Origin of the sequence: Burkholderia sp. AU39826 (assembly GCF_020419965.1) — a bacterium.
Lineage (GTDB): Bacteria > Pseudomonadota > Gammaproteobacteria > Burkholderiales > Burkholderiaceae > Burkholderia > Burkholderia semiarida.
Map to the genome: position 1 here is coordinate 1 of NZ_JAIZQG010000023.1, position 57,671 is coordinate 57,671.

Consider the following 57,671-nt stretch of genomic DNA (forward strand, 5'->3'; position numbering starts at 1 on the left):
TGTCGACTTCGACCTCGACCGGTATCAACTCGCTGTCCACCGGCCTGAGCTCCACCGACAGCTCGGTGTCGTCACTGTCGACCTCCACGTCGACCGGCTTGTCGTCCGCCAACAGCTCGATCACGTCCCTGTCGACTTCGACCTCGACCGGTATCAACTCGCTGTCCACCGGCCTGAGCTCCACCGACAGCTCGGTGTCGTCACTGTCGACCTCCACGTCGACCGGCTTGTCGTCCGCCAACAGCTCGATCACGTCGCTCTCGACTTCGACCTCGACGGGCCTCTCGTCGGCAAACAGCTCGATCACGTCCCTGTCGACCTCCACGTCGACCGGCCTGTCGTCCGCAAACAGCTCGATCACGTCCCTCTCGACCTCGACGTCGACTGGCCTCTCGTCGGCAAACAGCTCGATCACGTCCCTGTCGACTTCGACCTCGACGGGCCTCTCGTCGGCCAACAGCTCCATCACCTCGCTGTCGACTTCGACTTCGACCGGCCTGTCGTCCGCCAACAGCTCGATCACATCGCTGTCCACATCGACCTCGACCGGCATCAGCTCGCTGTCCACCGGCCTGAGCTCGACCGACAGCTCGGTGACATCGCTGTCGACCTCCACGTCGACTGGCTTGTCGTCCGCGAACAGCTCGATCACGTCGCTCTCGACTTCGACCTCGACGGGCCTCTCGTCGGCAAACAGCTCGATCACGTCCCTGTCGACCTCGACCTCGACCGGCATCAACTCGTTGTCAACGGGTCTCAGCTCGACCAATAGCTCGGTGACGTCGCTGTCGACTTCCACGTCCACTGGCCTCTCGTCGGCCACCAGCTCGATCACATCGCTGTCCACATCGACCTCGACCGGCATCAGCTCGCTGTCCACCGGCCTGAGCTCGACCGATAGCTCGGTGTCGTCGCTGTCGACCTCCACGTCGACCGGCTTGTCGTCCGCGAACAGCTCGATCACGTCCCTCTCGACCTCCACGTCGACCGGCCTGTCGTCGGCTAACAGCTCGATCACGTCCCTGTCGACCTCCACGTCGACCGGCCTGTCGTCCGCGAACAGCTCGATCACGTCCCTCTCGACCTCCACGTCGACCGGCCTGTCGTCGGCTAACAGCTCGATCACGTCCCTCTCGACCTCGACGTCGACTGGCCTCTCGTCGGCAAACAGCTCGATCACGTCCCTGTCGACTTCGACTTCGACCGGCCTGTCCTCCGCAAACAGTTCGATCACATCGCTGTCCACATCGACCTCGACCGGCGTCAACTCGCTGTCCACCGGCCTGAGCTCGACCAACAGCTCGGTGACGTCGCTGTCGACCTCCACGTCGACCGGCCTGTCCTCGGCCAACAGCTCGATCACGTCGCTCTCGACCTCGACCTCGACGGGCCTCTCGTCGGCTAACAGCTCAATCACCTCGCTGTCGACCTCGACTTCGACGGGCCTGTCGTCCGCGAACAGCTCCATCACGTCGCTCTCGACCTCGACTTCGACGGGCCTGTCGTCGGCCAACAGCTCGATCACGTCGCTCTCGACCTCGACGTCGACTGGCCTCTCGTCGGCAAACAGCTCGATCACGTCCCTGTCGACTTCGACTTCGACCGGCCTGTCCTCGGCAAACAGCTCGATCACCTCGCTGTCCACGTCGACCTCGACTGGCATCAACTCGCTGTCCACCGGCCTGAGCTCGACCAACAGCTCGGTGACGTCGCTGTCGACCTCCACGTCGACGGGCCTGTCGTCGGCCAACAGCTCCATCAGTTCCCTGTCGACTTCGACGTCGACCGGCCTGTCGTCCGCGACCAGCTCCATCACGTCCCTGTCGACCTCGACCTCGACCGGCATCAGCTCGTTGTCCACCGGCCTGAGCAGCACGGACAGCACGATCACGTCGCTGTCGACCTCGACGTCGACCGGCATCGGCTCGCTGTCCACCGGCCTGAGCAGCACCAACAGCGCGGTATCGTCGCTGTCGACCTCCACTTCGACCGCGATCAACGCCGCGAAGACGCATTACTACAGCGTCAACGACAACGGCGTGCAGCAAGCCAACTACGCGAACGACGGCGCCACGGGCACCAACGCCCTCGCCGCCGGCGTGAACGCCAGTGCGGCGGGCGCCAGCAGCGTGGCAGTCGGCGACGGCTCGAACGCGCAGACGGCAGGTGCGGTCGCGATCGGCCAGAACGCCTCGGCAACGGGCGGCAAGGCCGTGTCGATCGGCTCCGGCAACACGGCGTCCGGCGATGGCGCGGTCGCGATCGGCGATCCGAACGTGGCGACGGGTACCGGCGCAGTGGCGATGGGCGCGAACAACACGGCGACCGGCGACGGCGCGGTGTCGCTCGGCAACCAGAACACGGCAACCGGCGCCAGCGCGCTCGCCCTCGGCAGCGCGAACCAGGCCACCGCGGACAACACGATCGCGCTCGGCAGCCAGGCCACGGCCAGCGCCACCGGCGCCCAGGCCTACGGCTCGGCCGCCAAGGCCACGGCCGCCGACGCGCTCGCCTTCGGCACGAACGCACAAGCGAACGTCGCGAACTCGATCGCACTCGGCGCGAACTCGGTCACGGCGGCAGCCGTCGGCACGTCGAGCGCCACGATCGGCGGCGTCACGTACCCGTTCGCGGGCGGCTCGCCGGTCGGCGTGGTGAGCGTCGGCGCACCGGGCCAGGAACGCCAGATCACGAACGTCGCCGCGGGCCGCATCTCGGCCACGAGCACGGATGCGATCAACGGCAGCCAGCTCAACGCGACGAACACGGCGCTCAACACGCTGTCGACGTCCACCGCGTCGAACGTCGCGTCGCTGTCCACCGGCATCAACTCGCTGTCCACCGGGCTGAGCACGACCAACAGCAACGTGGCCTCGCTGTCCACGTCGACCTCGACCGCGATCAGCTCGCTGTCGACGGGCCTGAGCACGACGAACAGCACCGTCACCTCGCTGTCGACGTCGACGTCGACCGGTATCGGTTCGCTGTCGACCGGCCTGAGCACGACGAACAGCAACGTGGCGTCGCTGTCGACCGGCGTGACGAACATCAACAACCAGTTGAACCAGTTGTCGACGACGATCAACAACAACACGACGCGTGCAGTGAACAACAACGGCATCGCCGCCGACATGAACGGCACCGGCAGCGATCACCCGACCGTCACCGCCGGCTCGAACTCGGTGGCGATCGGCGCCGGCTCCAACGACGGCGGCCGCTCGAACGTGGTGTCGGTCGGCAGCGACACGCAGCAGCGCCAGATCACGAACGTCGCACCGGGTACGCAAGGCACCGACGCGGTGAACGTGAACCAGCTGACGCAGGTGCAGACGACGCTGTCGACGGCGCTGTCGGGACAGCAGGCGCAGATCAACTCGCTGGGTTCGCAACTGCAGCAGACCGACCAAATGGCGAAGCAGGGTATCGCGGCCGTGGGCGCGATGGCCTCGATCCCGCAGCTCGATCGCGACGCCAACTTCGGGATGGGCGTGGGCACGTCGACCTTCCTCGGCCAGAAGGCGATGGCGGTCAACATGCAGGCGCGCATCACGGAGAACCTGAAGGCGTCGATCAACGGCGGTTTCAGCGGCGGTCAGAAGGTGATCGGCGCCGGCGTGCTGTACCAGTGGAAGTAACGCGTCGCGCCGCCCGGCCGCCCGGCTCGCCAGCCGTCCGGCCCGCGGCGGCCTCGACGGCCAGACGAGCCCGCCGCGCAACCCGTGGCGGGCTTCAGTCAACCCAAGCATTGAGGATGTAACCGTGAACAAACTCGCTCTTGCGCTCGCGCTTTCCGCAACGGCCCTCGCCGCATGCTCGACCGCATCCGGTCCGACCTTCAGCGCCTCCGAACTGCAGCCGCGCGACGGCGTGCGCACCTTCCAGGTGGACTGCCACGGCCTGCTGTCGGGCCCGCAGACCTGCATGAAGGCCGCCCGCAAGATCTGCGGCGACGAGCCCGTGCGCGCCGTCGATTCGGCCCGCGCGCTGCGCGACCAATCCGATCCGGCCACGCTGGTCTTCCAGTGCGGCGTCGCACAGGCCGAAGCGGCCTCGGCCGCCACACCCGCACCCGCTGCCGCCGTCGTCGAGCGCGTGAACCTGTCGGGCGACGCGCTGTTCGCGACCGACCACGCGACGCTCGCACCGACCGCGCGCGAATCGCTCGACCGGCTGCTGAGCGAGCGCGCCGACCGCACGTACTCGCTGGTGACGGTCACCGGCTTCACCGATTCGGTGGGCAGCGACGACTATAACCTCGCACTGTCGAAGCGCCGCGCCGAATCGGTCGCCGCCTATTTGAAGGCGCATGGGCTGAAGACCGATTCGATGACGGTGTCGGGTCGCGGCAAGGCCGATCCGGTCGCCTCCAACGCGACGCCGGAAGGCCGCGCCAGCAACCGCCGCGTCGAAATCCGGCTGCAGCACTGAGCCGCCTGCGGCCGCCCATGCGGCCGCGCTATCCGGCGGGCCGCACCCGCCGCGCCGGAATTCCGCCGGACCACCGGGCGCCGCTTCGCCGGCGCCCGTCCCAGTTGGCCATCGGCTATGTCAAAGTTCGTCACGCCCTGCCAAAAACGGCGGTTTCCATGCCACAATCGCCGCAGACAGTCGCCGGGGCAGCCTGCCCGACGCGCGCCGTGCCGGGCGTGCCCGGCGACACGCCGGAATCCGGCTGCCGCCTTCGCGAATCTCGTCGCCCGATTCGCACACCGCGGCGCACCGGCGCGAATCCAACCATGACAACCCACGGCGCGCCGCTGCCGGCCAGACGCTCGACGCGATGCCCGGACGCACGACGCCGCAGAGGAAACCAACCGGTGACGGACATCAATGAAGCCGCCGCGGGCGGCACCCGCAAGCAACGGCCGGCGGTCGGCATCTCGCTGTTTGCGCGCGACGGCCAGGCGATCTGGGAAAACGGCATCCACCAGAACATCGCGTTCCTCGCGATGATGCTCAAGCGCTCGGACCGCGTCGGCCCCGTCTATTTCCTGAACGGCGGCGACGCCACTGCACTGCCGGCCGGGCTCGAACTCGACGGCCTCGACATCCCGCTCGTGAAACCCGCCGACGTCACACACGAACTCGACGTCGTGATCGAAATGGGCGCGCAGTTGCCGGTCGAATGGCTGCGGCACATGAAGGCGCTCGGCAAGAAGATCACCGCGTTCTTCTGCGGGCACGTGTATGCGGGCCTGTGCGAGACGCCGATCTTCGGGAAACCGTCGGGGCACGTGTTCAACGGCGCGCCGTTCGACGAAGTATGGCTGCTGCCGCAATACGACAAGACCGCCGCGCCGATGCTGCGAACGATCCTGCGCGCACCTGTTCACCTGATGCCGCACATCTGGTCGCCGTACTTCCTCGAGCGCCGCGTGGCCACGCTCGCCGACGAAGGCGCGACGTTCGGCTATCGGCCCGGCCAGCGGCCGTGGAGGCTCGCGACGCTCGAGCCGAACATCTCAGTCGCGAAGTCCTGTCACTACCCGATGCTCGCGTGCGACGCTTTCTACCGCGCGCGGCCTGATGCGGTGCAACACATGTTCGTCGTCAATTCGATGCACATGAAGGAACATCCGACCTTCCTGCACTTCGCGAACAGCCTCGATCTCGTGCGCCAGCACAAGGCGACGTTCGAACCGCGGCTCGACCTGCCGGGCTTCATGGCGCGCCACGCGGATGCGGTCGTGTCGCACCACTGGGAAAACGGACAGAACTATCTGTATTACGACGTGCTGTACGGCGGCTATCCGCTGATCCACAACTCGACGCTGATCGGCGACGCCGGCTATTACTACCCGGACTTCGATTCGGCCGCCGGCGGCCGCGCGCTGCTCGAAGCGTGGCTGCATCACGACGAACGCCTCGACGACTACCGCGCGAAAGCCGGCCGGCTGCTGCAGTCGGTCTCGATCGACAACCCCGCGAACCTCGACGCGTTCGTCTCGCGTCTGGTCGCCTGAACCGGAGCATACGCATGTCGGACTCCAATGCCCGTCAAGCGCCCGGCGAGGGCAAGCGTCTCGTCGTCGGCGTGTCGCTGTTCGTGCGCGGCGCCGGCCAGTCGCTGTGGGAAAACGGCATTTTCCAGAACTGCCTGCTGCTGATCCTGCTGCTGCGCCAGTCGCCGCTCGTCGCGGATGCCGTGATGGTCAACGGCGGCGAACAGGTCGCCGATCCGCAGATGATGCTCGGCGAGTGGAACGTGCCGCTGCTGTCGATGGACGAAGCGCTCGAGCGCTGCGACGTGCTGATCGAGATGAGCGCGCAATTCGGCGCGGACTACCTGCGCGCGTTCCGCGAGCGCGGCGGCAAGGTCGTCACGATGCGGGTCGGCAACGACTACGTGATCGACATCGAACGCGCGATGTTCGACAAGCCGTCGGGCTTCCTGTTCTCGGGCGCGCCGTACGACGCGGTGTGGACGATTCCCGAATTCGAGCGCTCGTGCCTGCACTATTACCAGACGGGCTTGCGCGCACCGGTCACGATCGTCCCGCACATCTGGCATCCGATGCTGTTCGACAAGGCGCGCGCGACGCTCGGCGCCGGTTTGTCGTTCGGCTATCAGCCCGGCAAGCCCCGGTGGCGCGTGACGATGTTCGAGCCGAACATCTGCATGGTGAAGACCAGCATCATCCCGATGCTGATCACGGAGGAAGCCTACCGCGCGAATCCGGCGTTCCTCGAGTTCGTGCGCGTGTGCAACACGATCCACCTGAAGGAACATCCGACGTTCGTGCACTTCGCGAAGAGCCTCGACATCGTGAACCACGGGATCACGACGTTCGAAAGCCGCTACGCGGTGTACGAGTTCATGGCCGCGTACGGCGACGCGGTGGTGTCGCACACGTGGGAGAACGCGCAGAACTACCTGTATTACGAGCTGCTGTACGGCGACTATCCGCTGATCCACAACTCGCCGTTCCTCGGCAAGGCCGGGTATTTCTATCCGGACTTCGACTGCCAGGCGGGCGGTCGCGCGCTGCTGCAGGCGTTCGCCGAGCACGACGCGAATCTCGACGCGTATCGCGAGCAGTCGAGGCACGTGCTCGACTCGGTCAGCATCTACAACCCCGAGAACGTCGCGGCCTATACGGACGCGATCGCCACGCTCTATCGCGACGCGTGACCTGTTTCCGCCCCACGGAGCCGATCCGATGAAACTCAATGTCGCGATAACGATGAACGTGCAGCGCGACGCGACGCAGTCGATCTGGTACAACGGCGCGAACCAGCACTGCGTGTACCTGTACATGCTGCTGAAGCAGTCGCCGCTGATCGGCGAGGTCTGGCTCGCGCACGACGACGGCGTCACCGAGTATCCGCAGGCGTTGATGATGGACGCGTTCGGCGACGCGCTGCGGCCGCTGTCGGCCGTTGTCCACCAGACCGACCTGCTGATCGAGATGAACGCGTTCATCGACCCGTCGCACACGGACGTCGTGCGCCGGCGCGGCGGCAAGTGCGTGTCGTACCGCTTCGGCAACGACTACGTGATCGCGGTCGAGACGATCAACTTCGAGAAGAACGACTGGCGACCGAACCCGCACCGCGTGCAGTTCGACGAGATCTGGACCAATCCGCAGCACATGCACACGTGCGCCGCGTATTTCCAGGCCGTGTACCGCGCGCCGGTGATCGAGCTGCCGCATATCTGGTCGCCGTATTTCATCGAACGCAGCCTCGACGCCGATCCCGAGCTGAAGGCGCGCTTCGGCTATCGCAACCACGGCCCGGCCAAGCGCATCGCGTTCTTCGAGCCGAACCTGAACGTCGTGAAGAGCGCGATCGTGCCGATGCTCGCCGCGAACGCGTGCTACGTCGACCATCCGGAACTCGTCGAGCACGTGTACATGACCAACACGTTCGACAAGAAGGAGAACGTCGCCTTCAAGCATCTCGCGCTCGGGCTCGAGATGGTGCGCGACGGCAAGGCCACCGCCGACGTGCGCGCACCGTTCGTCGCGTGGGCCGCGCATCACACCGACATCGTCGTGTCGCACCACTGGGAAAACGGCCTGAACTACCTGCTGTACGACGCGCTGTACGGCAACTACCCGCTCGTGCACAACTCGCCGTTCCTGCGCGACGTCGGCTACTACTATCCGGACTTCGAGATCTTCGATGCGGCGCGCGCGATCGCGACCGCCGCGCAGACGCACGACGCACGGCTCATCGACTACGCGGCCGCCGCCCGGCGCTGCCTGCACCAGGTCGACGCGCTCGCCGAGCACAACGTGCGTGCCTATTCCACGCAGATCCAACACCTGTTCGCCGATCGCCCGCTCGGCTGATTGCGATCGCACGCGCCCGTCGCGTTACACGCGTACCCGATCGCCGCTTTGCGCGGCGAACGCGCGGCCGTGCCGCCGCCCGATGCGCGCGAGCACCGCGAAACAACGGGCCGCCGACCGGCCCGCGCGGCCCGATTGCCTGACGAGGCTGTCGCATACGCCGCGCGCGATCGCCGACTCGTCACCGCACGCGCCGGCAATGACGCCCGCGTAATAGTGCCGCGCCGCCAGCTCGCGGCCGCCCGCGTCGAGCGGGTTCATCCGCTGAATGCGGCGCGCGACGGTCGTCAGGCCGTCGAGATAGGGCGCGACATCGATCGGTGCATCGGGCGACTCGGCGCCCAGTTGCCCCAGGATGTCGGCCAGTTCGGCGAGGGCGATCAGGCCGCGCACATCGGTTGCCTGCGTGCCCGTTCCGCCTCCGGCTTTCGTCTCCGCCATCTCCACGCCCCTTTTTGCGATTCGTCCCGCCCCCGACGCGCATCCCGCGCGCCGCCCTGCCCGTTGCCGCGATCACGCGGCGGCCGGCGACCGCCACGAAAAGCGGATGCCCTGCGCCCACGCGACGCCGGCATCCACGATGATCTGCCGGTCCATCTCGCTTTCCACGCCCTCGACGACGACGTGCCGCGCACCTTCATGCGCAAACGCGATCAACCGGCGAAACCGGTATCGCCCGATCGCGTTGCGCTTGATCATCGACAGAATCGAGCGGTCGAGCTTCACGATGTCGGGATTGCCGACCACCAGATTGTTCAATGCACTGAAACCGACACCGAAATCGTCGATCGCGATCCGGCACCCGGCGCGCCGGAGGCGGTCCACGAACGACCGGCCCGCGACAGGGTTCAGCGGCCCCGTCTCCGTGATTTCGACCACCAGCCGCGCCGCCACCGACGGCTCGCACTCGAGCCGCCTGAAGATCCCGAGCCACGCGTCATCCACGACCGCACTGGCCGCCGCGATGTTGCACCCGTACACGGCACCGGGATCGGCGCGCAGCGCGTCGATCATCCGGCCGACCACCAACCGGTCGAACCAGCGCATCAGCCCGAGCGCTTCGAGGCGCGGCAGGAAGGCGAGCGGCGGCAGCGCGTCGCGCTCGCCCCATCGCAGCCGCGCCAGGCATTCCTGGTACAGCACGCCGCCCGACAGGTCGGCGCGGCACACGGGCTCGCGCGCGAAACCGAGCCGGCTTTCGACGAAACTGCGTACCGACGCGAGGTCGGGATGATCGTCGCGCGCGCCGAACACGCGGTCGATTTCGTCGCGATTCGCTTTCCGATTCGCCTCCTGGCGAGCTTCGACCGCATTCATCCGGCGCTCCGGCAAATGGCGAGCCGCCGATCGCGGCTCGACCTCAACACATCAGCGGAACGAGCCGACCTCGACGCGCTCCGCCGCCCTACCCGGCCCATCCTGTCATGTCGATTTTTCCGGGGAGCGGATTGTTCGCTGCGGCGCCGTCAAATTCGATATTTTTTGCGATATTCGGTTACCTGAAATACATCACGCACGCGCGATGCCGACAGTGCGACAGGTTACACAACCCGAATTACAAGGAACCCGAAGCTTGAGTCGTTTATCTTTTTCGTCGAAACAGTTTTATCTGAATCGTCTCTTCGCGAATTCCCCGTCTCGAGAATCAGGGCACCGTCAATTGATCTGACCAATACCGTGCCGTGAAGTACCGATCACGCGCGACAGGCCGCGGTGAAACACCGTTCCCCATACACGAGCCGCCCCGCGAGAAACCCGTTTCCGCCCGCCATTCGATCATCGCGGCATTCAATTTTCACGTTTCAAACGATATTATTAAAATTCCATGTGGAATCAATCTTCATTTAATCAATAATACCAACTTCAATTATATGAAGATTATAGATTGAAACATATTTAACAATCTTTCCAACTTGTTAACCTATAAACTTGTTTTTGACGGACTTCCCTCGGAGCCGTCAATTTCGTGCCTTCGAAAACCGTCGAACCGATCGCGTTCGGCGGTTTCTTTTTTAACGGCATGATTTCGTCAGACATGAGGGCGGGACAAACCCGGCGGCGGCGGACGGCGCGCAGGCCGCAACGAACCGGTACCGCGGAAAATCGGCTCAGGCGGCCGTCGCGCCGATCAGGTTCGCGAGCAGCGCGTCATACTCGGCGACGAGCGCCGGATTCGACGACGTGTAACGGCCGAGGATCTCGCGCTGGCGCCGCGTGTACGCCTGCCAGTCGTCGTCGTGCGTATGCAGCGCGCGCAGCAGCGCATCGGCGCCTTGCTGCACGTCGTTGTCCGGATAGTAGTAGCCGAGATCGGGCGCGAGGCTCGCGTTGTGCACCAGCGGATAGCCCTGCCAGCACACGTCGAAATAGAAATAGTTGAGCGGGTTCGACCACTGGTGCGACACGACGATATCGGTCAGGTCGGCCAGGAACAGCGGCGTATCGAAACGCCCGACGAAGCTCGCCTTGCCCGCGCGCACGATGTCGAGGTAGTTCATCAGCATCACGAACTCCGGGCTGTCGTGCGCGAGGCGATCGGCGTTCGTCACGTGCGTGAAGCAGATCGCGTCCGGGTCGCGGCGATACGCTTCGTCGATGATCAGCATCGGATACACGCAGAACTTCACGACGTTGTGGTTCGGCTCCATCACCGTGAGCCGCTTGCCGGGCTCGCTGCGCGGCCGGTATTCGCCGTGCTCGGGCAGTGAGCGCGCGCGTTCGGTCAGGAACATCGGATCCCACACGAACGGCACGACGCGCCCCGGGCAGCGGCGCAGCGACTGCAGGAACGGCAGCGACGACGGCGCGATCTGCGGAATCGCCCACACCTCGTCGTAGCCGCGGTTGATGAACAGCGAATCCCACAGCCGGCGGCCGAACAGCATCGACTCCATCGCGTTGATGTACTCGACGCCGCAGCAATAGCTGACGAGCTTCACGCCGCGCGCTTTCAGGTAGGCCGTCTGCTCGCCGTCGATCTGGCCGCCAAGCTCGATCATCACGTCGAGCGCGTCCTTCATGTCGGCGAACGCGCGCGTGTCGTACACGCTGCGGTCCCACGGCAGCGCGTCGGTCAGCGGCACGTCGGTCGTGTTCACCAGCGTCACGCGGTAGCCGTGCGGCGACGCCATCAGCAGCTTCGCGAGGAACAGCGCGTTCTGCTTGATGCCGTTGATCCACAGGCTTTCGTCGGGGGCACGCAATCCGATCGTGATGCCGATGCGCAGGCCGGTCAGGACAGGAGACGTCATCGTCGGCAGGATGGAAAGTTGAACGGGGATGGCATGGCGCAGTGTAGCGCGCGAAGCGCCGCCTGCGTCAAGCAGCGGCAATCCGGCATTCTAGCGGAGCGCCGGCCGCACACTGTCAGGGATGGTCAGCGGCGGGTCCGCTACCAGTCGAATGCTTCGCATCCTCCGATGGTTTCTCGGTATCACAACCAGTCTCCCGTCTTGCTCACGCACGGATAGCGCCGAATCGGCCCCCCGACGCCTTCGTACAGAACGAGTCGCACTGCAAAGTGGCAACACGCGTAGCGGCCTACGAAGCGGCTGAGTACGTCGCCGAACAGCGCGACGTCGCCCGGCCCGGCGAAACCCGACGGCTCGATACCCACGTTCACATTCACGATGCGATCGACGCGCATACCCACCCGTTCCGTTTCCTCGTCGAGCCACACGTAGTCGATCGCCTCGATACGTCGCCGGTTATCGTCCTGTCGCGTCCAGTCGTACAACGACAGCGCGCCGCGCAGCACGTTCGCGTCCATCATGTTCAGTTCGCCCGCACCGGCCGTGTTGAAGTGAGAAATCACCCGCCAGTCATAGTCGCGTCCGCGCGGCGGATACAGCGGCATCGTCGGGGCCGTCAGGTTGCATACGCGCTCGACACCGTTAAAGGTCGAAGCAGGCGTGGCAATCGTCGATTCACGCAGGGCCATGCGCGGCAATCGGCCATTGTTTGCCAATACCCGGACCGTCACGTGCGCGTCCGGCAAGCTGCCCGGCTCATCCCATGAATGCCCGCCCAACGTCACGACCATCTCGCGCTGGCCGGTCACGCCTTGCCGAATCGATGCGTGGTAGTAGCGATCCGGCGATTCGTGCCGCATCATCCCGCCGCGGTGACGGAATTCCTTGATCGACCGATACGCGTATTGATTGGCGGTGCGCGGATCGGTCGCCACGACCGACAGCGCATCGTAGGGCTCGACGTGCTCGCCCGCCGACCTGGGAGGGAGCACCGGATAGTCGCGATCGTGTCCGTTGGGCCGGATTGCCTGCGCGTCCAGCTCGAACAGGTTGATCACCGGCGTGCAGAACAACCGGATATTGTCCGCGCCGAACGTGGCGTCACCGGGTATCCGATCCCGGATCACGATTTCGAATTCAAGACGCGTTTCGCCCGGTGGCACACTCGCCGCGTCGAAACCGCACAAGTCGACGAAGTGGAACTTCTCGGGGAACGCGAAATATTCGAGCATCGTCTGCTCGCGATCGAGAGCGGCGTCGCGTGCGTCGTGATCGACCGGCCACAGTCGCTCCTGTGCGCCAAAGCCGGCCGCCTCGAACTTCATCGCCGGACGCGGCTGTAGCTGGCCGTCGAGCAGGCGCGGCATGCGCACGCCGATCGACTCGACCTGGCGCGTGAACACTGCGTACAGCGCGGATGCGGTCGGCCGGTCGCCATGCAGGTAAAGCCGGATACGCGACAGGTCATCCAGCAACCGCTGCTCGCGGTGCAGCAGGTCGAACGCGAGCCGAATCACCGTGCGACCGTCCTCGCGCATACGCGCACCCGCCTCGCGCACGCCGAGCGGCAACAGGCTTACCGCCTGAGTGGTCCGATAAACGCATATCGTCCCGTCCCGGCCGACCGGTGTCGAATGAACCTGTAACCCCGGCGGCAACGTATCGAGAATCCGCGCCTCGCCGGTGCGGGGCATGCACGCAAGGATCGCCAGCGACGGAATCGTGCGACCCGCATGCGGCCAAAGGTGGTCGATCAGCGGATCGGTGATTTCCGAATAGGCGTCGTCGAGCTTCATGCGCAGCCGGCTCGTGAGGAAAGCGAAGCCCTCGTAAGTCTGCTCGACACTGTCGTGGAGTGCACCGGGCATCATCGTCATTCCCACACGGCGGGCGCCTTGCGGCTGTTCCTTCGCAAATTCCCGCGCCGCTTCGCGCAGGTAGCGCATCTCGGCATCGAAGTAGCGCAGGTACGGATCGTCCTCCGCGCCGAAGCCAACGCCTTCGGGTATCACCGGTTCGTTTTTGCCTTCACTCATGGCTGGAGATCCTGTGGCAGCGGCGGCAGGAGCGGCATGGTAGACACGACACCGGCGTTGCCGACGATGAAAATGCGATCGGGCATTCGGAATCCGCGCAGTTTCAGTAGGCCAATCGGCCCGGCGCCGACCTGTGTGCGCAGCACATACGAAAGCGGCTCGCTGCTCCCGGTGTTCCACGTGAGCCGATAGCGCGTGCTATCAAGCTGCGTGACGTCCGCCTTGCTCAGCAGACGCAGGAACGCCCAATCGCCGGTCGAATCAAACGCCTGCCGCAGGCCCGCGTCGAGCGTCTGCCACGTGAGCCCCGCGTGTCCGTTCAGGCCATTGCCTGGCCACGCCAGCGGCGTCCAGCGTTCCTGCTGATTGAAATAGACGATCTGCTTGCCGTCGATCGACAGTTCCGAGCGTGTTACCTCCGGCGTCGGCAGGGCCATCATTTCGAATTTCTGTCCCGCGTCGCCCTGCAAGTAGAGCTGTGCGCCCACCGTCGACAGCTGCCGGACGGCGCTCAGGAATTTCGGATCGAACTGCAGCGCCTGCGGCGCAAACTCGTTCGGCGCCCAGTGATCGCCCTCCAGCTTCATCACGCCGGCCAGTTGTGTAGTGACGAAACGCGAAATCAATCCGGTGTCGGGCCGCACATAGCGGCCAAGCTCAGCGAAGGATGCATCGGCCTGCGTATCGAAGAACGGATAGCGGCCGCTCATCGCCGCGTTGAAGGGCGCGGCAACGCTGGCTCGCCATGCGTCGTTCAGGCTCGCCGCGGCCGGTTGCAGGATCGTCTGCCATGCGGCCTCGAGTGGCTGCGCAAACACCGCGTCGCCAAAACCCGCCCACGCCGTACCCAGACTTGCAGCCGTCAGCGCTGCGTCATCGCGTGCTTGGGACAGCTCCGACAACTTCCCCTGGAATACCGCCTGCGCGAGCGAGCGCGCCATCGCCTGCGCATCCGGACTGCCGGAAATCTGCTGCAACTTCAGCCGCATCGTCGTGACTGCCGTCAGGTAGCGCGACAGGCTCACACCGGTCAGCGCGATACCGGCCGGCAGAGCGCTCTTCGCGTTTGCAGCGGCCGGCGACGCGCCCGTGTCGCTCATCAGCATGAGCAGCGGACCGAACGGCTTGTCGAGCGGGCTCACGACGGCCGCCCCTGCCTGCTCGTCCGTGCCGATCAGGTCTTGCGCCTTGCGCACCAGCGTGTCAACCAGCGCCTGCGACGGGCGGCCCGCCTGGGCCTGATACCGCACGGATTTCATCAGCGCGATCAACGGCGAGGTCTGTGCATCCGCGAGCCGCGAAAGCTGTGCCACCGCACCGCCGAGATTGGATGCCGGCTGCCATTTCATACTGTTGAGTATGCGCTGCCACGCAGCCGTGTACTCGTCAAAATAGCGCGCCGTCAGCCGCTGCTTCAGTTCCTCGGCCGCGCGCTTCTCGTCGACGATTGGCTTGGCTTGGACCATGCCCTGCGCGAGCGTATTGCCAATCGGCTGCGGCGCCTGCGAACCGGTCAACACCCAGTCACCGCTCACCCGGCGTTCGCGGGATGCCTTGTCGATCGCCGCAGCGATCATCCCGTCCCATGCCGCGCGCGTATAGATTCCCGGTACAGTCTGCGACGCCGTGAACATCCCGTAGGCATCGGAACCGTTCAAAAGGGTTTCGAGCGACGCGTCGGCGTATTTGTTCGTAACGTCGTCGAGAATACTTTGGTACACCGTGTCGTCGGCCGATGCGAGTCCCATTTGCGTGATCAACATGTTCCGGGTCGCGGTCACAACACCGTCGTCCATCGCGATCCGCCATTCGGGATGCGCTTTGAGGTGATCGGCGTAAAACGCCGCGAGCCGCCGGCCGGTATCGTCGCGCTCGCCTAGCGACATCTCGACGGGTCTCGGCCACAAGGCGACCAGCAGGCGCCTTAGAAACGCCGGATCGGCTCGCGACGGATCGCCAAGCATCAGGTAAGTCTTGAGCGCATTGTAGGTACTGCTGCGTATGTCCTGCGATTGAAGGCTGTCGGCGCGCGCCTGGTCCGCGGCTTTCAGCAGCCCGTCGATCGTTTGCACGACGGGTATCTGCAAGTTACGGGTCGCCGCGATTCGGTATGGTTGCCAGAGGCCGCTCAGGATTTCGTCATTGCGCGACAGGCCCGCGCGCAGGTACCACGGTGCGCCATGCTGCTGCCGGTATTCAAGCTTTTCCATCAACTGCTGTAGCGCGAGTTGCGTGCGCCAGGCAACTGCAGTCTGTGGCCGGGCGCCGATGGCAGCATTCGCCGTCGCCTGCGCCTCGCGCATGAGTTGCTGGTTGCCAATGAACGACGTGGTCATCCATACGCACCATGCAATCGTGGCAAGGGTCACACACATCGCCAGCGCGTTCGACCAGTAGAACCCCACGCGCCGACCATTGCCTCGTCGATTGGCAATTTCCAGCCACGTCGGCAACAACGCGGCGGGTTGCCTCGCGAACTCAACCGTTCCGTTCGGAACAGTTGCAGCGTTTGGCGCCGCGCCCCCGTCCCCACCCTCGGCGACCGGGGCAGGCGTCGGCATGGTCACCGTCGTTGCGAATACGGGTGCGAACATCACGCCCGCCAGCGGGGCTCGCAAACAGTGCGAAGCAAGTAGCGCTTGCCAGCTCGCGGCGATGTGTTCGTGCTGTTTACCAATGTATCGCGAGATCTCGGCGAGACAGGTGATGTGCGAGGCTTCCGTACAAAGCCGCACGCCTGCGTCCGCCGTATCACGTTCGATAGCGGCAAGCTGATCGCGCAAGGTGGCGACCGCCGCGGGCGCCCCGTTGTGTGCGAGTTGCGAAAATGCGCCAATCGCGTCGAACGTCTCGGGGCTCCCTCCCCGCACGGGCACCGCATGCAGGAAGGTAACGGGCGCGGCCCAGCCGAGATCGTTCGCGAGCGCGGCAAGCACACGCGGCAGCTCGGTATCGCGCTCATCCGCGTCCGTAACCTGCACCACGCTATCGACCGGCCGGCGACGACGCAGCATCCAGATTTGGCGGCGCCACTCACCCGCCTCGATACCGTCGGGTTCGGCGTGCACGAGGATCGCGTTGCCGACGGACATCGCACCCGCGCGCTTGAGGCCGGGCGCGACTTTGTCGATCAACACGTTCGTCCCGTTCACCAGCAGCCATGGTGACCGGTATCGCCAGCGCCAGCCTTGCGAGACACGTAGCTCATCGACCATACGTTGCAGACGGGCATCGCGTTTCAGCGGCTTCCGCGCCTTCGTCGTGTCGCCGGTCTCCTTGCGAAACATCTGTCCGGCGACGGCATACGCGCCGATGAAAAACAAGCTGAGGTGAATAGCGATGAAGAGAATCAGGGCGATGACGATGACGATCACGACCTGCATACGCGCCATGCCGGGCGAGAGATCGAACAGATCGCCGCGGCCCCACACGAGGCCAATCGCGAACGCGGCGGCGATCAGCGCAGCAGCGATCACGCCCCAGAGCGCGACGCGTCCAGAAGGCGCAGATTCGACAGTATGGGCCGAGTCAAGCGGTCGCAAGGTCAGTTTCGGATCGATCATGCTGAGTGTGTTCAGGCAACAAAGTTTCCTTCCCATGCGTACCGGGAAGGACGTGAACAATGGCCGACTGCACGCCATCGACGATCAGTTGCGGCGTGCCCGCCGCACCCCATTCGCTTGCGGCTGCGACGGACAGCCAGCCGCTGGCGCTACCGAAATCGCCCACGATGTAGGCGAGGTCGCATTGGGCATCGCCACTCGCAAGCGCATCCAGGTTCGCGATACGCAGCCCCTGATTGCACCGCTTGACGGCACGCGTGACCCATGCACGCGTCACGGCGGCGAAATCCGCGCTGCCCCATATCACGGCATTCGCGAAGCCGTACTCGATCTCGTCGGCCTTGCCCTCGACGGGTCGATGCAGGGCTGCCATCACGGGCACATCTTCCGGTAGAGCGTAGAAGCCGGCATCGAGCAGTATCGCGACACATCCCTCCGTGCTACCGGTCGGAGGCTGTTCTTCGTGCCATACCGTTGCAATCACAAGCAGCGGGCATGCCTCGCGAGCGTCGAGCCATGCGTCGGCCACCAGCAACCCGTGCGAAGCAGGTACGGCCAACACGGTGAGCGATGGCAGGCCCGCCAATTGGAGCGCGTCGCGCACCTCGTGTTCGCGCAAAGCTTCCTCGCCGGGTTCGGCCAGCACACGCACCTTTGGCCAGTAAGCTGATTCATACTGCGTGAGCGTGTGCAGGATCGGGGTGAGCGGGTCAAGCGCTTCGGCGATCTTGAGTGCAAGCTCGGTAACAGGTCGCGTTGGAGCCGCATCGACTACCGCATCGGCCACGCTTTCCTGCGCCGGATCAGCCACGTCGGGTTCATCGAATGTTTCCGGAGGATCATCAAAGCGGCAATGCTCGACGACACCTGCGCCAAAACGGGGCTGCTGCTGTCGCGGCAGACGCGCGCCAACACGAATCGCCTGGGCAAGCGTCTGATCGTTCAAGGGCAAGCAGTAGCCGATGCCAAGCACCCGTAGCGGCTGCTGCGCGAAACGGATGCGCTCCGCCAGCCATCGGTCGCGATGGAGGTTGCGGTGATACGCGCGATACCACACGGCCTCATAGCGCGCTCGCTCGATCGCAAAGAGAAAGCCGAAAAAACCGTTCGGGATACCGGCGACGCAGAACCAGAACCATGGGCTGCCCGCGCGTTCACCCTTCGGCCATATCAGCAGGACAACGGCCGCTCCGGACACCGCGCAGGTCAGCCAAATGCAGAACCACCACGGCCAGAACCGTGGGCGGCGCGGATAAGCGCTCGGGTGCCCCGCTTGAGAGAGGTCGACGGGCATTATTCGAAGTGGACGTTCGGCAGCGACGAGATCAACCGACAGCCACATGCGCAGCGATGGCCGTCCAGCGCGAATGGCTTGTGGTCGCGATCGGGAAACTTGTCGGCGCCCTCGTCAATGACAGTCCGGCCGTGCAGTTCGCAGGTCGCCTCGTCGCCTTTACGAGCAAGCGGGCGGCCCATGAATGTCGTCCAGGGCGAGCCGCTGGTGACTTCGCCGCCGTGCTCGAGTTTGTCGGCTTTGCGGATGGGAGATTTCATAACAGCCTCAAAGTCAGTTGTTAATCTTTGCATTTCTGCATTGAAAACTGTGGCTCCGACCCTGGATCAGAAGACTTGATTTTCATATCTTTTATATCTATGACATCAAATCCAAAACGGCTAGAAATTAACATCGACCTCCGATCAGAACCAATCGCAACATCATATATCCCGCCGCCGTATGTTCTTTTTAAAATCATTCCCAACTTAGGTTTTAATATATAAATTGAAAGAAATGTTGCTTGAGGACTGCGAAGATCTATCTTGTTTGGCAACCCATAAACAACGAAACTCTTTTCATCCAAAGAAAAAACACCCCCATCAATACTGTGATCAATTTTAACTACCCTTATTTCCTTCCCGTCTCGCTTAACGAGCATTTCGGCTTGACCAGTAGCCTGCGCTGAATATCTTCCGTCACAAGACGTAACAACTTGCGCACGCGCATTCGACAGTAAAATTGTCAACAATAAAATTAGGATAAACTTCTTCATGCCTTGTCTCCCAATATTTGTTGCGCCTTTTGTCCGTCCGTCCGGCGTATTGCCCGCCTCGCAGAACAATCATTTCTTGTCGCGCACGAAATTTTTCCATACATCGACCACAAAAACCGCCAACGCGCATCAATAATCATCTTCGAAAATTGAATAATCTTTCGCACGTTTTACTGTCAATTTCGACCGATCTTCCCGCTCGTATTTCAACGATTTCAAATTTTGAGTCTTTCCCACATCGATGTCGATCCAACGACATATACTTTCCATCAAGTGATATAACAGGATTCATATCTGAAGATGCCTCCTCTTCTAATTTGGACTTACTTACAGTGATTCGATAGAATCCTGGAATTTCAACCAAACTCCTGTCACTGCCGATCCTCCCAACAATCGCCACAAAACCCAAGGGAGAAACAGTAACCGGCACCATTGATGCATAAATTCCCGTCTTGACGTTTACGTCCGAGAGGAAGCCCACATGCGGGGCTGCGCGCCTCACATGAACCGGCTTGCTGGCCTTGCAATGATTTAGTTCATTGACAAGAACGTAGTCAGTACCGGACACGATAACCGCCTCACCGTCGGAACTCAGCGTAGTGTGTATTGGTTCTTTGTCGATTAAGCAGTGAACGTCCTCAGTCATCGTTCGCACGGTCAAATCGAAAGATTTTACTGTGGTCGCAACACTAGTAGTCCGGCAGCAACCTTGAGCCGAGGCAGCCAGCAGACCAATAAGTACGAACATTTTTACTTTCAAAGGAGAACCTCCCTGACCACGCAAATATATTAAATCCTCTTATCAAACCCACTCAATCATCGCTGACAATAATTGGTGCAATTACCCCCCTCACAACAATCATTTATTTTTCGGCAGCGAATTTGAATATTTTTTCTCTAGTACCTTTCGAATCGATTCAGCATCCTTATAACGAGCATGCGTTGAGCGCCCATCGCGGAAACCACATTCACATTGGTTCAAGAAAGGTGCGCTGGCATCACTTTGCAGTCCGGCAAAGACAGCTCCCGCTTGAGGATCGCCAGTCAACTTATAGACATAGCCATCGTAATACTCCCCACCGTAGTCGTAATGATTCAGTGGCATTCGCACCAAAACAACGACCTCCTTACTCTTTCGATCATGATCTGCATTCGCAAAAAACACAGTATAAATTTCAGGAACCCCATCATCCTTCACATAACGATCGAATAATACATCGCGCCAAATATGATTCTTATCATAAAATATTAGATGCGCATCAAGCACGTAAGGCCCATCACCTTTAGCATAATCCGGAAAACTAGATGTATTCGCGACAAAATAAATATACACCCCTTGCATTGCGGGTGCCGCATCGATGATCGGCGGCTGCAATTTATGAACTTCTCCAATACGGGCCTTTATTTCCGCCTGAATAGTGGCTGGAACATCGGCCGCATAGACTCGATGCACTGAGAACAGACAAAATAACACCAGCGAGACACCGAATACAAATCCGTGTCGACCACCCATAATAGCCAACCCTCAAAAAATCAACCCCAAAAAATTCCCAATCGATAAGTACGCACCGCCCCTCAAAAGCACACGTTATTTATAATTTATCTCGAGTTTTCATCTTTTTTATTGACGATCCATTATTCTCATTTCCGCTAAATTAAGCCATTTATCACCTCTCAACCGACAACCTAGTAATACACCTTTTAGGAACATTTCTACTCCAATAAGTGCTAACCAAATAACGCCTCTTTTCATCCATCCTAAGGTTAGCAAATTCATCCCTGCATGAAGGAAACCTCTCCACAAACTCATTAGACGATGGGGGAAACGTGAAAACCCTATCGACTTCATACGTCCCCATTCCATCGTCCGTATGCGACACCCAAAAGCCGAGCCGCCCGCTAAAATCATAACTACCGATTTTTATACTAATTGGCTTTTCTGAATCGATAAATATTTCCCCCTGCTTAACCCCGCTCTTTCCAGATAAGCTCCAAAACAAATTTTGCCCCTTAATTCTCACTACGGCCATGATCCCCGGAGATGGAGCAAAGGTCCTTAAAACATCATCAGCCCACGCGAAAAATGATGTCGAGAACATCACTACAGCCAGCAAAGTCCTGATAATCTTCATTGATCACTCCGGCTTAAGCATGTTTACCAACACCGTTTTTTGAGGCGAGGCGGATTAGCTAACACCACCCCATCAACATCAACTCCATCGCCCAAGACGCGCGTTCTAAATACTGAGTACGGCTGCCTCTCACCGCATCCACTTTCACCACCATTAACGAGCCGATTCATAAAATCTACGTTCTAAGTTGAAACATGTTCAATATCCGCTCAAAAAAACTTGCACTCACTTTCGACTCGCACGAGATGTCAAAAAAATCGAAATGATGAGAATAGATAATTGAAAGCGCGCGCCCTCTCCCTACCGACCTTCAACGTCCGATCTCCGTAGTACAAACGAAAAACAGTCGAACGTGCACCATTACCAGTAATGAAAACCCATTGTTGCTTTTGATATTCAACAATGGCTCCCGTCGGTTTTATTGCCGAGTAGCTTATGATATAGAGGTCACCACCTGACAACTGAACATGTTCCTTCGAGACCGCCCTAAATAGGCCGTTTTGAGCCGCTCCGTCTACCGACTCAACTTGCGCCAGACGATCCCCCACCGGAATCGCCTCGACAGTCAGGGCAAAATCTGTCAAAGCGCGCCAGTCGTCGGGCATGTGCGGCATAGGCCCAGTTCGTTTAAGCCGAAGCTTCCCCGTATATAGAAACGGTATGTAGCACTCATCTTTCCCTAATGCGATGGTGTGCCCAACGTCAACATACTCGAGACCATTGGGAATCGCAAACGACAAATGACAATCATCCCTCAATACCCTCTCCGGTTCCTTGCCACTCGCCGAACACACAAAGACCATAAAGCACAAAATACTCAACCCCCGCAAAATGAATCGCCTCACGATTCCTCACATTACCGGCTTGTAGCCTGCATTTGGCACCACCTCCCAACCACCCACCTACCTACCCAAGCAAATTAATTTTTCTCACATTTTTTGTATTTCAAATCCTGGAACATACATCACATCAAACGAATGTGTCCCCTCTTTCTCGACATCCATCACCTCAACTCCAAATCGAATATTAATAACGATAAATTTTCGATCGCCACCAAATTCGGCATCATATACTCCGCCCCCCCATAAATCCCTCCCCTACAGCACGAACACCCCTCCCAATCAAATATATAGAAGGGTATGAAACTTGAGGAAATCGACGATCCATCGCAAACGGAAGCCCAAATATAATCAACACGTAATCGTCGAGACTAAATACTCCGCCATCGATAGAGTGATCGATTTTCATCGCCCCAACGTGCCTCCCACCCCTCAAAACAGCCATTTCTTGGGGCCGCTGATTTTCGCCACATAACTTTTCCATCGCAAGACGTTGCTATTCCGGCCTTCGCACCACCATGGAAAATAACCAAAACCAAGTGAAGTGCAATTTTTCTCACAAGCCGCCTCGAAATTCGCATCCATGGTTATTTATCGATTTTTATGGATTTAATGATCTCATTAATCACCCTCACCTTACCCATTGCCTTTTCACTAAGCCTCCCGCCCGGAGCGGGTGACTTCTCAATGATGGCAGAGACGAAAATTACCGGAGGTGTATTGGATTTTTTAGATGAAATCAATGCTGCTTCGTAACAAATCGCGGGACGCTTTTCTACAGTGTCAGAAATATCGCAGAGCGTGTTGTCAGCCTCATAAACGATAAAATCTCCAATTTCTTCCTTTCTTGTTTCATAGAAACCACCGTAGCTCCCCTCTACATATACAAGAGCATCATCAGGCAATGAGGAAATTCGATTTTTACCTTCCGAAGGAAGTTCTCCGTATTTAATGAATCCATTGTCTTGGAAAATTTTGTCGGACGTTTTGTCGTATAGACATATGGTAGCTATCGTTTCCAGTCGATTAACATCTACACATACGGAACCGGAACCATCCGGATTGGCTCGCTTGTTTTCGTATGCAGGCAAATGAATTTTTGTTTCGTTATCGAATGTAAAATTTTTCGCATATAAAGGCGACGCGAATCCAAGCAAGCCAGTTGCGATGAGAGACATGACGAAATTTCTCATACCAGATCCATTAATATTCTTGAAATGCGTTGAGTGTGATTGATACGATCTTCCAGCCCGTTTGGCTTGCTCGTCTTTTTGTTTATCCCGTTGATAGCGCGAGACACGACGAAAATCGATTGAGCAGAGACGTCCATCTCCCGGATCGATGAATTAATCGTAATGAACTTATTGCTTGCGGCACCTGCCGTCCAATACCACCCGCCTGCATCAATACAGTTAAATGGATCGATGCTAATTTGTTGGGGAGCGGCAATAATTGGCCGGATGCGTGTTTTGTCTACCAACCATTTTATGTCGAAGGACGATGAATCTAGCCAGCCGCGGTACACCCAGTAGCTGGCATAGTTCACTCGCCCGGTAAGTTGCTTCATACCCCGTCCACGGAATTTGATCCCATCACCAGCGTCGATATTTCCAAGATCAGCTCGCCCTTCAAGATAGTCGAAATAGCGATCATCTTTATTTTTGTAAAAATCACTTGCTTCAGGTTGCAGACTCGCCGAAAAATTGGTGCTGGACGCCTCCATCATGCGAGCCAGCATGAACGACTCCACTGCCCCTTGACCAAGAAAATGCGTCATCCTCGTTGGCGTATTTACCAAATACTTTCGCATTCCCTGATTGAGCGGTACCCGATACTGTTCTCTCTTAGCGTATGGGCGCGGTGTTTCTCGACGGTTGTAGAGCTTATCTGGGTAGATACATGACAGTTCGTATGACGATAGCCAATTACACCGCCTAAAATGCCGAATAAACGCAAGCGGATGAAAAAACCACAGCTTCTGCCCTGCCGGAAGCCCCGTCTTGTTCCAAAACTGAACTTCCTTCAGATACTTCATGAAATCGTTGTAGCCCTTGTCGTTACCATGGTAGTAGCCACCTTCGTCGAGCAATCTCGCATAGCGTTCTTCGTTGTTTGTACTATCCCATTCACTCGGCGCATTGCAGACAAGTCCGCACAACTGCTGCCGTACCCGCGCGTTATCTTTTACATAGGCCGAGAGCGCCCTCGTCTTATGAGCTTCCGGCGTTTCCCCTTCCACCATTGGTACTTCGTGCGGGGCAGCATCGTTCAGTACTTTCTTCAGCGCGTCCACATCGCACAGCCCGTCGCTGTCGAACGGCGTATTGCCCTCACTGATTTTCTGCCAGCCCATATAGGACATGAAATCCGCGTCGGAGAACTTTTGGATATTCGAGTTATTGACATCGATGTAGCCCGCCTTGTCTGTCGCCCAGTTGACCTGCATCCATGTCACGCATGCATCGGCAGCCAACTTTTTGTCCGTAGACAGGATGCGGCCAAACCGAAGCAGCTCGTAACCGTCGCTCGGACATGACGAATAAAGCGCCGTGGCACGCTTGTACAGATCGTATTCGTAGTCCTTTTCCTCGACGGGCTGCGGCGTAAGCAGCGTGCGGGTGCCGTCTGGCGCAATACTCCACACGTTGGTGTATTTCGAGCCGAGGCTGAAGTACGTCTCGACAAGCAACGGCAAGGTATTCGAGCCGTCGTGACCCGGCTTGAACTCGATGCCATGTAATTTGTTGCGGGCATCGACCTTCGCTGGCAGACGGCGAAACTCGCTGCCGGCCGGAATGACGAAATACGCATGCCCCCACCAGTCCGTCTCGGCAGGAGCGGGAGGAGTGGGCGTGCTGTTACCCAGTTGCGTGCGCCCAAAATAGGTGTCGAAGTCCTCAGGCAACATGAAAATCTCAAAGTGCAGATGGGGCATCCCCTCATACTTCCCGCGCCATCCCAATATGTCCTTGCGTTTGACTCTCAGACTGACTTTCGGATCTTCTTTCCCGGATTTCGCCGGCGTCACCTGCCCCTTGCTCACCGGCCCAGTCGGCATGCGCAGGAACTCGGGCATCTTTTTGGCGTTCGCGCTGTGCTGTCCGTATTCCGCCAGCGGCATCAGATGCATGTAGAGCGAATAGAAAGTCAGCGTGCGGCCTTCACCGGTTTCGGTCGTATGCTTGAGCAGCACAAAGCCCGTATGGCTCTTACCGTCGTCAACCGCATGCTGACAGACCCGGTAGGCAACGACTTCGCCGTCTGCAATCGCGTACACCTCGCCCTTGGTATCGGGCTGAAGATGCACGCCGCAATGCCAGCGTCGGTCAAAGGCGATCGGATAAATGCCATGAGCACATTCGAACTTGTCTACCGCATCCATCATCGGATCGGGGTTCGTCCCGGTTGGGGCCGCGAGACCTGCGTCGGGCAAAAACGGCGGGCTGATAATCATGATCGTTACCGTGTGTGGCTGTATTTGGCGCCGGGCTGGTAGTCGCTCACCGGCAGTTGCGGCAGATTGACGGACGTATTGCCGGGCCCCTCGAACGTGAATGAAGCCGCTCTGATGCGGAATTCGCCAGGGCAGTTGAAAACAACGCTGCCGTTCTCGATGGTCATTGACGCGCCACCGCTGGCCACCATCGCCCTTGTCTTGGCACTCACGAGCACGTTCGCGCCGGCGCTCGACACATGCAATTGCCGGTCGGAAAAGAGATCCATGGGCGCGCCTTGTGCCTGCAACTCGATTTTCCCTTTCGAGAAGATCTTGATGCCAAGCTTGTGCGCGCACAGCGAAATCAGGTCCCCCGCCACCATGCGCAGCCGCCTGAGGATGCTCACGTCCATATCCCGGCCTGCGGTGACGATCACGTTCTCGCCTGCCGAGTGCTGCGTCGATTTCGCTGTCACGAACGCCATGCCGCCAGGTGCGCTCGCAAGCAGCCCCGCGTCGCGAAGCTGATTCAGGCCATCGAGCAGCGCCGCCTGCGCCGCACGGTCAGCAGGGTCGGCCTTGGCCTGCGTCGTCGCTGCCGCAAGGTCCGTTACGCGCTGCAATGCTGCCTTCAGCTGCGCAATCGCGGCAGGCATATCGAGATGCGGCGTCTCGGAGCCGGCTGCCGCGTCCGCCGACAAAAACAACCCCTTCGGCGCGCGCACCGCGCCCCAGTGCTGCGTGGTCAGTTCGAAGCCCTCGCCGCGCTTGTGCTTCTCCGTGTCGACCAGATAGCCCATGTTGAGCGACGACTTCCCGAACACCGTCGCCAACCGAACGCCCTCGTGATTTTTCAGGTCTTCGAAGCGCAGCTTGTTGCCAAGCAACGGTGAACGGAACACCGCACGGCTATACCAGCCCTCCTTGCCATGCACCAGATCCCGCCGGGCGTAGTCATGAACCGCCCCGGCAATCAGCAACCGATCGCAATTGCCTTGCGTCGGGACAATGCGCACCTCCGTTCTTGGCAATAAGGGGATGTGCAAGCCACCCTGATACGACGCGGACGCGCGCAGCAGCCGCAACGGCATGCTGTTCGTGCCGCGCTTGCCGCTGTGCCGGGTGAACAGGAGCCTGACGCGATAGCGGCCATATTCGTCCATCCATGCGTACGGTTCGTCATCGCCGGACTCGACCACACCGATCAGCATCCCGGTGATCCATCGCCAATGCCTTTCAGGAACGTATTCGGGCCGATAGGTCTGATGTGCCGGGATTGCTTCGAAGGTATTGATCACCGACTGGCTGCGGCTACCGGTCGTAACGAGCTTCGTGATCACGATCCCGTGCGGCGCCTCGGGCACTACGTCATTGGTTATCCGCACCACCATGCCGGGCGTCATACCGATCACGTTACTCGTGCCCGCGAGCCGCATCTGCCGCGTGCGCAGTTCGTCACGCCGCGCATCGGCCAGCGCCTGCCCCTCTTCGATCGAATGGAAATGCTCGATGCCGCGGTTCACGCTCCCATAGACCGATCGATCGTCGTCGGCCACGACCGATTCGACCTGCAACGGATCGTCGGGGATGCGATAGTTGTGGTCCCATTCGCGTACCGTCTGCGGCACCAGCGCGCGCGTGGCTTCCAACGTCAGAATCGCCTCGTGCCAACTCGTCAGGCCGGAGTGCGGCAGCAACGGCACTTCGAGCGCCCGCACATAGCCTCGCGCCGTATTGCCGAACACCAACGTGTCGCGTTTGGGGCCGTCCTCTTTCTTCGCCTGTTTGAAGTAGTAGTAGACGCCCGCGCGGCGGCAATGCCGATCGATAAAGTTCGCGACCGTCTCTTCGTACATCACGGTTTGTTCGAACTTCCCGTCAAGCCCTTCCAGCTCGAACTCGACGTCGAAGGACTGGAACAGACTGCGATCGACGATCACGTCGGTGAGCAACTCGCGCAAGGATCGGTCGAGAAACACGGCCGAGTCGTGCACCGATTCGAGCAGCGCGAACCGCGGCTTCAAATGAAGCTGATAAGTTGCCTCGTCACGCGTGGTCTTGATTCGCGTCCACTGCGTGACGACGCCGTGCACCGTGCGAGCGGTATGACGCACGGGGTCGATCAATCCCGGCAGGGACGGCACCGATGCATGCTCGTCGATCGTGAAGATCGCCGGCCGCCCGACGGTGGCCGCGCCGTCGATATGCTTGTCTGGAGACGTGACCGTGATGTCGGCCAGAAACGGCGTGTTCATCGCCTCGGTGAGCGTGAATTCGAACACGGAGAGCGCGGAAGCAAGCGTCGCGATCTCGAGATGAAGAGACTGGGTAACGATCGCGCTCGGGTGTTGGAGCACGTCCTGAATGGTTCGCATGGCCACCGTTGCATGACGGGTTACATACATCGGCACGCCCCATTCGCTACAACCTCAGGGATACGATGCCGTCGAATTTTCCCGAGTTAAGCAAATTTTCATAATGAAATCCATGAGACAAATACGAAATTTGAAAATCAAATCAACGACAAGAAAATTAGGTTTGCGAATCGTTAAAATCTCGCAATTTTCCGTCAAGAATACAATATCGGAATATTCCGAGAGATATCCATGCGATGATTTTTATTTCAATGGAATTACTGGAAAATTAACGAGCACCGAAAGTTGGTGGCTGGCACCTGCTGCAAAGCAACACGTCCAACATCACGCAGCACCGGTTCGTACAATCCGTCGCCCCTAATCGCTCTGCCGGTATGTCGTCGAGCGGCTGCTCGAAGGATCTGACTGGCTGCTCGCGCAAGATATCGGCCGGCGGGCGTTCAACTCGGGCGTGATCGCGTTCCGGCGCACCGAACGTAACGATGCGATGCCGCGCGACATGATGACCACGATCGCCGCACGGCAGGACAGGTCGAGCGTCTATGCCAGCGATGGCAACCCGCTGCATTTCATGCGTACGATGGAGCGCGACGGGCAGTTGCACGGCGAAGGCGTGGCCGATCTCGTCAGCCTCGACACGCCCTGGCTGTTTCGCCGTGCGGACCGCTACATCGAGCATGACCAACGGATGTGGCCCGCCACGCGCGCGGACGATGGCGCACGACGGCGAACCGCCGCACTGAAGCCGCCGCTTCGGAATCGGAAACGCAAACTCCCGCGCCGGGTGGATTCAACCAGCCGGCGCGCGTCGGTTACCGTCAGATCGCCGCAATCGTCGGTGCCACGGCGGCCGGGTCGGTGATGCTCGGCTTACCGGTCTCGACGTGCCCCGCGATGCGGCGCACCCAGCCGGCATTGCCCGCCACCGCGAACTGCAGGTCGTACCAGTGGCTGCTGCACGACAGGTCCCAGTGCGCTTCGACGCGCTGCCCGGCCGGAACCGTCAGCGTGCGCGCCGCGCCGCCGTACGCGACATCGGTCGCCGTGACCGTGAGCGGGCTGGCGCCCGCATTGGCGATCGTCACGTAAAGGTCGCCGTTCGCGGTGTCATAGCACGGCGTGATTTCAGGCTTGGCGGCGGCATCCGCGGCAGCCGAACCCGCGAAACGCCGGAAATAGCCGTTCGGCCCCCACACGCTCACCAGGTAGTTGCCGTTCGCATCGAGCGCCCACGTATCGGTCAGTTGCTTGCCCGCTTCGACCGTATAGCGGCGCGGCATCGCGGACAGGTCGCCCGTGTAGACCCAGAAGTGCGCGCCCTGCGTGCCGGTATTCGCGAACGTCAGCGCGTAGCCTTGCGGCTGCAACTGGCCGGTGACATGCAATTCGTACGGCAGCGCGCGTGCCGGCCGCGTGCCCGGTTCCTGCGCGGTCACGACCTGCTGCGCGGTGCTGGCCGGCGCGGTCTGCGACGACGCGCGCGAGCATTGCAGATCCGCCTGCGCGACATACGCCTGCGTGTTCGGCAGGGTCGGCACCGTCGCATCGGATTTCGAGAAGTCGAGCGCCGACGTCAGGTCGCCGCAGATCGCGCGGCGCCACGGCGAGATGTTCGTTTCCATCACGCCGAAGCGCTTCTCGATGAATTGCAGCACCGACGTGTGATCGAACACCTGCGAGCAGACGAAGCCGCCCTTCGACCACGGCGACACGACGAACATCGGCACGCGCGGGCCGAGGCCGTACGGCAGGTTGTCGGCCGTATAGGTGCCGGCTTGCGTGGCGGTCACGACGTCGTGCCGCTCGAGCGACACGTCCACCGTGCTCATGCCCGAGCCCGGCAGCGTCGGCGCCGACGGCGGCACGACATGATCGAAGAAGCCGTCGTTCTCGTCGTACATGACGAGCAGGACCGTCTTGCTCCACACGTCCGGGTTGGACGTCAGCGCATCGAGGATCGTCGACAGATAGTACGCGCCGTACAGCGGCGTGAACTTCGGATGCTCGGAATACGCGGCGGGCGGCAGCAGCCACGACACCTGCGGCAGCGCATTCGCCTGCACGTCGGCCTTCAGTTGCGTGATCGGACGCGTGCTCATCCCGCGCGCCTGCAGCGACGAACCGGCCGGCGCGTTCACGAAGTTGCTGAAGCACGCGAGCATGTTCGTGCCGTAGTTGCCGGTGAAATTGTCGAACCCGGTGCCCTGCTGGTAGATCTGCCACGAGATGCCGGCTTTTTCGAGCCGTTCCGGGTAGGTCGTCCAGTTGAAGGGCGGCAGCTGCACCTTGTCGAACGGGTTGTCGATGTAGTCGGTGTTGTCGAGCAGCGGGCCGCCACCCGTGCCGAGCGGATCGACCATGCCCGTCATCAGGTACATGCGGTTCGGGTGCGTGTTGCCGGGAATCGAGCAGAAGTAGTTGTCGCACACCGTGAACGCATCCGCGAGCGCGTAATGGAACGGGATGTCGTCGCGAACGTGATAGCCCATCGTCATGTTCGACTTTTGCACGGCCCACTGGTCCGCGCGGCCGTTGTCGATCGCACCGTGCGTCGTCGCCCACGTATGCGGCAGGCCGCCGATACATTGCGCGTTGACGCCCGGGTTGGTCGTGTCGTAGCGAAACGGCGCGATCACGCTCGACTTGTCTTCCTGACGCGGCTGGAACCACACCGGCTTGCCGTTCGGCAGCGTGACCGGGAAGCGGTCGTTGTAGCCGCGCACGCCGCTCAGGTGACCGAGGTAGTGGTCGAACGAACGGTTCTCCTGCATGAACACGACGATGTGCTGCACATCCTGGATCGTGCCCGTCACGGTGTTCGGCTCGATCGCCAGCGCCTTGCGGATCGATTCCGGCAGCAGTGCGGTGGCGGCGGTCGCGCCGGCGAGGCCGGCCGAGAACTTCAGAAAGTCGCGTCGTGAATGAGTGGCCATGCTGATTGCTCTTGATGGGATTTCTGGTGGAAACGGCCGGTATCAGGAAGCAGGCGACGAAGCAGGCGCGGTGAAACCCGGCGGGCACCGCATCTGCGCGGTGGCGACCACGGCGCCGCCGCACGCGGCCTTCTGCTGCGCGACGGGCGCGGCGGGTGCGGTCAGGTCGTCGTTGCAGGCGCCGAGGACGGCGGTCAGCGCGATCAGACCGACGACCGCGAAAGGCCGTAGGGCCGACGTTCGCATAACGGTTCTCCGTGGGGATGATGACGTGACGCGGCGCGAACCCGCGCCGGTCATATCGACGCCGAGATGCTATGTTCGACTTGTTACACGATGGTGTCGAGTGGCGGGAAGATCGAGGTGCGCGCAGCGGACGGCACCCAATGGTGTGGGAGGAGCAGCGAAGGTCGTAAGGCGTTCGAAAGACTGGCGCGAATCACGCGTCCTGCTTCATGTGTCGGCGCTATCGAAGCCGCGCAGTCCAGACGACGGGCGTACGGCGAACCGCAACGCATTTTTTGCGGGCCGGCCGCGACGGCAACCGGCCCGCGCACAAGGGCAAGGCCGGTTCAGCCTTCCGTCATCATCAGCAACTGCGCGCCGTCGGCGACCTGGTCGCCGACGCCGTACAGCACTTCCGCGATGACGCCTGCGCTCGGCGCGCCGATTGTGTGTTCCATCTTCATCGCTTCCATCACGATCAGCGGCGTGCCGGCTTCGACCTTCTGGCCCGGCTCGACCAGCACCGCGATCACCTTGCCGGGCATCGGCGCGGTCAGGCGGCCGCCGCCGTGCTCCGCGTCGCCCGCATGCGCGAGCAGGTTGCGCCATTCGAACGTCTCGGCCGCGCCCTGCGTGAACACGTGGAACGTGTCGCCGTCCGCATACACGCGGCCGCTGCTGCGCACGCCGCCGAGCGTCACGTCGAAATCGAGCGGCGTGGCGCCGCGCGTCCACGCGAACGGTTGCGCGGCCGCGTCGCCGATCGCGATGCACGTGCCGGCGCCGTCGTCCTCGCAGGTCACCGTCACGTCCGCTTCCCGATCGATCGCATGCCATTCGAGCGTGCGGCGATAGCCGCCGTTCAGCCGCCAGTTCGACAGCGCGCGCCATGGCGACGCACCCTCGTGCGCGGCCGCATCGCGTTCGCGTGCGAGCAACGCCGCGCAAGCCAGCGCGAGCGCCGCACGCGGCGGTTGTTGCGGTGCGAACAGCGCATCGTGGTTGCGCTCGATCAGGCCCGTGTCGAGATCGGCCGTCGCGAACGGCGCGCACGCGACGATCCGCCGCAGGAACGCGGCGTTCGTATGCAGGCCGACCACTTCGCACGCACGCAGCGCACGCAGCATCAGGCCCAGCGCTTCCGTGCGGTCCGCGCCGTGCACGATCAGCTTCGCGATCATCGGATCGTAGAACGGCGTGATCGCATCGCCTTCGCGCACGCCGCTGTCGACGCGCACCGCAGCGCCGATGGCGAACTCGACGCCGGCCGGCAACCGCAGATGCTTCAGCGTGCCCGTCGACGGCAGGAAGCCGCGCGCGGGATTCTCCGCGTACAGGCGCGCCTCGAGCGCATGGCCGTTCACGCGCAGTTCTTCCTGCTTCAACGGCAGCGGCTCGCCCGCCGCGACGCGCAGTTGCCATTCGACGAGGTCGAGCCCCGTGACCATCTCGGTCACCGGATGCTCGACCTGCAGGCGCGTATTCATTTCCATGAAGTAGAACGATTCGCCCGTCATGATGAATTCGACGGTACCGGCGCCGACATAGCCGACCGCGCGCGCGGCCGCGACGGCCGCTTCGCCCATCGCCTGGCGCACGTCCGGATGCAGGCCCGGCGCCGGCGCCTCCTCGAGCACCTTCTGGTGGCGGCGCTGCACCGAGCAATCGCGGTCGAACAGGTACACGGTATTGCCGAGCGTGTCGCCGAACACCTGCACCTCGACGTGGCGCGGGCGCGTCAGGTATTTCTCGATCAGCACGCGGTCGTTGCCGAAGCTGCTCGCGGCCTCGCGCTGGCAAGACGCGAGCGCCGCCGGGAAATCGTCGGAGCGCTCGACCACGCGCATCCCCTTGCCGCCGCCGCCCGCGCTCGCCTTCAGCAGCACCGGATAGCCGATCGCGTCGGCTTCGCGATGCAGGCTGGCCGCGTCCTGGTCGTCGCCGTGATAGCCGGGCACGAGCGGCACGGCGGCCGCGTGCATCAGTGCCTTCGCGGCGGCCTTCGACCCCATCGCCGCGATCGCGTCGACCGGCGGCCCGATGAACACGATGCCGGCCGCTTCGCATGCGTGCGCGAAATCTTCGTTCTCCGACAGAAAGCCGTAGCCGGGGTGAATCGCCTGCGCGCCGGTCGCGCGCGCGGCTTCGATGATGCGCTCGATGCGCAGGTAGCTGTCTGCCGCGGCCGAGCCGCCGATATGCACGGCCTCGTCGCACGCGGCCACGTGTTTCGCGTTCGCATCCGCGTCGGAATAGACGGCGACGCTCGCGATCCCGAGACGTTTGCACGTCGCGGCGACGCGGCACGCGATTTCGCCGCGGTTGGCGATCAGAATCTTGTCGAACATGGCTTCGATGTCGTCCGGAAGGTTGGGGTCACGCGATCATTCACGCCACGACGGCGCACGCTTGTCGAGGAAGGACGCGATCCCTTCGCGCGCTTCCGCGCCGGCGCGGGTCTTCGCGATCCAGTCGGCGGTCTGCTCGATCAGCGTCGCGTCGAGCGGCCGGCCGGCCACGTCGGCGACGAGCCGCTTGCACGCCTTCACCGCGTCGGGGCCGTTCGCGACGAGCGTCGCGGCCAGCTTCGCGACCGTCTCGTCGAGCGCGTCGGCCGGCACCGCGTCGTGAATGAAGCCGAGCGACGCCGCGCGCGCGCTGTCGAACACTTCGGCCGTCGTGAAGTAGCGGCGCGCCGCGCGCTCGCCCATCGCACGCACGACGTACGGCGCGATCGTCGCCGGAATCAGCCCGAGCCGCGCTTCCGACAGGCAGAACTTCACGCCGTCGGCGGCGATCGCGATGTCGGCCGCCGCGACGAGGCCCACGCCGCCCGCATACGCGTCGCCGTGCACGCGCGCGATCACCGGCTTGCCGCAGCGATAAATCGCTTCGAGCATCCGCGCGAGCTTGCGCGCATCGGCACGGTTCTCGTCGTCCGAGTAACCGGCCATCTTCTTCATCCAGTTCAGGTCCGCGCCCGCGCAGAATGCGGCGCCTTCCGCGGCGAGCACGATCGCGCGCACGCCTTCGTGCGCATCGAGCCATTCGAACGCGGTAGTCAGCTCGGCGATCGTCGTCTCGTTGAACGCGTTGCGCACGTCGGGACGCGCGAGCGTGACGGTCGCCACGCGGCCGGCCTCGCTTACCTTGATCGTTTCGTATCGCATCGGTCTGCCTCCCGGGCGTTACATGCGGAACACGCCGAAGCGCGTGTCGTCGATCGGCGCGTTCATCGACGCGGCGAGGCCGAGCCCGAGCACGTCGCGCGTCTGCGCGGGATCGATCACGCCGTCGTCCCACAGCCGTGCACTCGCGTAGTACGGATGCCCCTGGCGCTCGTACTGGTCGCGGATCGGCTGCTTGAATGCTTCCTCTTCTTCCGGCGACCATGCGCCGCCCTTCGCCTCGATGCCGTCGCGGCGCACGGTCGCGAGCACCGACGCCGCCTGTTCGCCGCCCATCACCGAGATGCGCGCGTTCGGCCACATCCACAGGAAACGCGGGCCGAACGCGCGGCCGCACATCCCGTAGTTGCCGGCGCCGAACGAGCCGCCGATGATCACCGTGAATTTCGGCACCTTCGCGTTCGACACGGCCGTCACCATCTTCGCGCCATGCCGCGCGATGCCTTCGTTCTCGTACTTGCGGCCGACCATGAAGCCCGTGATGTTCTGCAGGAACACGAGGGGGATCTCGCGCTGGCAGCACAGCTCGATGAAATGCGCGCCCTTCACGGCCGATTCGGAGAACAGGATGCCGTTGTTCGCGACGATTCCGACCGGGTGGCCCCAGATGTGCGCGAAGCCGGTGACGAGCGTCGTGCCGTAGCGCGCCTTGAATTCGTCGAATTCCGAATCGTCGACGATGCGCGCGATCACCTCGCGCACGTCGAACGGCTTGCGCGTATCGGCCGGGATCACGCCGTACAGGCTCTTCGCGTCGTAGCGCGGCGGCTTCGGCTCGCGAAGCTGAACCGGCGACGCGATCTTCGGCGCGAGGTGACCGACGATGGTGCGTGCGATCGACAGCGCATGCGCGTCGTTCTGCGCGAGATGGTCGGCCACGCCCGACAGGCGCGTATGCACGTCGCCGCCGCCGAGATCCTCGGCGCTCACTTCCTCGCCGGTCGCGGCTTTCACGAGCGGCGGCCCGCCGAGAAAGATCGTGCCCTGGTCCTTCACGATGATCGACTCGTCGCTCATCGCCGGCACGTAGGCGCCGCCGGCCGTGCACGAGCCCATCACGACGGCGATCTGCGCGATCCCCGCGGCCGACATCGTCGCCTGGTTGTAGAAGATGCGGCCGAAGTGGTCGCGATCGGGAAACACGTCGTCCTGGTTCGGCAGGTTCGCGCCGCCCGAATCGACGAGGTACACGCACGGCAGCCGGTTTTCCGCGGCGATCTCCTGCGCGCGCACGTGCTTCTTCACGGTGATCGGATAGTAGGTGCCGCCCTTGACCGTCGCGTCGTTGCACACGATCACGCATTCGCGGCCGGCGATGCGGCCAATCCCGGTGATGACGCCCGCGCCCGGCGCGTCGTCGTTGTACATGCCGCTCGCCGCGAGCTGCGAGAACTCGAGGAACGGCGCGCCCGGATCGAGCAGTTGCGCGATGCGATCGCGCGGCAGCAGCTTGCCGCGCGACAGGTGCTTGTCGCGCGCGGCCTGGCCGCCGCCCTGCGCGAGCTGTTCGATCTTCGCGCGCAGGTCGGCGACGAGCGCCTCGAGCGCCGCGGCATTCGCGCGGAAGTCTTCCGAACGCGGGTTCAGTTTCGATTCGATGATCGGCATCGACGGGGCTCCGTTCGCGTGACGTGGGGCGTTACATCGTTTCCGCGAACAGCTCGCGGCCAATCAGCATCCGGCGGATTTCGCTCGTGCCGGCGCCGATCTCGTACAGCTTCGCATCGCGCCACAGGCGGCCCACCGGGTATTCGTTGATGTAGCCGTTGCCGCCGAGAATCTGGATCGCCTCGCCAGCCATCCACGTCGCCTTCTCTGCCGTGTAGAGGATCACGCCCGCGCAGTCCTTGCGCACCTGGCGAATGTGGTCGCTGCCCGCCGAGTCGAGATGGCGGCCGACCGCGTACAGATACGCGCGACACGCCTGGAACGTCGTGTACATGTCGGCGACCTTGCCCTGGATCAGCTGGAATTCGCCGATCGCCTGGCCGAACTGCTTGCGGTCGTGGATGTACGGCACCACGGCGTCGAGGCACGCGGCCATGATGCCCGTCGGGCCGCCCGACAGCACCGCGCGTTCGTAGTCGAGGCCGCTCATCAGCACCTTCACGCCGCCGTTCAGCTGGCCGAGGATGTTCTCTTCCGGCACCTCGACGTCCTGGAACACGAGCTCGCCCGTGTGCGAACCGCGCATGCCGAGCTTGTCGAGCTTCTGCGCGACGGAGAAGCCCTTCATCCCCTTCTCGACGATGAACGCGGTGATGCCGCGCGGGCCGGCTTCGATGTCCGTCTTCGCATACACGACGAGCGTGTCGCAATCGGGGCCGTTGGTGATCCACATCTTCGTGCCGTTCAGCACGTAGCGGTCGCCGCGCTTGTCCGCGCGCAGCTTCATGCTGACGACGTCGGAGCCGGCGTTGGGCTCGCTCATCGCGAGCGCGCCGATGTGTTCGCCCGACACGAGCTTCGGCAGGTACTTCCGCTTTTGCGCGTCGGTGCCGTTGCGGTGGATCTGGTTCACGCACAGGTTCGAGTGCGCGCCGTACGACAGGCCGATCGACGCCGACGCGCGCGAGATCTCCTCCATCGCGACCATGTGCGCGGTGTAGCCCAGGTTCGCACCGCCGTATTCCTCGGAGACGGTCATCCCGAGCACGCCGAGATCGCCGAATTTCTTCCACAGATCCATCGGAAACTGGTCGGTGCGGTCGACCTCCGCCGCGCGCGGCGTGATTTCCTTCGCCGCGAACGTCGCGACGGCGTCGCGCAGCATCTCGATGTCTTCACCGAGCATGAATTGCACGCCGGGCAGGTTGATCATGTCTCCTCCGTCTCCAGAAAGTGTGTCGCACTCACCGATTTCTGAGTTTCGCTCAGATCGAATGAATACGCCGATTCATTGACCAATACAGCGGAAATTTTGCACAGTTTCGCGCCTCGCCCGGTTCTCCGTCAATAGTTTTTTGAGTGATACTCAGATATGATGCGAAGATGACAGCCGCTCCCGCCGACACCATGACCGCCACCGCCAAAGCCGATCGCGCCGACGCGTCGCGCGCCCCCGCCGGGCGCAAATCCCAGCAGCGCGTGCAGGACATCCTGCGCGCCGGCCGTGAAGTGTTCGCCGAAAAAGGTTACGAGCATGCGACGGCCGCCGAGATCGCGCAGCGCGTGGGCGTGTCGGAGGCGACGGTGTTCAGCTATTTCCGCGGCAAGCGCGAGCTGTGCGCGCGTGTGATCGCCGACTGGTACGACGAAATCATCGCCGCGTTCGAACACGGGATGCCGCGGGACGCGTCGGTGCAGCAGCAGTTCGCGTTCATCGTGCGCACCCATCTGCGCTTGATGCTCGTGAACGGCACGGGGCTGTGCGCGCTGGTGCTGTCGGAAGGCCGCGCGAAGCAGCATGCGCTGAGCGACGAGCTCACCGCGCTGCAGCGCCGCTACACGGCGCCGTTGATGGACGTGCTCGCGCGCGGCCAGGCGGCCGGGCAGGTTCGCGCGGATCTGCCGCTGAGCCTGCTGCGCTCGATGGTGTTCGGGCCGATGGAGCACGTGCTGTGGGATGCGATCCTCGGGCACCGCAAGCTCGATACGGAAACGACGGCCACGCAGTTGATCGACATGCTGTGGGCGGCCGTGCAGCCGCCGGCGCCGGAACAGGCGGCGCTCGTGCGCTTCAGAAACGAAGTGGCCGAAGCCGTGCAGCGGCTGGAAGAGCAAGCGTCACGCGGGTGACGGCCGGCGCAGCGCGCGCCGCCGTTCCGCGCCGTCGCCCGGCGCCGCTACGAATCCTCGCTCACCCGCAGCGGCGCGCGGCTCTGCTCGTTGTTCAAATGGACGAACTTGCGCAGCAGGCGCATCAGTTCCTCCGCATCGTCCTCACCCATCCCGTCGAACAGGCCCGCGCGCAGTTCCTTCACCGACGGAATCAGGTGCGTGAGCAACTCGACGCCCGCCGGCGTCAACAGCAGCCGCCGCTGACGCCGCGGCAGCACTTCGCGGACGATCAATCCTTTCGCCTCGAGCCGGACCGCGAGATCGGCCGTCGTCGACGTGTCGAGCGCGACCCGCTGCGCGAGCGTCACCTGATCGAGCCCCGGATTCTCGTACAGCATCCGCAGCACCGCGTACTGCACGGGCGTCACGTCCCTGCCGAGCTTCTCGTAGAACATCGCGACCGCGATCTGGTGCGCGCGCCGGATCAGGTGCCCGGGTTCGTCGTACAGGTCGATCGGGAAAGCCGGCAGGTCGGCGGGATTCGTTTTTTCCATGGATGAGTCGATGACATAGGCGGCGCGCACCGGTTGCGCGCGCCGTCGGCATGGCGCTGTCTCGCGCCATTTCCCGGGAAAACCAGTATACCGCTCGCCTTGTCCCGCCCCCTATCAGTGAGTACACTGAATCTCATTCAGTACACGGAATGAAGATCGGGCCGCTTCCCCGGCGGCACCGCCCCGAAGGAGACAAGGAACATGTTTCTCAAGAATGCCTGGTACGTGGCGTGCACGCCCGACGAGATCGACGGCAAGCCGCTGGGCCGCAAGATCTGCAACGAATCGATGGTGCTCTACCGCGCGGCGGACGGCCAGATCGCCGCGCTCGAGGATTTCTGCCCGCACCGCGGCGCGCCGCTGTCGCTGGGGTTCGTGCGCGACGGCGTGCTCGTGTGCGGCTATCACGGGCTCCAAATGGGCTGCAACGGCAAGACGGCCGGCATGCCGGGCCAGCGCGTCGGCGGTTTTCCGTCGATTCGCAGCTTTCCGGCGGTCGAGCGGTACGGCTTCGTGTGGGTGTGGCCGGGCGACGCGTCGGAGGCCGATCCCGCCAAGCTGCCCGCGCTGGCATGGGCCGAGGATCCGGCCTGGGCGCACGGCGGCGGCCTGTATCACATCCGCTGCGACTACCGGCTGATGATCGACAACCTGATGGACCTCACGCACGAGACGTATGTGCATGCGACGAGCATCGGCCAGAAGGAAATCGACGAAGCGCCGCCGAAGACGACCGGCCACGGCGACGAAGTCGTCACGAGCCGCTTCATGGAGAACGTGATGCCGCCGCCGTTCTGGCGGATGGCGCTGCGCGGCAACGGGCTCGCCGACGACGTGCCGGTCGACCGCTGGCAGATCTGCCGCTTCACGCCCCCGAGCCACGTGATGATCGAAGTGGGCGTCGCGCATGCGGGCCACGGCGGCTACGACGCGCCGGCGGACAAGAAGGCGTCGTCGATCGTGGTCGACTTCATCACGCCCGAAACCGACACGTCGATCTGGTATTTCTGGGGGATGGCGCGCAATTTCCGGCCGGACGACGACGCGCTGACCGCCGAGATCCGCGAAGGCCAGGGCAAGATCTTCGCGGAGGATCTGGAGATGCTCGAGCGCCAGCAGCGCAATCTCGAGCAGTGGCCCGAGCGCACGCTCCTCAAGCTCAACATCGACGCCGGCGGCGTGCTGTCGCGCAAGGTGATCGACCGGCTGCTCGCCGCCGAAAACGCGGCGAGCCCGCCGCGACCCGCGATTCCGGTCGCGCACGTCAAGGAGGCGTCATGAGCGACGCGACGTTGACGGTCCGGGTGGCCCGCAAGTGGCGGGAAGCGCGCGACATCTGCGGCTTCGAATTCGTCAGCGGCGACGGCTCGCCCTTGCCGCGCTTCGACGCCGGCGCCCATATCGACGTGCATCTGCCGGGCGGGCTCGTCCGCCAGTACTCGCTGTGCAATCACCCCGAGCAACGCGATCGCTATCAGATCGCGGTGCTGCGCGAGGCCGAAGGCCGCGGCGGCTCGCGCGCGATTCACGACGAAGTCCGGCAAGGCGATACCGTGCGGATCGGCATGCCGCGCAACCAATTCCCGCTCGCCTCCGACGCACCGCACCATCTGCTGCTCGCCGGCGGGATCGGTGTCACGCCGATTCTGAGCATGGCGGAATGGCTGTTCTCGACCGGCACGCCGTTCGACATGCACTACTGCGCGCGTTCGGCCGATCGCATGGCCTTCGTCGAGCGGATCAACGCAACCGGTTTCCGTGATCGCACCCGCTTCCACGTCGACGACGGCGACCCGGCGCAACGTTTCGACCTGGCCGCCGTGCTCGCGGCCGCGCCCGAAGGCACGCATCTGTACGTATGCGGCCCGCGCGGCTTCATGGAGGCGGTGCTGAACGCCGCGCGCGAGCGCCACTGGGACGAAGCGCGGCTGCACTACGAGTCCTTCGGCGGCGCGGTCACGCGATCCGGCGCCGATCGCGCATTCCAGATCCGGATCGCGAGCAGCGGCCAGACGATCGACGTGCCGGCCGAATGCACGGTCATCGCGGCGCTGGCGGCACACGGTGTCGACGTGCTGACGTCGTGCGAGCAAGGCGTGTGCGGCACCTGCCTGACCCGCGTGCTCGAAGGCGAGCCCGATCATCGCGATTCATATCTGACCGACGACGAAAAGGCGGCCGGCGACCAGTTCATGCCCTGCTGCTCGCGGTCGCGCACCGACCTGCTGGTACTCGATCTGTAGAGCGGCAGGCGGGCTGCCGGACGCGCGGCGGCCGACCACGATAACGGAAACGATCAATGGCGAATCCTGCCCGCCGTCGGTCAATACACCTGAATTCCCGACCGATCGATGGTGCTGCAACCCGAATCCGCGTGACCCTCGCACGCCGGCACCGCCCATCGCTCGGCTCAATCGGCGAGCCGGCAATGCGTCAGCTTCAACCCCGGCAGCACCGGCGCGTCGATATAGCCTTCGTTCACGCAACTGAACCGGAAAGCCGCGGACGTGACGAACGGCTTGATCTCGCCGCCGGGGAATTTCGGCTTCAGCGCGCCCTGGTCGGCCACGTCGAAATGCGTGTCGAACTGCTCGCCGTCGGCCGTCAGCGCGCCGAAGTACGTGCCGCCCGGGTCGCTACCCATCCGGATCACGGCGCCGACGAACGTGAGGCGCTTGCCGTCGTACTTCGTCTTCGCGGCGGCCATGTCTCGTGTATAGGCCTCGATCACGGCGCCGTAATGCGCGTCGATCGCGGGTTCGGCGTTCGACGCCGCACCGGCCGCCTGGTGAACGCCCGCCAGCAGCGTGCAGGCAGCAAGCGCGGCCGCCGCGAATGGTGCGGAAATCTTCTTCATGGGTGGTCTCTCCCGTCCAGCGTGGTGGTTGAAATGATCGAACCCGGCGCGACGCCGGTTGAATTCGCTTCCGTTGATTTAATCGTTCGAATGGCGGTACGCGGCTGCGATCACTTCATCCGCCCGCGTGGTCGCGCGCGGCGCATGGCGTCGCGCTGAATGCGACGTGGCAGGAAGATGACATGGTGCGGCCCCCGGTTCTCTCTCGTTGAATTTCACTGCGTCTGATTTTGGCCGCTACGGTAGCAGACGGCCGACAGGCCGGCAACCGAGGGCCGAGCATCGTCCTGCCGCCCCATTACAATTGCAAATGGTTCTCATTACATATATCATGCGCGTCCTGTACGCAACGCAATGTCGCGGCCCGCGCCGCGATCCTTAGCATTCCTCTTCCCGCATCGATTCATGCCATCCCGTCGAATGTCCTGCCGCGCCCGGGCCGCGCGTCCGTGGCGCACGCGCCTGCCTGCCCTGCTCACCCTGTGCGTCGCGAGCGGCGCGCATGCGGCCGGCACCGAACCCGTCGCACCCGCACCTGCGACCGCCGTCGAACACGAACTCCCGGCGATCAGCGTCAATGCATCGGCCGCCGTCGACCCGACGATCGGCTATCAGCCGCGCACGACGAGCATCGCGGGCGGCGACGACCGGGCGCTGAAGGAGATTCCGCAATCGGTCGCGGTGGTCAGCAGCAGCGTGATGCAGGACCAGCAGGCGCGCTCGCTCGACGACGTGCTCGGCAACATCAGCGGCGTCACGCAGACCAACACGCTCGGCGGTACGCGCGACGCGTTCATCAAGCGCGGCTTCGGGTCGAACAACGACGGCTCGGTGCTGGTCGACGGCGTGCGCACGCCGGTGCTGCACAGCTATCTCGCGACGATCGATCGCGTCGAAGTGCTGAAGGGCCCCGCTTCGCTGCTGTACGGAATGCAGGACCCGGGCGGCGTGATCAACCTCGTCACGCGCAAGCCGGAAGACACGTTCGGCGGCTCGACCTCCGCGTCGCGCACGAACCACGGCGGCAGCAGCGCACAGTTCGATCTCACGGGCCCGCTCGGCAAGCCTGGCCAGATCGCGGGCGGCACGCTCGCATTCCGGCTGACCGGCGAATACGACACGAGCCGCTACTGGCGCAGCTTCGGCCGCGAGCGCAACGCATTGATCGCGCCCGCGCTGTCGTGGCACGACGCGAACACGTCGATCGACGTCAGCTACCAGTACGTCGACTACACGATGCCGTTCGACCGCGGCACCGTGCTCGTGAACGGCCAGCTCGACGATGCGCTGCGCTATCGCCGCTACGAGGAAGCGTGGTCGCAAAGCAGCGGCATCCAGGAAACGCTGCGTACGCGTATCGAGCACCGCTTCTCCGATGCATGGCGCGTGCGCGCAACTTACGGCTGGGGCCGCGATCGCTACGATCAATACCTCACCCGCGCCACCGCGTTCAACAGCAGGACCGGCGCGCTGACGCGCTCGTCCGATGCGAACCTCGGGCGCAACGACTCCGACCAGATCGCGACGCTCGGCCTGCTTGGCAACGTGACGCTCGCGGGCATGCAACACGCGATCTACGTCGGCGGCGAATACGAGCGGCAGCGCAGCTTCCGCGGCGACACGATCCGCGGCAAGGCGACGACGGGCTTCGATCTTTACGATCCCGTGTACGGCCTGCTCGCGCCGGGCGGCATACCCAACGCGAAGCAGAGCGATTCGCGCTCGGTCGTGCATGCGTATTCGACGATCGTGCAGGACTCGGTGAAGATCACCGAACGCCTCACCGCGGTCGGCGGCCTGCGATGGGAAAACTGGCAGCAGGAGTCGGGGATGGGCCGGCCGTTCGTGTTCGCCGACCGCTCGCGCGGCAGCGTCTGGCTGCCGCAGTTCGGGCTCGCGTATGCATTGACGCCGGCGCTCACCGCCTACGCGAACGTGAGCCGCTCGTTCAAGCCGAACGTCGCGTCGAACGTTGCCGCGCCGCTCGCGCCGGAATACGGGCGCGTGCTCGAGGCCGGGCTGAAGTTCAGCCTGAAGCCCGCGATCACGGGCACGCTCGCCGTGTATCAGATCGACAAGCGCAACGTGGCGGTCACGGTCGGCGACATCACGTCGACGATCGGCACCGCGCGCTCGCGCGGGATCGAGCTCGACGTCGCGGGGCAGATTACGCGCCACCTGAGCGTGATCGGCAGCTACGCGTACACGAACGCGAACGATCGCGACAGCAACACGCCGCTCGTCAACGTCGCGCGCCACACCGGCAGCCTGTTCGTGGTATACGACACGGCCATCGCGAACTTGCCCGGGCGCTGGCGCTTCGGCGGCGGCGCACGTCTCGTCGGTGCGCGCTCCGGCGACACCGCCAACAGCTTCACGCTGCCCGGCTACGTGACCGTCGACGCATTCGCGGCCTACGAAACGACGATCGGCAAGTTTCCGACCCGCTTCCAGCTCAACGTGAAGAACCTGCTCGACAAGACCTACTATCCGTCGAGCAACAGCAACCTGATCGTCGCGGTCGGCGAACCGCGACTCGTCACGCTGACGACGACGGTATCGTTCTGACGACCCGCGCGGTCACGGACGCCAGCGGTACACGACGATGCTCGACCCGTTGTAGTTGTCCTTCGTGATCACGTACTCGCCGTTCGAGCGCAGGTACGCGCGCACGCCGTACATGGAGTCGACGTCGTTGCCGACGTCCATCGCCGACGGATTCGAGTTCGTCAGCGTCGTGACGAGCGCGCCCGTGTTCAGGTCGAATATGTCGATGTTCGGCACCGTGTGCACATAGCCGACGAACAGATAGTGCCCGGCCGCCGCGATCGATTTCGGGTTCGCGCTCGTCAGGTTGATCACCGGGTTCGGCGCGCTCGTGTTGCCGTTCTTCCAGCCGCGATAGACCTCGATGTGCCCGTTCATCGCCGTCCAGTCCCAGTTGCCCGCGAGGCCCTGCGCGAGGATCATCGTGTCGCTGTCGGCCTGGTAGATGATGCGCGTGACGGGCGCCACGCTGCTCGGCACGGGCGTCGTCACCGGCTTGCCCCATGACGGCTTGCCGGTCGCGTCGAAGCCCGTCATCGGATAGCGCGTGATCACGTTGGAGCCGTTCAGCCCGGCCCACACGTCGCCGTTGCCGTCGATGTCGAAACCGGCCGTCACCTGCAGCGTCGTGTTGAACGGCTTGCCGGGCAGCGAGCCGGCCGGAATCGCGATATAACCGCTCGCGGTGTTGAAGTAATAGAAGTTGAAGTTGCCCGGGTTCTGGCCCGACGCGACGAGAATCCGGTTGCCGCCGACCGTCACGAGCTGCCCGAAGTGCTGGCCGCGCTGATAGTCGTTCATGTCGAGGCGCGGATCTTTCGGATAGGTGAACGGGTCGATCGTGTTCGCGACGAACGTGCCGCCCGCGGTGCCCGTGTACACGTTGTTGCCGCTGAAGAACAACGCGCCGTCGGTCGCGGGGTCGGGCGCCGCGACGCCCTCGAAGTTCAGCGCCTGCAGCTTCCACTGCAGCGTGCCGACCGGGCTGTACGAATGCAGATCGGTGCTGCCGTTGCGGCCGAGATCCCAGCCGCCGCCCCAGGCGTTGTTCAGCACGTACAGGTTGCCGGCCGCATCCTTGCCGAGCGCCGCGACGCGCGTGAAGCGCTTGTCGCCGACCTGCCCCTTGATGCCCGTCGTCGCGTCGAGATAGCCGCCCTGCACGCCGAACGTGCCGACCTGCACCGGCAGGCCTGGCAGCCCGGTGTACACCTTGATGTTCATGTCGGGCCCTTCGTCGCCCACCATCAACCGGCCCATCGACGCATCGAAGTACAGCGACGCCGGCCGCGCGCCGGCCGCCATCTGAAGCGTGTTCATCGCCGCACCGGTCGCGCTGAACTGCGCGACGACGCCCGCGCTCTTGCGCGCGACCCACAGGTTGCCGGCCGCATCGAGCGCCAGCGCGCCGGGGCCCGTGACGCCGATGTCGCGCTGCCACACGCCGTCGGTCGTATAGACGCGCACGCGGTTGCCGTAGAAGTCGCTCACGTACAGCAGGTTGCCGCCCGTCGCGAGGCCGGTGATCACGTCCGCATACTGGATGCCCGTCCACGTGCTGACCGGAATGCGCAGGTCGCGCTGGTTCGTGCTCCGGTTGTAGCGGCCCACCGAGCCGCTGCCGAACGTGCGGTTGTAGCCGAGCGCGACGAACAGCGACGTCGAATTGCCGGTAATCGCGCCGCCCTGGAATTCGTCGTGGATGCCGATCGTGCCGAGCGGCTGGCCATTCTGGTAGATCGCGACGCCGCCCGCGTTCTCGTCCCAGCGCGACGCCGTGTAGATCACGCCTTCGGGCGCGACCCACATCGAGCGCGCGCCGTTGCCGACGTGCGAGGCCAGCGTGCCGTACGTGTTCGCGAGCCAGTCGGTCGAGTATTGCGCCTGCGCGTGGCCTGCCGGCGCGAGCATCGCCATGCACATTCCCAGCAACGCCGCGCGGATTTGTTTCATTGACATGAATAATGCTCCCAGACGAACCATCGTCGACACTGTAAATCGCGGCGCGTGAAATATTGGTGATTCCGGAAAATTCGCATTCGGCGTTCCCCGGAATTATTCACTCCGCGTCTTTTGCCGTCCGGGCTTTTTCGTCAACGATCGAAAAATCGCCAAACCCTCGCCCATACGGCCTTCCAGCGTGCAGCTCGGGCGCGTTTCCCGGCATTTTCTTCCGGATCACGCAATGCAAATACGTCATTTTTTCTGCCACGACCGCATTGCTTTTTCATTCCCCGGAAATCGTTTCTATTATTACAAATCGAAATCGAAATGAAAGAAAAAAATTATTCGGTGCGATCGGAAATGCGTGATCCTGCAACGGACGGGAAAGCGGGAGGAAAAGCAGGAATGCGGAGGGGAAAGCCGCGCGCCGGCCGTACCGGCTCGGCTGCAGGTCGCCAGGCAATCGTCCGCCGTAAGCACGCGCACGCAGCCTGTTCGGCACGACGCGCACGCCGAGCCGATTCGTTCCGGACACGATCTCGCCGTGCGGACAGCGTTCGCGTCATGCCGCCGCCTCGAAAAGGGCGGCGGCGGTACAGGAGCATGCGCGCCACGAGGCCCGCATCGTCCGCGAGCCCCGTTGCACGCGCAACGGCCGCCGCGTCAGAACTTCTGGCGCAGCCCGAGGCTCACGATCGCCTGGGACCGCGAATCGGACGAATGGCCGTTCGCCTTGTCCGACACCGACGCGGTCGCGGCCACCGGCCGGCCGAGCGCGTCGAGCGTCGTGCCGGACGCATGCTGGTACGCGCCGAGCAGGTACACGCTGGTGCGCTTCGACAGGTCGTAGACCGCGCCGAGCGTGACGTTGTGATACTGCCCGCGGTTGTCGATGCCGTCGACGTCGCTGCCGCGCGTGTAGCTGTAGCCCGCGAACAGCTGCGTCTGCGGCTGCACGTTCCAGCGCGTGAACACGCCAGCGACGTTGAACGTCGCATGGCCGCTGAACAGCGACTGCGCGCCGCCGCGATACTGCACGTTGCTGTAGTTCACGCCGACGACGGCCGGCCCGAAGTTGTACGTCGCGCCCGTCGCGATCACCTGCTGCGACTGCGCGCTCGCATAGCCTTCGTTGATCGACGAATTGAACAGACCGTCGTCGGTGCTCCGCCACTTGCCTGCCGTCGGGTCGGTCGCGCCGGTCTTGCTGTTGTCCGAGCGCTCGTAGCCGACACCCACGCGCAGCGGGCCGGCCGCGTACGCGGCGCCGACGCTCCACGTGTTGCGCTGCTTCATGCTCCCCGGCTGGCCGCCGAAGCCGTACAGTGCGCCGAACGTGAAGCCCGAGTAGTTCGCGCTCGTGTACTTGATCGCACTGTCGACGCGCGCGGTCTGGTCGAGATCGTCGATGTCGCCCGGGTGCGCGCCGAAGCCGCCGATGAACGACGACGGGCCGACCGGGCTCACGAAATCGTCGAGCGACGTGTACTGGCGGCCGAGCGTGATCGTGCCGTAGCGGTCGCTGCCGACGCCGACGAACGCCTGCCGGCCGAACTGGCGGCCGCCCTGGCCCGACGTGCCGTTCGTGATGTCGAAGCCGTTCTCGAGGACGAACAGCGCGCGCATCCCGCCGCCGAGATCCTCGGAGCCCTTGATACCCCAGCGGCTGCCGGACAGGTTGCCGGTCGTGAGCCCGACGTTCGAATGCCCGGTGGACGCGCCCGCCGAGCCGGCCCGTTCGTTGCTGCGATAGGTCACGCCCGCATCGACGATGCCGTACAGCGTGACGGAGCTTTGCGCGGCGGCGATACCCGCGAGCGAGAGCAGCAGCGGGGCTGCGATCAGTTGCTTGTTCATGGTTTCGTGTCTCCGGGCGGTGAACCCGTTGTTCTGGCTGTTTGCGAGTAGCGAGCGGGCGCCGACATCCGCCGGCGGTGCAAGGCCGGCGACGTCCGCGCGCGACGACGCGGCGGGCATGCCCGCTGCGGCCGGTATGGTAGTTGGAACCGGTTCCGTTCCAAAGCGGAATAATGACAACAGTTTCTTGTCAAAATCGCGATAGTCGGAGGCGGCGCCTGTACAGCGCGAGGCGGCGCGGACGATAATCGGCTGCGCGCCTTCCACCGGGAGCTTCTTCATGCATGAAACGACCCTGCTGGTCTTCTCCGCCGTCGCGTTCGTCGGCATCGCGACACCCGGCCCGACCGTGCTGCTCGCGCTGACCAACGGCTCGCGCTACGGCGTGCGCCGCGCGGCCTACGGTTTCGCGGGCGCGATGCTGTCCGACTTCGTGCTGATCGTCGCGGTCGCGCTCGGCCTCGGCGCGCTGCTGATGGCGTCGGCGTTCTGGTTCTCGGTCGTGAAGTGGCTCGGCGCCGCCTACCTCGCCTATGTCGGCATCCGGTTGCTGATGTCGAAGGGATCGCTCGACGTCGCGGCCGCGCAAGGCGACACGGCATCCGGACGCACCGGACGCAACGCGTCGATCTTCGCGAAAAGCTTCCTGACCGCGGTGACGAACCCGAAGGGCTATCTGTTCTTCTCCGCGTTCCTGCCGCAGTTCCTCGATCCGGCCGCGCCGCTCGCGCCGCAGTACGTCGCGCTCGCGGTCACGTTCGCGCTGCTCGACGGCGCGGTGATGTTCGGCTACGCGCTGCTCGGCGCCCGTGCGGTGCGGCTGCTGAAGCGCTCGGGCGCGCTGTGGCTCGAGCGCACGTGCGGCGCGATGCTGCTCGCGCTCGCCGGTTCGCTGGCGCTGTATCGGCGCCATGCCGCGTAGGCGCCGGGTTCGATGAAAATCGCCGCGCCGCCCTGCTCCGGATTTCCCGGCCTGTCGCTCAGGCAACTCGAACGCGCGGACCTCGACGCGTGGTACGCGTACCTGTCGAACCCGGCCGTTTTCCGCCACACGAGCTGGAACCTGCGCTCGCCCGGCGATCTGCTGCCGCTGTTGGACAGCATCGAATCGGCCGATCCGGATTCGATCCGGCGTCTCGCGATCGTCGATACCGAATCCGGCGCGCTCGCCGGGACGATCGGGCTGCATACGGTGTCCACCGCGAACCGCTCGGCGGAGATCGCGTACGACCTCGCGCCTTCGCACTGGGGGCGCGGCATCGCGAGCGCGGTGTGCGAAGCCGTCACCGCGTGGGCGTTCGCCGAAGGGGGCTTCATCCGCATGCAGGCCGTCGTGCTGACCGGCAACGCGGGCTCCGCGCGCGTGCTGCAGAAGTGCGGCTACCGCTACGAAGGGCTGCTGCGCGCATACAAGATGGTGCGCGGCACGCCCGGCGATTTCGCGATGTACGCACGGCTCGCGACCGACTGACGCGCCGCCCGCGGCATCGCGTGCCGACGCCGTGACGCGATTGGACGGCCCGCGCCGAATTGGCGACAATCGCCGTTCCCCTCCTCGACGCTCCGCCATGAAAATCGCCGCGCTGTCCGATATCCACGGCAACCTCGCCGCGCTCGACGCGGTGCTCGACGACGTCCGGCGCCGCGGTGCCGACGTGATCGTCAATCTCGGCGACATCGTGTCGGGCGCGCTCCATCCGGCCGAAACGGCCGACCGCCTGATCGCGCTCGACCTGCCGACCGTCAAGGGCAATCACGAACGGCAGTTGCTCACCGAGGATCGCGACGCGATGCGGCTGTCGGATCGCTGGGCGCACGACACGCTGCGCGCCGACCACCGCACGTGGATCGCCGCGCTGCCCGAACGCCTGATGCTCGACGGCGACGTGCTGATGGTGCACGGCACGCCGGCCAGCGACCTCGTCTATTTCCTCGAAACGGTCACGCCCGACGGCTGCCGCGCGGCCACGCCCGACGAGGTCGCGCAGCGCGCGGGCAACGAAACGGCCTCGCTGATCCTGTGCGGCCACACGCACGTGCCGCGCGCCGCGAAGCTCGACGACGGCCGGCTGATCGTCAATCCCGGCAGCGTCGGGCTGCAAGCGTATACGGACGATCTGCCGCATCCGCACCGGATCGAGACGGGTTCGCCACATGCGCGCTACGCCATGGTGTCGCGCACCGCCGCCGGCTGGAACGTCGAATTCCATGCGGTCGAATACGACTGGCACACGGCCGCGGCCATCGCGGCCTCGCGCGGGCGCGACGACTGGCGCGTCGCGCTGCGCACCGGCCGCTGCTGACGCACTCGCGCCGCTCGTCGACGCGCAGCCGAGACGCGTGTGACGTCGCACGCATCCCGCACATCGCACGCTTCGGCACACGCCCGACACCGCGACGCTCGCGCGCCGCGTCGCTTCACCCCGCGCTCCTCAGCGTCAGCCTCGCTTCGAGGCCGCCGCCGTCGGGCCGGTTGTTCAGCGTGAGCGTGCCGCCCATCGCAAGCGCCAGTTGCCGCGCGATCGCGAGGCCGAGCCCCGTGCCGCCCGTATCGCGATTGCGCGACGTCTCCACGCGCCGGAACGGCTCGAACACCGCGTCGAGCTGATCGTCCGGAATGCCGGGGCCGCGGTCGAGCACCGCGATCACCGCGCCGCCGTCCGGCGCCGCCTGCACGTCGATCTCGGCCGCGCCCGCGAACTTCAGCGCGTTGTCCACGAGGTTGCCGACGATGCGGCGCAGCGCCTTCGGCCGCGTGACGAGCGCGAGCGGCGCATGGCTGTGCAGCGCGACGTCCTGCCCCGCATCCGTGTAGTCGTACACGATGCTGTCGAGCAGCGCATCGAGATCGATGCGGCGCGCGGCCTCCTCGGTGCCGTGCAGCGTGCGCGCGTACGCGACGCCCTCCTTCACCAGATGCTCCATTTCGAGCAGGTCCTGGCGCAGCTTCGCGCCCTGCGTGTCGTCGTCCATCACGTCGACGCGCAGCCGCATTCGCGTGATCGGCGTCTGCAGATCGTGCGAGATCGACGCGAGGATCTGCATGCGCTCGGCCATGTACTGCGCGATGCGGTCCTGCATCGCGTTGAAGGCCCGCGCGGCGCGCGCGACTTCAGACGGCCCGTCTTCGTTCAGCCGCTCGCCCTTCAGGTCGGGGCCGAGCGCGTCGGCGGCCTGCGCGAGCTGCTTGAGCGGCCGCGTCGCGAGCCGCACCGCGAGCCAGCAGCACGCGGCCAGCACCGCGAGCTGCACCACGAGCACGGCCGGCAGCCAGCCCGACAGCGGCACCGTCGACATCGGATGAATGTCGATCGTCAGCGGCGCCCCGTCGGTCAGCCGCAGATGCACCTGCAGATGTTCGCGGTCGCCGGGAATCGAATTCGCGGTCAGCGGGTAGTCGCCGCCGATGCCGTCCGAGATCGAGCGCTCGACGCGCGCCGACAGCCGCGCTTCCGGCGGCGTGCCGGTTTGGCCGGGCCCGAGGATGAACGCATAGCTGCGCCGCGCGAGACGCGGCAGCCACGCGGCCCGCTCGGCCGGCGGCAGATGGTCGAGCAGCGCGACCGAGCTCGCGACCTCGCGCTCGATGTAGCCCATCATCAGGTTCGTGGTCGCCTGGTCGCGCTCGGTCATGGTGAGCCAGAACGACAGCGTCTGCGCGAGCGCGAGGCCCACGAACAGGATCAGCGCGAGCCGCGCGAACAGCGAACGCGGCCAGTGCCACGGCGTGCGCGCGCTCATGGCGTACCGTCGATGGCGGTCACGGCCGACGAGAACACATAGCCCTCGTTGCGCAGTGTCTTGATGTAGCGCGGTTCGCGCGCGCCGTCGCGCAGGCGCTGGCGCAGCCGGCTCACGAGCAGGTCGATCGAGCGGTCGAACGGGTCGGACTGCCGCCCTTGCGTGAGGTTGAGCAATTGATCGCGCGTCAGCACGCGCTGCGGGTTGTCGAGGAACACGCGCAGCAGCCGGTATTCGGCGCCGCTCAGCGCGACCAGCGTGCCTTCGGCGTCGAGCAGGTGGCGCCCGGTCGTGTCGAGCTGCCATTCGCCGAACGCGAGTATCGCGGCCGTTTCCGTCACCTGCATGCCGGGCGGCAGCATGCGCGCGCGGCGCAGCACCGAACGGATCCGCGCGAGCAGCTCGCGCACCGCGAACGGCTTGGCCAGGTAGTCGTCGGCGCCCATCTCGAGGCCGATGATGCGGTCGGTTTCCTCGCCTCGGGCGGTCAGCATCAGCACCGGCACCGTGCGGAACTTGCCCGCGCGCAGGTCGCGGCACAGCGTCAGGCCGTCCTCGCCGGGCAGCATCAGGTCGAGCACGATCAGGTCGGGCGCGCCGTCGTCGAGCACGTGGCGCATCTCGCGGCCGTTCGCGGCCAGCGACACGCGCATGCCGTTCTTCTCCAGGTAGTCCGCGATCAGTTCGCGGATCGCGCGATCGTCGTCGACGATCAGCACGTGGTCGATCTTGTCCATGAGTCGGTGTCGGTATCGGGGTTCGGGCGGGCGATGTCCGCTTTTATACCGCACGGCGGGCACGCGTTTGTATCGCAATGTATCGCGTCGCCGCGACGACACACAACATTGCACACGCGCGGCCGGCCGGACACATCGCAGATACGTCGGCGCCGCCTAATGGGGCCTGTCGAAACCCGCCCGGACGCCGACATCGCGCCGCGGCCCCCAAAGATCAGGAGAACGCCATGCTGCCCCGACTCAAGACCGCCGCCCTCGTCATCGCCCTCGCCGCCACGGCCGGGCTCGCCGCGTTCGCCGGCACCCGGGACGACACGGGCATGCAGACGTCGCTGGCGGGCATGGCGGCGCCCGGTTTCACCGGCATCGAGCGCTGGCACAACAGCGCGCCGCTGACGCTCGAGCAGTTGCGCGGCAAGGTCGTGCTCGTCGATTTCTGGACGTACTCGTGCATCAACTGCATTCATACGATCCCGTACGTGAACGACTGGTATCGAAAGTATCGCGACCAGGGGCTCGTCGTGGTCGGCGTGCATACGCCGGAATATCCGTTCGAGCGCGACGCGAAGAACGTCGCCGATGCGATCAGGCGCTTCGACATCCGGTATCCGGTCGCGCAGGACAACCGCTACGACACGTGGCGCGCGTACGGCAACCAGTACTGGCCCGCGCTGTACCTGATCGATGCCAGCGGCAAGATCGTCTATACGCGGTATGGCGAAGGCGGGTACGACAAGACGGAGGCCGCGATTCGGGAAGCGCTCGCGCAGGCAAAGGCAGGGATGAAGGATTCGACGCGCACGCAGTGATCAGCGCGGCGCGCGGGCCCGCGGCTCGCCCACGCGCCGCGGTCCTCGTGTGCTCAAGTGCGCTTCGCGTCCGCCTCCGCCAGCATCGCCTCCCCGATCGCGAGATGGCCGTCCGCGACCAGCGCTTCGCCGGCGCCGCGGATATCGGCTTCGGCCTTGTTCTGCCCGAGCTTGCGCTTGCCGACGAGCCGCGTGATCTCGATCCGCAGCCCGACGATCGATTGCAGCATCGTGTCGATATAGTCCTTCGGCGCATCGCCCATCTTCCACGGCACGGGTTGCGACGCCTCGTGCGTGCGCGTCAGCCGCGCGACCACGCCACGCACGAATTGCTCGTCGTCGCACACCGTGATGCGGCCGTGCGCATGCACGACCCGGTAGTTCCATGTCGGCACCTGCCGGTGGGCGACGTGCTTGCTCGGATACCAGTTCGGCGAGATGTACGCGTCGCCGGCGCGGAAGATCACGAGCACCTCGTCGCCGTCCGCGACGTCCTGCCAGACCGGATTCGCGCGCGCGACGTGCGCGTGCAGTTCGCCGAGCCCGCCGTCGCCGGGCATCAGCTCGAACGGAATGTGGTTCGCGTCGAGCCCGCGCTCGCCGTGCGTGATCAGGCTGCCGAACGGATGCTGCACGATCAGCTCGCGCATCGCGTCGGGGTTGGGTTCGTTGTAATCGGCGGGGATGTACATGTCGGCTCCACGGTCGTACAGGGTGGGAAAGGGTGCGGGCGCAGGCCCGTCATGCGTCGATTGTGAGCCGAAACTGGTTTATGCTGTAGAGCCGGTTTGAAACAATTTCAGCAGACCAGAATCATGGCAAGAACGGCCCGGATCGTCGAAATCCCGTCGCTCGGCGCGCTCGACCGCGCGGCCGGCGACCTGAGCCGCCAGCTCGCGCAGGCGCTGCGCGACGCGGTGCGCCGCGGCGACGTCCGGCCGGGCGATATGCTGCCCTCCACGCGGTTGCTGGCGGCGTCGCTGCAGGTGGCGCGCGGCACCGTCGTCGACGCCTATGCCCAGCTCATCGCCGAAGGCTTTCTCGAATCGCGCGGCGGAGCGGGCACGCGGGTCGCGCACGCGCTCGCGGAACCGCCGCCCGGCAACGGCCCGGAATCGCCGGCGCCAGGCCCGGACCCGATGCGCGACGGCCTGCCCGAACCGGCCGCCACCTTCGCGCGGCTCGCCCGCGAATTCAATCCGCTGCCGGCCATGCCGTTCGCGATCTCGGTGCCGCTCGGCCTCACCGCGCCCGACGACATCTGGCGCCGGCTCGGCAATCGCCTGCGCGCCCGCGGCGCCGGCGCGCCGTCCGGCTATGCCGATCCGCAAGGCGCGCTGCCGTTGCGCGAAGCGATTGCCGACTACGTGCGCCGATCACGCTCGGTGCGCTGCGATGCCGGCCAGGTCGTGATCACGAGCGGCACGCAGCAGGGGCTGCATCTCGCGAGCCAGGTGCTGCTCGGCGAACACGACCGCGCGTGGGTCGAGAATCCGGCCTACCGCGGCATCACCGCGCTGCTCGAAAGCACCGGGCGGCGCGATGCGATGGTGCGCGTGCCGGTCGACGCCGACGGCCTCGACGTCGACGCCGGCGTTCGTCTCGCGGCCGATGCGCGCGCCGCGTTCGTCACGCCGTCGCACCAGTACCCGCTCGGCATGCCGCTGAGCATGGCGCGCCGCAATGCGCTGCTCGCGTGGGCGCGCACGCACCGCGCATGGGTCGTCGAGGACGACTACGACAGCGAGTTGCGCTACGAAGGCTATCCGTTCCCGTCGCTGCAGGGCCTCGCGCCCGATCGCGTGGTCTATCTCGGCACCTTCAGCAAGATCCTGTTTCCGTCGCTGCGGCTCGGCTACGTGATCGCGCCCGACGCTCTCGTGCCCGCGTTCTGCGGCGCGCGCGTGCTGATGGATCGTCATGCGCCGACCGCCGATCAGCACGTGCTCGCCGCGTTCATCGCCGAAGGTCATCTCGACCGCCACATCCGCCGCGTGCGCGGCGTCTATGCGGAACAGCGCGCGCTGCTGATCGACACGCTCGGTGCGCGGCTGCCGCGCGAACGCGCATGGGTGCAGCCGGGCGACCAGGGGATGCACGTCGTGCTGTGGCTCGCGCAAGGCATCGACGATCTCGACGTGGTCGCGCGCGCCGCCCAGGCCGGTGTCGCCGTGCGTGCGGTGTCGCCGATGTTCGCGCCCGGCACGGCGCGCCCGGGGCTCGTGCTCGGCTTCGGCGGGTTCGGCCGCGCGCAGATGGAAGCGGCCGCGCAGCGGCTCGCGGACGTGATTTCGTCGGTGGAATCGCGGCCCGCGCATGGCAAAAGGTTGTCGGCGGGCAACAAACGTAATCGTCTGTAAATCCTGCAAGCAAACGGCCGTTTCGGCTGCCGGCGCGCAGGTTCCGTTTGCTAGGATCGCGCGTCTTCCATTCGCGCCCCTGCCGCCTTGAACCGCTTCGTGCCGTTTCTCCGAAACGCGTGGCTCCGTTGCCGCGCCCGTATCGCGCCGCTTGCCGCCGGGTGCCGCACGCGCGTCCGCGCACTGTGTGCCGGTGCGCTGCATCGCCTGCGCCATCCGACACGTCGCGGCGTGGCGCTGACGCTCGCCGCGATCCCGGTGCTCGGCCTGCTGGTCCTGCTCGCGTTCGTTCCGTTCACGCCGAGCATCGGCGACATCCGCAAGGCGCGCATCGACCGCCCCGCCCGCGTGCTGTCGGCCGACGGTCAGCTGATCGCCGAATTCCGGCCCGTGAACCGCGAATGGGTGCCGCTCAAGCAGATCTCGCCCCACATGGTCGACGCGCTGATCGCGACCGAGGATCACCGCTTCTATGCGCATCACGGCATCGACTGGCGCCGCACGCTCGCGGCCGGCCTGCATACGTTCTCGGGCAGCCGCCAAGGCGGCTCGACGATCACGCAGCAGCTCGCGCGCAACCTGTATCCCGACGAAATCGGCCGCGCGCCGACGCTCACGCGCAAGGTGAAGGAGCTGATCACCGCGTTCAAGATCGAAGCGGTGTACAGCAAGGACGAGATTCTCGAAACCTACCTGAATACCGTGCCGTTCCTGTACAACGCGTACGGCGTCGAAATGGCCGCGCGCACCTACTTCGGCAAGTCCGCCGACCAGCTCGACATCACGGAAAGCGCGACGCTCGTCGGGATGCTGAAGGGCAACAGCTACTACAACCCGGTGCTGAATCCGGAGCGCGCGGTCCAGCGGCGCAACATCGTGCTCGGCCGGATGGCGCAGATGGGCATGCTGTCGCCGCCGCAGCTCGCGAAACTGCAGCGCCGGCCGCTGCGCGTCGACTTCGAACCGCAGTCCGCGCAGCCGGGCCTCGCGCCGCATTTCGCGGTGCAACTGCGCAAGTGGCTGATCGCGTGGGCCGACCGCAACAACTACGATCTCTACTCGGACGGCCTCGTCGTGCGCACGACGCTCGATGCGCGGCTGCAGGACATGGCCACGCAGGCGCTCGCACGGCAGACCGAACGGCTGCAGGCGATCGCCGACAGCGCATGGCGCGGGTCGTCCGGCTGCGGGCTGCGCAACGACCTGTTTCGCGGCTTCATCCGGCAGACGCCCGAGTATCGTCAGGCCCGCGAAACGGGGCTCGCCGATGTGCCGGCGCTGAAGCAGCTCGGCGCGAATCGCGCATTCATGCGCACGCTGTGCGAGCGCAAGACGCAGGTACAGGCCGGCTTCGTCGCGATCGATCCGCGCAACGGCGCGATCCGCGCGTGGGTCGGCAGCCCCGATTTCGGCAGCGAGCCGTTCGATCACGTGATCCAGGCGCGGCGTCAGCCGGGCTCGACGTTCAAGCCGTTCGTCTATGGCGCCGCGTTCGCGGACGGGATGCGGCCGGGCGATACGTTCGTCGACCGTCCCGTCGCGATCCCGATCGACGCGCACACGGTGTGGCGTCCGACCGATGCGGAACCGGCGACCGGCGAGCCGATGACGCTGCGCGACGGGCTGGCGCTGTCGCGCAATCGCATCACCGCGCAGGTGATGCAGCACGAGGGCGCGGCGAAGGTCGCGCAGCTCGCCCGCGCGATGGGTGTGCGCGACAGCCCGCTCGACGCGGTGCCGTCGCTCGCGCTCGGCACGAGCCCCGTCACGCTGAAGGAAATGGTGTCCGCGTACGGGACGATCGCGAACCGCGGCGTGTATGTCGCGCCGCAGATGATCACGCGCATCGAGGATCGCGACGGCAAGGTGCTCGCCGCGTTCGGTAGCGCGCCGCCCGAGCGCGCATTGCCGGTGGCCGCGGCGCAGACGCTCGTCGACGCGATGCGCGGCGTCGTCGATTACGGGACCGGCGCGGACATCCGCTCGCGCTATGGGATTCGGATCGACGTCGCGGGCAAGACCGGCACGACGCAGGACAACACGGACGGCTGGTTCATCCTGATGCATCCGCAACTGGTGGCCGGCGCGTGGGTCGGCTTCGACGACGGCAGCGTGACGCTGCGCAGCGACTACTGGGGCGCGGGCGCGCACAGCGCGCTGCCGATCGTCGGGTCGTTCTACGATGCGGCGCTGCGCGCGCAGGCGATCGATCCGCACGCGCA

Annotated in this window: 44 protein-coding genes and 2 pseudogenes (1 of these 46 running past the window's edge); 16 read left to right on the plus strand and 30 right to left on the minus strand. The window is 64.2% G+C overall.

The features are described from left to right. The 5 genes from LGM42_RS27755 to LGM42_RS27775 form a co-directional block, all read left to right on the plus strand. The coding region (locus tag LGM42_RS27755) for a YadA family autotransporter adhesin (RefSeq protein WP_226233958.1) at window positions 1-3,635 on the plus strand (3,635 nt) is incomplete at its 5' end. 124 nt (window positions 3,636-3,759) lie between these two features. After that, window positions 3,760-4,428: an OmpA family protein gene (locus LGM42_RS27760; protein ID WP_226233870.1), complete on the plus strand. Its 669-nt coding sequence runs from the start codon at window positions 3,760-3,762 to the stop codon at window positions 4,426-4,428. A gap of 389 nt (window positions 4,429-4,817) precedes the next feature. Further along, complete coding sequence (locus tag LGM42_RS27765) at window positions 4,818-5,963, plus strand: DUF2827 domain-containing protein (protein WP_104012520.1); 1,146 nt, start codon at window positions 4,818-4,820, stop codon at window positions 5,961-5,963. A 14-nt stretch (window positions 5,964-5,977) separates the two neighbouring features. Then, on the plus strand, window positions 5,978-7,132 hold the full coding sequence (locus LGM42_RS27770; RefSeq protein WP_124863263.1) for a DUF2827 domain-containing protein: 1,155 nt from the start codon (window positions 5,978-5,980) through the stop codon (window positions 7,130-7,132). A gap of 28 nt (window positions 7,133-7,160) precedes the next feature. Next, window positions 7,161-8,297 carry a DUF2827 family protein gene (locus tag LGM42_RS27775; protein ID WP_060315308.1) on the plus strand — a complete coding sequence of 379 codons (1,137 nt, stop codon included), beginning with the start codon at window positions 7,161-7,163 and terminating at the stop codon, window positions 8,295-8,297. A 24-nt stretch (window positions 8,298-8,321) separates the two neighbouring features. Here LGM42_RS27775 and LGM42_RS27780 read toward each other — a convergent pair whose 3' ends face one another. The 16 genes from LGM42_RS27780 to LGM42_RS27855 form a co-directional block, all read right to left on the minus strand. Continuing rightward, window positions 8,322-8,738 (minus strand): hypothetical protein, encoded by a 417-nt coding sequence (locus LGM42_RS27780; RefSeq protein ID WP_226233871.1) that lies wholly within the window; start codon window positions 8,736-8,738, stop codon window positions 8,322-8,324. A 72-nt stretch (window positions 8,739-8,810) separates the two neighbouring features. Then, entirely contained in the window at window positions 8,811-9,614 is an 804-nt protein-coding gene (locus tag LGM42_RS27785; RefSeq protein ID WP_226233873.1) for an EAL domain-containing protein, read from the minus strand. A 791-nt stretch (window positions 9,615-10,405) separates the two neighbouring features. After that, on the minus strand, window positions 10,406-11,548 hold the full coding sequence (locus tag LGM42_RS27790) for a DUF2827 domain-containing protein (RefSeq protein ID WP_226233875.1): 1,143 nt from the start codon (window positions 11,546-11,548) through the stop codon (window positions 10,406-10,408). Window positions 11,549-11,730: 182 nt separating this feature from the next. After that, the gene (gene tssF, locus LGM42_RS27795) at window positions 11,731-13,584 is read right to left on the minus strand and encodes a type VI secretion system baseplate subunit TssF (protein ID WP_226233960.1); all 1,854 of its coding nucleotides are present in this window, start codon (window positions 13,582-13,584) and stop codon (window positions 11,731-11,733) included. Next, complete coding sequence (locus tag LGM42_RS27800) at window positions 13,581-17,147, minus strand: ImcF-related family protein (RefSeq protein WP_226233876.1); 3,567 nt, start codon at window positions 17,145-17,147, stop codon at window positions 13,581-13,583. Before LGM42_RS27800 ends, tssF begins: the two co-directional genes overlap by 4 nt. Further along, window positions 17,113-18,441 (minus strand): hypothetical protein, encoded by a 1,329-nt coding sequence (locus LGM42_RS27805; RefSeq protein ID WP_226233877.1) that lies wholly within the window; start codon window positions 18,439-18,441, stop codon window positions 17,113-17,115. The genes LGM42_RS27800 and LGM42_RS27805 overlap by 35 nt, the downstream gene beginning before the upstream one ends. Next, window positions 18,441-18,701 carry a PAAR domain-containing protein gene (locus LGM42_RS27810; RefSeq protein WP_226233879.1) on the minus strand — a complete coding sequence of 87 codons (261 nt, stop codon included), beginning with the start codon at window positions 18,699-18,701 and terminating at the stop codon, window positions 18,441-18,443. Before LGM42_RS27810 ends, LGM42_RS27805 begins: the two co-directional genes overlap by 1 nt. A 20-nt stretch (window positions 18,702-18,721) precedes the next feature. Continuing rightward, complete coding sequence (locus LGM42_RS27815; protein WP_226233881.1) at window positions 18,722-19,195, minus strand: hypothetical protein; 474 nt, start codon at window positions 19,193-19,195, stop codon at window positions 18,722-18,724. A gap of 136 nt (window positions 19,196-19,331) precedes the next feature. Next, entirely contained in the window at window positions 19,332-19,943 is a 612-nt protein-coding gene (locus LGM42_RS27820) for a hypothetical protein (protein ID WP_226233882.1), read from the minus strand. A 111-nt stretch (window positions 19,944-20,054) separates the two neighbouring features. Further along, window positions 20,055-20,708, minus strand: coding sequence for a hypothetical protein (locus LGM42_RS27825; RefSeq protein WP_226233884.1), 654 nt, complete (start codon window positions 20,706-20,708; stop codon window positions 20,055-20,057). Window positions 20,709-20,862: 154 nt separating this feature from the next. Beyond that, a complete protein-coding gene (locus LGM42_RS27830; protein ID WP_226233885.1) occupies window positions 20,863-21,327 on the minus strand; it encodes a hypothetical protein in 465 nt (154 codons plus the stop codon). Window positions 21,328-21,575: 248 nt separating this feature from the next. Beyond that, window positions 21,576-21,941, minus strand: coding sequence for a hypothetical protein (locus LGM42_RS27835; RefSeq protein WP_226233887.1), 366 nt, complete (start codon window positions 21,939-21,941; stop codon window positions 21,576-21,578). Between the two features lie 657 nt (window positions 21,942-22,598). After that, window positions 22,599-22,751, minus strand: coding sequence for a hypothetical protein (locus LGM42_RS27840; protein ID WP_226233889.1), 153 nt, complete (start codon window positions 22,749-22,751; stop codon window positions 22,599-22,601). Between the two features lie 2 nt (window positions 22,752-22,753). Next, entirely contained in the window at window positions 22,754-23,344 is a 591-nt protein-coding gene (locus tag LGM42_RS27845; RefSeq protein ID WP_226233891.1) for a hypothetical protein, read from the minus strand. Window positions 23,345-23,355: 11 nt separating this feature from the next. Continuing rightward, a complete protein-coding gene (locus LGM42_RS27850; protein ID WP_226233893.1) occupies window positions 23,356-25,620 on the minus strand; it encodes a M23 family metallopeptidase in 2,265 nt (754 codons plus the stop codon). 5 nt (window positions 25,621-25,625) lie between these two features. Next, entirely contained in the window at window positions 25,626-27,977 is a 2,352-nt protein-coding gene (locus LGM42_RS27855) for a type VI secretion system Vgr family protein (RefSeq protein ID WP_226233894.1), read from the minus strand. Window positions 27,978-28,365: 388 nt separating this feature from the next. On the opposite strand from LGM42_RS27855, the pseudogene LGM42_RS33285 reads away from it, so the two are divergent. Further along, a pseudogene (locus tag LGM42_RS33285) lies at window positions 28,366-28,695 on the plus strand (galactosyl transferase GMA12/MNN10 domain protein); the annotation flags it as partial. 100 nt (window positions 28,696-28,795) lie between these two features. Here the strand turns inward: LGM42_RS33285 and LGM42_RS27865 are convergent. The 6 genes from LGM42_RS27865 to LGM42_RS27890 form a co-directional block, all read right to left on the minus strand. Continuing rightward, entirely contained in the window at window positions 28,796-30,910 is a 2,115-nt protein-coding gene (locus tag LGM42_RS27865; protein WP_226233896.1) for a phosphocholine-specific phospholipase C, read from the minus strand. Window positions 30,911-30,952: 42 nt separating this feature from the next. Continuing rightward, the gene (locus LGM42_RS27870; RefSeq protein WP_011694854.1) at window positions 30,953-31,156 is read right to left on the minus strand and encodes a hypothetical protein; all 204 of its coding nucleotides are present in this window, start codon (window positions 31,154-31,156) and stop codon (window positions 30,953-30,955) included. Window positions 31,157-31,482: 326 nt separating this feature from the next. Beyond that, a complete protein-coding gene (locus LGM42_RS27875) occupies window positions 31,483-33,483 on the minus strand; it encodes an acetyl/propionyl/methylcrotonyl-CoA carboxylase subunit alpha (protein WP_226233898.1) in 2,001 nt (666 codons plus the stop codon). 36 nt (window positions 33,484-33,519) lie between these two features. Then, entirely contained in the window at window positions 33,520-34,305 is a 786-nt protein-coding gene (locus tag LGM42_RS27880) for an enoyl-CoA hydratase/isomerase family protein (protein ID WP_124658443.1), read from the minus strand. 18 nt (window positions 34,306-34,323) lie between these two features. Then, window positions 34,324-35,931: a carboxyl transferase domain-containing protein gene (locus LGM42_RS27885; protein WP_226233899.1), complete on the minus strand. Its 1,608-nt coding sequence runs from the start codon at window positions 35,929-35,931 to the stop codon at window positions 34,324-34,326. A 31-nt stretch (window positions 35,932-35,962) separates the two neighbouring features. Then, window positions 35,963-37,144: an isovaleryl-CoA dehydrogenase gene (locus LGM42_RS27890; protein ID WP_059575483.1), complete on the minus strand. Its 1,182-nt coding sequence runs from the start codon at window positions 37,142-37,144 to the stop codon at window positions 35,963-35,965. 170 nt (window positions 37,145-37,314) lie between these two features. Here LGM42_RS27890 and LGM42_RS27895 point away from each other — a divergent pair, with 170 nt between their 5' ends. Further along, the gene (locus LGM42_RS27895; protein ID WP_226233901.1) at window positions 37,315-38,061 is read left to right on the plus strand and encodes a TetR/AcrR family transcriptional regulator; all 747 of its coding nucleotides are present in this window, start codon (window positions 37,315-37,317) and stop codon (window positions 38,059-38,061) included. A 47-nt stretch (window positions 38,062-38,108) separates the two neighbouring features. Here the strand turns inward: LGM42_RS27895 and LGM42_RS27900 are convergent, their stop codons facing one another. Next, the gene (locus LGM42_RS27900) at window positions 38,109-38,597 is read right to left on the minus strand and encodes a MarR family winged helix-turn-helix transcriptional regulator (protein ID WP_099317826.1); all 489 of its coding nucleotides are present in this window, start codon (window positions 38,595-38,597) and stop codon (window positions 38,109-38,111) included. A gap of 201 nt (window positions 38,598-38,798) precedes the next feature. On the opposite strand from LGM42_RS27900, the gene LGM42_RS27905 reads away from it, so the two are divergent. Further along, entirely contained in the window at window positions 38,799-39,878 is a 1,080-nt protein-coding gene (locus LGM42_RS27905) for an aromatic ring-hydroxylating oxygenase subunit alpha (protein WP_124658441.1), read from the plus strand. Next, window positions 39,875-40,840, plus strand: a complete 966-nt coding sequence (locus LGM42_RS27910; RefSeq protein WP_226233903.1) for a PDR/VanB family oxidoreductase — start codon at window positions 39,875-39,877, stop codon at window positions 40,838-40,840. The genes LGM42_RS27905 and LGM42_RS27910 overlap by 4 nt, the downstream gene beginning before the upstream one ends. A 167-nt stretch (window positions 40,841-41,007) precedes the next feature. Here LGM42_RS27910 and LGM42_RS27915 read toward each other — a convergent pair whose 3' ends face one another. Beyond that, entirely contained in the window at window positions 41,008-41,454 is a 447-nt protein-coding gene (locus tag LGM42_RS27915) for a hypothetical protein (protein WP_059575492.1), read from the minus strand. 405 nt (window positions 41,455-41,859) lie between these two features. Here LGM42_RS27915 and LGM42_RS27920 point away from each other — a divergent pair, with 405 nt between their 5' ends. Further along, on the plus strand, window positions 41,860-44,022 hold the full coding sequence (locus LGM42_RS27920) for a TonB-dependent siderophore receptor (RefSeq protein WP_226233905.1): 2,163 nt from the start codon (window positions 41,860-41,862) through the stop codon (window positions 44,020-44,022). Window positions 44,023-44,034: 12 nt separating this feature from the next. Here the strand turns inward: LGM42_RS27920 and LGM42_RS27925 are convergent, their stop codons facing one another. The 3 genes and pseudogenes from LGM42_RS27925 to LGM42_RS27935 form a co-directional block, all read right to left on the minus strand. Beyond that, on the minus strand, window positions 44,035-45,960 hold the full coding sequence (locus LGM42_RS27925) for an SMP-30/gluconolaconase/LRE-like region family protein (protein ID WP_226233906.1): 1,926 nt from the start codon (window positions 45,958-45,960) through the stop codon (window positions 44,035-44,037). A 418-nt stretch (window positions 45,961-46,378) separates the two neighbouring features. Next, window positions 46,379-46,489 (minus strand): annotated as a pseudogene (locus LGM42_RS27930) (aldehyde-activating protein); the annotation flags it as partial. Between the two features lie 119 nt (window positions 46,490-46,608). Beyond that, window positions 46,609-47,802, minus strand: coding sequence for a porin (locus LGM42_RS27935; RefSeq protein WP_226233908.1), 1,194 nt, complete (start codon window positions 47,800-47,802; stop codon window positions 46,609-46,611). Between the two features lie 280 nt (window positions 47,803-48,082). Here LGM42_RS27935 and LGM42_RS27940 point away from each other — a divergent pair, with 280 nt between their 5' ends. The 3 genes from LGM42_RS27940 (at window position 48,083) to LGM42_RS27950 (ending at window position 50,105) form a co-directional block, all read left to right on the plus strand. Beyond that, a complete protein-coding gene (locus LGM42_RS27940) occupies window positions 48,083-48,724 on the plus strand; it encodes a LysE family translocator (RefSeq protein WP_124658437.1) in 642 nt (213 codons plus the stop codon). A gap of 12 nt (window positions 48,725-48,736) precedes the next feature. Further along, on the plus strand, window positions 48,737-49,273 hold the full coding sequence (locus tag LGM42_RS27945; protein WP_059575501.1) for a GNAT family N-acetyltransferase: 537 nt from the start codon (window positions 48,737-48,739) through the stop codon (window positions 49,271-49,273). Between the two features lie 97 nt (window positions 49,274-49,370). Beyond that, complete coding sequence (locus LGM42_RS27950; RefSeq protein ID WP_059575503.1) at window positions 49,371-50,105, plus strand: metallophosphoesterase family protein; 735 nt, start codon at window positions 49,371-49,373, stop codon at window positions 50,103-50,105. Window positions 50,106-50,220: 115 nt separating this feature from the next. Here the strand turns inward: LGM42_RS27950 and LGM42_RS27955 are convergent, their stop codons facing one another. Together LGM42_RS27955 and LGM42_RS27960 are read right to left on the minus strand one after the other, a co-directional pair. Beyond that, window positions 50,221-51,543, minus strand: a complete 1,323-nt coding sequence (locus tag LGM42_RS27955) for an ATP-binding protein (RefSeq protein WP_226233909.1) — start codon at window positions 51,541-51,543, stop codon at window positions 50,221-50,223. Next, window positions 51,540-52,280 (minus strand): response regulator, encoded by a 741-nt coding sequence (locus tag LGM42_RS27960; RefSeq protein ID WP_059575507.1) that lies wholly within the window; start codon window positions 52,278-52,280, stop codon window positions 51,540-51,542. The genes LGM42_RS27955 and LGM42_RS27960 overlap by 4 nt, the downstream gene beginning before the upstream one ends. Window positions 52,281-52,507: 227 nt before the next feature. Here LGM42_RS27960 and LGM42_RS27965 point away from each other — a divergent pair, with 227 nt between their 5' ends. Further along, window positions 52,508-53,089 carry a thioredoxin family protein gene (locus LGM42_RS27965; RefSeq protein ID WP_226233911.1) on the plus strand — a complete coding sequence of 194 codons (582 nt, stop codon included), beginning with the start codon at window positions 52,508-52,510 and terminating at the stop codon, window positions 53,087-53,089. 53 nt (window positions 53,090-53,142) lie between these two features. Here the strand turns inward: LGM42_RS27965 and LGM42_RS27970 are convergent, their stop codons facing one another. Continuing rightward, entirely contained in the window at window positions 53,143-53,781 is a 639-nt protein-coding gene (locus LGM42_RS27970; protein WP_226233913.1) for an FMN-binding negative transcriptional regulator, read from the minus strand. Between the two features lie 123 nt (window positions 53,782-53,904). Here LGM42_RS27970 and LGM42_RS27975 point away from each other — a divergent pair, with 123 nt between their 5' ends. Then, complete coding sequence (locus LGM42_RS27975) at window positions 53,905-55,449, plus strand: PLP-dependent aminotransferase family protein (RefSeq protein ID WP_226233915.1); 1,545 nt, start codon at window positions 53,905-53,907, stop codon at window positions 55,447-55,449. Between the two features lie 87 nt (window positions 55,450-55,536). Then, window positions 55,537-57,671 carry the 5' portion of a penicillin-binding protein 1A gene (locus tag LGM42_RS27980; RefSeq protein WP_226233920.1) on the plus strand. The gene runs 97 nt beyond the window's last position, so 2,135 of the gene's 2,232 nt are visible here — the first part of the coding sequence; its start codon is at window positions 55,537-55,539; its stop codon lies off the right edge, out of view.

Excerpts from the sequence above, each read along its gene's own strand:
- LGM42_RS27875 (WP_226233898.1), bottom strand. The coding sequence starts at position 33,483 with ATGTTCGACAAGATTCTGATCGCCAACCGCGGCGAAATCGCGTGCCGC.
- LGM42_RS27820 (WP_226233882.1), bottom strand. The coding sequence starts at position 19,943 with ATGTTCGTACTTATTGGTCTGCTGGCTGCCTCGGCTCAAGGTTGCTGC.
- LGM42_RS27835 (WP_226233887.1), bottom strand. The coding sequence starts at position 21,941 with ATGCCGCACATGCCCGACGACTGGCGCGCTTTGACAGATTTTGCCCTG.
- LGM42_RS27785 (WP_226233873.1), bottom strand. The coding sequence starts at position 9,614 with ATGAATGCGGTCGAAGCTCGCCAGGAGGCGAATCGGAAAGCGAATCGC.
- LGM42_RS27950 (WP_059575503.1), top strand. The coding sequence starts at position 49,371 with ATGAAAATCGCCGCGCTGTCCGATATCCACGGCAACCTCGCCGCGCTC.
- LGM42_RS27790 (WP_226233875.1), bottom strand. The coding sequence starts at position 11,548 with ATGACGTCTCCTGTCCTGACCGGCCTGCGCATCGGCATCACGATCGGA.
- LGM42_RS27965 (WP_226233911.1), top strand. The coding sequence starts at position 52,508 with ATGCTGCCCCGACTCAAGACCGCCGCCCTCGTCATCGCCCTCGCCGCC.
- LGM42_RS27920 (WP_226233905.1), top strand. The coding sequence starts at position 41,860 with ATGCCATCCCGTCGAATGTCCTGCCGCGCCCGGGCCGCGCGTCCGTGG.
- LGM42_RS27940 (WP_124658437.1), top strand. The coding sequence starts at position 48,083 with ATGCATGAAACGACCCTGCTGGTCTTCTCCGCCGTCGCGTTCGTCGGC.
- LGM42_RS27955 (WP_226233909.1), bottom strand. The coding sequence starts at position 51,543 with ATGAGCGCGCGCACGCCGTGGCACTGGCCGCGTTCGCTGTTCGCGCGG.
- LGM42_RS27865 (WP_226233896.1), bottom strand. The coding sequence starts at position 30,910 with ATGGCCACTCATTCACGACGCGACTTTCTGAAGTTCTCGGCCGGCCTC.
- LGM42_RS27900 (WP_099317826.1), bottom strand. The coding sequence starts at position 38,597 with ATGGAAAAAACGAATCCCGCCGACCTGCCGGCTTTCCCGATCGACCTG.
- LGM42_RS27815 (WP_226233881.1), bottom strand. The coding sequence starts at position 19,195 with ATGAAGAAGTTTATCCTAATTTTATTGTTGACAATTTTACTGTCGAAT.
- LGM42_RS27780 (WP_226233871.1), bottom strand. The coding sequence starts at position 8,738 with ATGGCGGAGACGAAAGCCGGAGGCGGAACGGGCACGCAGGCAACCGAT.
- LGM42_RS27915 (WP_059575492.1), bottom strand. The coding sequence starts at position 41,454 with ATGAAGAAGATTTCCGCACCATTCGCGGCGGCCGCGCTTGCTGCCTGC.
- LGM42_RS27960 (WP_059575507.1), bottom strand. The coding sequence starts at position 52,280 with ATGGACAAGATCGACCACGTGCTGATCGTCGACGACGATCGCGCGATC.
- LGM42_RS27925 (WP_226233906.1), bottom strand. The coding sequence starts at position 45,960 with ATGTCAATGAAACAAATCCGCGCGGCGTTGCTGGGAATGTGCATGGCG.
- LGM42_RS27850 (WP_226233893.1), bottom strand. The coding sequence starts at position 25,620 with ATGATTATCAGCCCGCCGTTTTTGCCCGACGCAGGTCTCGCGGCCCCA.
- LGM42_RS27825 (WP_226233884.1), bottom strand. The coding sequence starts at position 20,708 with ATGGGTGGTCGACACGGATTTGTATTCGGTGTCTCGCTGGTGTTATTT.
- LGM42_RS27805 (WP_226233877.1), bottom strand. The coding sequence starts at position 18,441 with ATGCCCGTCGACCTCTCTCAAGCGGGGCACCCGAGCGCTTATCCGCGC.
- LGM42_RS27830 (WP_226233885.1), bottom strand. The coding sequence starts at position 21,327 with ATGAAGATTATCAGGACTTTGCTGGCTGTAGTGATGTTCTCGACATCA.
- LGM42_RS27880 (WP_124658443.1), bottom strand. The coding sequence starts at position 34,305 with ATGCGATACGAAACGATCAAGGTAAGCGAGGCCGGCCGCGTGGCGACC.
- LGM42_RS27845 (WP_226233891.1), bottom strand. The coding sequence starts at position 23,344 with ATGTCTCTCATCGCAACTGGCTTGCTTGGATTCGCGTCGCCTTTATAT.
- LGM42_RS27910 (WP_226233903.1), top strand. The coding sequence starts at position 39,875 with ATGAGCGACGCGACGTTGACGGTCCGGGTGGCCCGCAAGTGGCGGGAA.
- LGM42_RS27890 (WP_059575483.1), bottom strand. The coding sequence starts at position 37,144 with ATGATCAACCTGCCCGGCGTGCAATTCATGCTCGGTGAAGACATCGAG.
- LGM42_RS27945 (WP_059575501.1), top strand. The coding sequence starts at position 48,737 with ATGAAAATCGCCGCGCCGCCCTGCTCCGGATTTCCCGGCCTGTCGCTC.
- LGM42_RS27895 (WP_226233901.1), top strand. The coding sequence starts at position 37,315 with ATGACAGCCGCTCCCGCCGACACCATGACCGCCACCGCCAAAGCCGAT.
- LGM42_RS27975 (WP_226233915.1), top strand. The coding sequence starts at position 53,905 with ATGGCAAGAACGGCCCGGATCGTCGAAATCCCGTCGCTCGGCGCGCTC.
- LGM42_RS27855 (WP_226233894.1), bottom strand. The coding sequence starts at position 27,977 with ATGCGAACCATTCAGGACGTGCTCCAACACCCGAGCGCGATCGTTACC.
- LGM42_RS27810 (WP_226233879.1), bottom strand. The coding sequence starts at position 18,701 with ATGAAATCTCCCATCCGCAAAGCCGACAAACTCGAGCACGGCGGCGAA.
- LGM42_RS27970 (WP_226233913.1), bottom strand. The coding sequence starts at position 53,781 with ATGTACATCCCCGCCGATTACAACGAACCCAACCCCGACGCGATGCGC.
- LGM42_RS27870 (WP_011694854.1), bottom strand. The coding sequence starts at position 31,156 with ATGCGAACGTCGGCCCTACGGCCTTTCGCGGTCGTCGGTCTGATCGCG.
- LGM42_RS27840 (WP_226233889.1), bottom strand. The coding sequence starts at position 22,751 with ATGGATGCGAATTTCGAGGCGGCTTGTGAGAAAAATTGCACTTCACTT.
- LGM42_RS27885 (WP_226233899.1), bottom strand. The coding sequence starts at position 35,931 with ATGCCGATCATCGAATCGAAACTGAACCCGCGTTCGGAAGACTTCCGC.
- LGM42_RS27800 (WP_226233876.1), bottom strand. The coding sequence starts at position 17,147 with ATGATCGATCCGAAACTGACCTTGCGACCGCTTGACTCGGCCCATACT.
- LGM42_RS27770 (WP_124863263.1), top strand. The coding sequence starts at position 5,978 with ATGTCGGACTCCAATGCCCGTCAAGCGCCCGGCGAGGGCAAGCGTCTC.
- LGM42_RS27905 (WP_124658441.1), top strand. The coding sequence starts at position 38,799 with ATGTTTCTCAAGAATGCCTGGTACGTGGCGTGCACGCCCGACGAGATC.
- tssF (WP_226233960.1), bottom strand. The coding sequence starts at position 13,584 with ATGAGTGAAGGCAAAAACGAACCGGTGATACCCGAAGGCGTTGGCTTC.
- LGM42_RS27775 (WP_060315308.1), top strand. The coding sequence starts at position 7,161 with ATGAAACTCAATGTCGCGATAACGATGAACGTGCAGCGCGACGCGACG.
- LGM42_RS27935 (WP_226233908.1), bottom strand. The coding sequence starts at position 47,802 with ATGAACAAGCAACTGATCGCAGCCCCGCTGCTGCTCTCGCTCGCGGGT.